Source organism: Burkholderia cepacia, assembly GCF_029962485.1.
GTDB lineage: Bacteria > Pseudomonadota > Gammaproteobacteria > Burkholderiales > Burkholderiaceae > Burkholderia.
On record NZ_CP073637.1, the window covers coordinates 2,726,209 to 2,783,539 of the forward strand.

48 protein-coding genes and 1 pseudogene (2 of these 49 running past the window's edge) are annotated in these 57,331 nt (G+C 68.4%); 24 read left to right on the forward strand and 25 right to left on the reverse strand.

Features of this window, described 5'->3' with window-relative positions; all coding sequences use genetic code 11:
• Positions 1-373, reverse strand: partial view of a GNAT family N-acetyltransferase gene (locus KEC55_RS12730; RefSeq protein WP_282505740.1) — the 5' portion only. Its footprint begins 125 nt before the window's first position; 373 of the gene's 498 nt are visible here — the first part of the coding sequence; its start codon is at positions 371-373; its stop codon lies beyond the left edge, outside the window.
• Between the two features lie 133 nt (positions 374-506).
• On the opposite strand from KEC55_RS12730, the gene KEC55_RS12735 reads away from it, so the two are divergent.
• Complete coding sequence (locus tag KEC55_RS12735; RefSeq protein WP_282505741.1) at positions 507-1,433, forward strand: LysR family transcriptional regulator; 927 nt, start codon at positions 507-509, stop codon at positions 1,431-1,433.
• Between the two features lie 557 nt (positions 1,434-1,990).
• Positions 1,991-3,070 (forward strand): porin, encoded by a 1,080-nt coding sequence (locus tag KEC55_RS12740; RefSeq protein ID WP_282505742.1) that lies wholly within the window; start codon positions 1,991-1,993, stop codon positions 3,068-3,070.
• A 136-nt stretch (positions 3,071-3,206) separates the two neighbouring features.
• Here the strand turns inward: KEC55_RS12740 and KEC55_RS12745 are convergent, their stop codons facing one another.
• Both KEC55_RS12745 and KEC55_RS12750 read right to left on the reverse strand, forming a co-directional pair.
• Positions 3,207-3,545 carry a P-II family nitrogen regulator gene (locus KEC55_RS12745; RefSeq protein ID WP_006398637.1) on the reverse strand — a complete coding sequence of 113 codons (339 nt, stop codon included), beginning with the start codon at positions 3,543-3,545 and terminating at the stop codon, positions 3,207-3,209.
• 83 nt (positions 3,546-3,628) lie between these two features.
• Positions 3,629-5,347 carry an NAD+ synthase gene (locus tag KEC55_RS12750; RefSeq protein WP_282505743.1) on the reverse strand — a complete coding sequence of 573 codons (1,719 nt, stop codon included), beginning with the start codon at positions 5,345-5,347 and terminating at the stop codon, positions 3,629-3,631.
• Between the two features lie 109 nt (positions 5,348-5,456).
• Here KEC55_RS12750 and KEC55_RS12755 point away from each other — a divergent pair, with 109 nt between their 5' ends.
• On the forward strand, positions 5,457-6,635 hold the full coding sequence (locus tag KEC55_RS12755) for a GNAT family N-acetyltransferase (protein ID WP_282505744.1): 1,179 nt from the start codon (positions 5,457-5,459) through the stop codon (positions 6,633-6,635).
• A 71-nt stretch (positions 6,636-6,706) separates the two neighbouring features.
• Here KEC55_RS12755 and KEC55_RS12760 read toward each other — a convergent pair whose 3' ends face one another.
• A complete protein-coding gene (locus KEC55_RS12760) occupies positions 6,707-8,965 on the reverse strand; it encodes a glycoside hydrolase family 3 C-terminal domain-containing protein (RefSeq protein ID WP_282505745.1) in 2,259 nt (752 codons plus the stop codon).
• Between the two features lie 150 nt (positions 8,966-9,115).
• On the opposite strand from KEC55_RS12760, the gene KEC55_RS12765 reads away from it, so the two are divergent.
• Together KEC55_RS12765 and KEC55_RS12770 are read left to right on the forward strand one after the other, a co-directional pair.
• Positions 9,116-10,150, forward strand: coding sequence for a helix-turn-helix transcriptional regulator (locus KEC55_RS12765; RefSeq protein WP_282505746.1), 1,035 nt, complete (start codon positions 9,116-9,118; stop codon positions 10,148-10,150).
• 49 nt (positions 10,151-10,199) lie between these two features.
• A complete protein-coding gene (locus KEC55_RS12770) occupies positions 10,200-11,066 on the forward strand; it encodes a GIY-YIG nuclease family protein (RefSeq protein WP_282505747.1) in 867 nt (288 codons plus the stop codon).
• Positions 11,067-11,120: 54 nt separating this feature from the next.
• On the opposite strand, the gene ppa is transcribed toward KEC55_RS12770, so the two are convergent.
• Positions 11,121-11,648, reverse strand: coding sequence for an inorganic diphosphatase (gene ppa, locus KEC55_RS12775; protein WP_011352863.1), 528 nt, complete (start codon positions 11,646-11,648; stop codon positions 11,121-11,123).
• 226 nt (positions 11,649-11,874) lie between these two features.
• On the opposite strand from ppa, the gene KEC55_RS12780 reads away from it, so the two are divergent.
• The 5 genes from KEC55_RS12780 to KEC55_RS12800 all read left to right on the forward strand — a co-directional run bounded on the left by KEC55_RS12780 (position 11,875) and on the right by KEC55_RS12800 (position 17,506).
• Complete coding sequence (locus KEC55_RS12780) at positions 11,875-13,314, forward strand: aldehyde dehydrogenase family protein (RefSeq protein ID WP_282505748.1); 1,440 nt, start codon at positions 11,875-11,877, stop codon at positions 13,312-13,314.
• A gap of 85 nt (positions 13,315-13,399) precedes the next feature.
• A complete protein-coding gene (locus KEC55_RS12785; RefSeq protein WP_282505749.1) occupies positions 13,400-14,158 on the forward strand; it encodes an SDR family oxidoreductase in 759 nt (252 codons plus the stop codon).
• A gap of 174 nt (positions 14,159-14,332) precedes the next feature.
• On the forward strand, positions 14,333-15,637 hold the full coding sequence (locus KEC55_RS12790; RefSeq protein WP_282505750.1) for an MFS transporter: 1,305 nt from the start codon (positions 14,333-14,335) through the stop codon (positions 15,635-15,637).
• 232 nt (positions 15,638-15,869) lie between these two features.
• Positions 15,870-16,283 carry a helix-turn-helix domain-containing protein gene (locus KEC55_RS12795; RefSeq protein WP_348995451.1) on the forward strand — a complete coding sequence of 138 codons (414 nt, stop codon included), beginning with the start codon at positions 15,870-15,872 and terminating at the stop codon, positions 16,281-16,283.
• On the forward strand, positions 16,280-17,506 hold the full coding sequence (locus tag KEC55_RS12800; RefSeq protein ID WP_282505752.1) for an alpha/beta fold hydrolase: 1,227 nt from the start codon (positions 16,280-16,282) through the stop codon (positions 17,504-17,506). The genes KEC55_RS12795 and KEC55_RS12800 overlap by 4 nt, the downstream gene beginning before the upstream one ends.
• Before the next feature lie 60 nt (positions 17,507-17,566).
• Here KEC55_RS12800 and KEC55_RS12805 read toward each other — a convergent pair whose 3' ends face one another.
• The 3 genes from KEC55_RS12805 to hemC are packed head-to-tail and all read right to left on the reverse strand — an operon-like array spanning position 17,567 to position 21,731.
• Positions 17,567-18,754, reverse strand: a complete 1,188-nt coding sequence (locus KEC55_RS12805) for a heme biosynthesis protein HemY (RefSeq protein WP_282505753.1) — start codon at positions 18,752-18,754, stop codon at positions 17,567-17,569.
• Between the two features lie 2 nt (positions 18,755-18,756).
• Positions 18,757-20,727 carry a fused uroporphyrinogen-III synthase HemD/membrane protein HemX gene (hemDX, locus tag KEC55_RS12810; protein WP_282505754.1) on the reverse strand — a complete coding sequence of 657 codons (1,971 nt, stop codon included), beginning with the start codon at positions 20,725-20,727 and terminating at the stop codon, positions 18,757-18,759.
• Positions 20,727-21,731, reverse strand: coding sequence for a hydroxymethylbilane synthase (gene hemC, locus KEC55_RS12815; RefSeq protein WP_282505755.1), 1,005 nt, complete (start codon positions 21,729-21,731; stop codon positions 20,727-20,729). Before hemC ends, hemDX begins: the two co-directional genes overlap by 1 nt.
• 208 nt (positions 21,732-21,939) lie before the next feature.
• Here hemC and ppc point away from each other — a divergent pair, with 208 nt between their 5' ends.
• Positions 21,940-24,954 carry a phosphoenolpyruvate carboxylase gene (gene ppc / locus KEC55_RS12820; RefSeq protein ID WP_282505756.1) on the forward strand — a complete coding sequence of 1,005 codons (3,015 nt, stop codon included), beginning with the start codon at positions 21,940-21,942 and terminating at the stop codon, positions 24,952-24,954.
• A 105-nt stretch (positions 24,955-25,059) separates the two neighbouring features.
• Here the strand turns inward: ppc and KEC55_RS12825 are convergent, their stop codons facing one another.
• Positions 25,060-25,812, reverse strand: coding sequence for a class I SAM-dependent methyltransferase (locus KEC55_RS12825; protein ID WP_282505757.1), 753 nt, complete (start codon positions 25,810-25,812; stop codon positions 25,060-25,062).
• A gap of 218 nt (positions 25,813-26,030) precedes the next feature.
• On the opposite strand from KEC55_RS12825, the gene KEC55_RS12830 reads away from it, so the two are divergent.
• The 3 genes and pseudogenes from KEC55_RS12830 (at position 26,031) to KEC55_RS12840 (ending at position 29,132) form a co-directional block, all read left to right on the forward strand.
• Positions 26,031-26,840 (forward strand): helix-turn-helix transcriptional regulator, encoded by an 810-nt coding sequence (locus KEC55_RS12830; protein WP_166961089.1) that lies wholly within the window; start codon positions 26,031-26,033, stop codon positions 26,838-26,840.
• Positions 26,841-26,943: 103 nt separating this feature from the next.
• A pseudogene (gene argH, locus KEC55_RS12835) lies at positions 26,944-28,335 on the forward strand (argininosuccinate lyase); the annotation flags it as partial.
• 113 nt (positions 28,336-28,448) lie between these two features.
• Complete coding sequence (locus tag KEC55_RS12840; protein WP_282505758.1) at positions 28,449-29,132, forward strand: HAD family hydrolase; 684 nt, start codon at positions 28,449-28,451, stop codon at positions 29,130-29,132.
• An 87-nt stretch (positions 29,133-29,219) separates the two neighbouring features.
• Here the strand turns inward: KEC55_RS12840 and KEC55_RS12845 are convergent, their stop codons facing one another.
• The 5 genes from KEC55_RS12845 to apbC all read right to left on the reverse strand — a co-directional run bounded on the left by KEC55_RS12845 (position 29,220) and on the right by apbC (position 34,854).
• Positions 29,220-30,050 (reverse strand): lysozyme inhibitor LprI family protein, encoded by an 831-nt coding sequence (locus tag KEC55_RS12845; RefSeq protein ID WP_282505759.1) that lies wholly within the window; start codon positions 30,048-30,050, stop codon positions 29,220-29,222.
• Positions 30,050-32,329: an arginine/lysine/ornithine decarboxylase gene (locus tag KEC55_RS12850; protein WP_176050627.1), complete on the reverse strand. Its 2,280-nt coding sequence runs from the start codon at positions 32,327-32,329 to the stop codon at positions 30,050-30,052. Before KEC55_RS12850 ends, KEC55_RS12845 begins: the two co-directional genes overlap by 1 nt.
• Positions 32,330-32,410: 81 nt before the next feature.
• Positions 32,411-32,980 (reverse strand): dCTP deaminase, encoded by a 570-nt coding sequence (dcd, locus tag KEC55_RS12855; protein WP_006398615.1) that lies wholly within the window; start codon positions 32,978-32,980, stop codon positions 32,411-32,413.
• A gap of 112 nt (positions 32,981-33,092) precedes the next feature.
• Entirely contained in the window at positions 33,093-33,629 is a 537-nt protein-coding gene (gene sodC / locus KEC55_RS12860) for a superoxide dismutase [Cu-Zn] (protein ID WP_282505760.1), read from the reverse strand.
• Positions 33,630-33,762: 133 nt separating this feature from the next.
• Positions 33,763-34,854, reverse strand: coding sequence for an iron-sulfur cluster carrier protein ApbC (gene apbC, locus KEC55_RS12865; protein WP_282505761.1), 1,092 nt, complete (start codon positions 34,852-34,854; stop codon positions 33,763-33,765).
• 351 nt (positions 34,855-35,205) lie between these two features.
• On the opposite strand from apbC, the gene KEC55_RS12870 reads away from it, so the two are divergent.
• The gene (locus KEC55_RS12870; protein WP_282505762.1) at positions 35,206-35,850 is read left to right on the forward strand and encodes an OmpA family protein; all 645 of its coding nucleotides are present in this window, start codon (positions 35,206-35,208) and stop codon (positions 35,848-35,850) included.
• 376 nt (positions 35,851-36,226) lie between these two features.
• Positions 36,227-38,383: a methionine--tRNA ligase gene (gene metG, locus KEC55_RS12875; protein ID WP_282505763.1), complete on the forward strand. Its 2,157-nt coding sequence runs from the start codon at positions 36,227-36,229 to the stop codon at positions 38,381-38,383.
• Positions 38,384-38,440: 57 nt separating this feature from the next.
• Here metG and KEC55_RS12880 read toward each other — a convergent pair whose 3' ends face one another.
• Together KEC55_RS12880 and KEC55_RS12885 are read right to left on the reverse strand one after the other, a co-directional pair.
• Positions 38,441-42,514, reverse strand: a complete 4,074-nt coding sequence (locus KEC55_RS12880; protein WP_282505764.1) for a translocation/assembly module TamB domain-containing protein — start codon at positions 42,512-42,514, stop codon at positions 38,441-38,443.
• 28 nt (positions 42,515-42,542) lie between these two features.
• Positions 42,543-44,357, reverse strand: a complete 1,815-nt coding sequence (locus KEC55_RS12885) for an autotransporter assembly complex protein TamA (RefSeq protein WP_282505765.1) — start codon at positions 44,355-44,357, stop codon at positions 42,543-42,545.
• 247 nt (positions 44,358-44,604) lie between these two features.
• On the opposite strand from KEC55_RS12885, the gene KEC55_RS12890 reads away from it, so the two are divergent.
• From KEC55_RS12890 to panD, 4 genes are all read left to right on the forward strand, one after another.
• Positions 44,605-44,793: a DUF3460 family protein gene (locus tag KEC55_RS12890; protein ID WP_034178757.1), complete on the forward strand. Its 189-nt coding sequence runs from the start codon at positions 44,605-44,607 to the stop codon at positions 44,791-44,793.
• A 4-nt stretch (positions 44,794-44,797) separates the two neighbouring features.
• Positions 44,798-45,670, forward strand: coding sequence for a segregation and condensation protein A (locus KEC55_RS12895; protein WP_176050634.1), 873 nt, complete (start codon positions 44,798-44,800; stop codon positions 45,668-45,670).
• A 266-nt stretch (positions 45,671-45,936) separates the two neighbouring features.
• The gene (gene panC / locus KEC55_RS12900) at positions 45,937-46,776 is read left to right on the forward strand and encodes a pantoate--beta-alanine ligase (protein WP_282505766.1); all 840 of its coding nucleotides are present in this window, start codon (positions 45,937-45,939) and stop codon (positions 46,774-46,776) included.
• A gap of 45 nt (positions 46,777-46,821) precedes the next feature.
• Positions 46,822-47,208, forward strand: a complete 387-nt coding sequence (gene panD / locus KEC55_RS12905; RefSeq protein WP_011545962.1) for an aspartate 1-decarboxylase — start codon at positions 46,822-46,824, stop codon at positions 47,206-47,208.
• A gap of 73 nt (positions 47,209-47,281) precedes the next feature.
• Here panD and KEC55_RS12910 read toward each other — a convergent pair whose 3' ends face one another.
• From KEC55_RS12910 to KEC55_RS12925, 4 genes are all read right to left on the reverse strand, one after another.
• Complete coding sequence (locus KEC55_RS12910) at positions 47,282-47,950, reverse strand: ParA family protein (protein WP_176050636.1); 669 nt, start codon at positions 47,948-47,950, stop codon at positions 47,282-47,284.
• A 137-nt stretch (positions 47,951-48,087) separates the two neighbouring features.
• Complete coding sequence (locus tag KEC55_RS12915) at positions 48,088-48,501, reverse strand: DoxX family protein (protein WP_282505767.1); 414 nt, start codon at positions 48,499-48,501, stop codon at positions 48,088-48,090.
• Between the two features lie 148 nt (positions 48,502-48,649).
• Positions 48,650-48,787 carry a hypothetical protein gene (locus KEC55_RS12920; protein ID WP_282505768.1) on the reverse strand — a complete coding sequence of 46 codons (138 nt, stop codon included), beginning with the start codon at positions 48,785-48,787 and terminating at the stop codon, positions 48,650-48,652.
• An 82-nt stretch (positions 48,788-48,869) separates the two neighbouring features.
• Positions 48,870-50,372: a cobyric acid synthase gene (locus KEC55_RS12925; protein WP_282505769.1), complete on the reverse strand. Its 1,503-nt coding sequence runs from the start codon at positions 50,370-50,372 to the stop codon at positions 48,870-48,872.
• A gap of 74 nt (positions 50,373-50,446) precedes the next feature.
• Between KEC55_RS12925 and cobU the strand changes: the two genes are divergently transcribed.
• The 4 genes from cobU to KEC55_RS12945 are packed head-to-tail and all read left to right on the forward strand — an operon-like array spanning position 50,447 to position 53,865.
• Positions 50,447-51,001, forward strand: coding sequence for a bifunctional adenosylcobinamide kinase/adenosylcobinamide-phosphate guanylyltransferase (gene cobU, locus KEC55_RS12930; protein WP_282505770.1), 555 nt, complete (start codon positions 50,447-50,449; stop codon positions 50,999-51,001).
• Positions 50,995-51,939 carry an adenosylcobinamide-phosphate synthase CbiB gene (gene cbiB / locus KEC55_RS12935; protein WP_282505771.1) on the forward strand — a complete coding sequence of 315 codons (945 nt, stop codon included), beginning with the start codon at positions 50,995-50,997 and terminating at the stop codon, positions 51,937-51,939. The genes cobU and cbiB overlap by 7 nt, the downstream gene beginning before the upstream one ends.
• Positions 51,932-52,951 carry a threonine-phosphate decarboxylase CobD gene (gene cobD, locus KEC55_RS12940; RefSeq protein ID WP_282505772.1) on the forward strand — a complete coding sequence of 340 codons (1,020 nt, stop codon included), beginning with the start codon at positions 51,932-51,934 and terminating at the stop codon, positions 52,949-52,951. Before cbiB ends, cobD begins: the two co-directional genes overlap by 8 nt.
• Positions 52,948-53,865: a cobalamin-binding protein gene (locus KEC55_RS12945; protein ID WP_282505773.1), complete on the forward strand. Its 918-nt coding sequence runs from the start codon at positions 52,948-52,950 to the stop codon at positions 53,863-53,865. Before cobD ends, KEC55_RS12945 begins: the two co-directional genes overlap by 4 nt.
• A gap of 106 nt (positions 53,866-53,971) precedes the next feature.
• Here the strand turns inward: KEC55_RS12945 and cobC are convergent, their stop codons facing one another.
• The 5 genes from cobC to KEC55_RS12970 all read right to left on the reverse strand — a co-directional run.
• Positions 53,972-54,556, reverse strand: coding sequence for an alpha-ribazole phosphatase (gene cobC / locus KEC55_RS12950; RefSeq protein WP_282505774.1), 585 nt, complete (start codon positions 54,554-54,556; stop codon positions 53,972-53,974).
• Positions 54,541-55,317 carry an adenosylcobinamide-GDP ribazoletransferase gene (locus KEC55_RS12955; RefSeq protein WP_282505775.1) on the reverse strand — a complete coding sequence of 259 codons (777 nt, stop codon included), beginning with the start codon at positions 55,315-55,317 and terminating at the stop codon, positions 54,541-54,543. Before KEC55_RS12955 ends, cobC begins: the two co-directional genes overlap by 16 nt.
• The gene (gene cobT / locus KEC55_RS12960; RefSeq protein WP_282505776.1) at positions 55,307-56,362 is read right to left on the reverse strand and encodes a nicotinate-nucleotide--dimethylbenzimidazole phosphoribosyltransferase; all 1,056 of its coding nucleotides are present in this window, start codon (positions 56,360-56,362) and stop codon (positions 55,307-55,309) included. Before cobT ends, KEC55_RS12955 begins: the two co-directional genes overlap by 11 nt.
• Positions 56,363-56,423: 61 nt before the next feature.
• Positions 56,424-57,236, reverse strand: coding sequence for an ABC transporter ATP-binding protein (locus KEC55_RS12965; RefSeq protein ID WP_282505777.1), 813 nt, complete (start codon positions 57,234-57,236; stop codon positions 56,424-56,426).
• A protein-coding gene (locus tag KEC55_RS12970; protein WP_432625513.1) for a FecCD family ABC transporter permease crosses the window boundary here: on the reverse strand, positions 57,233-57,331 show its 3' portion. 1,017 nt of this gene lie beyond the right edge of the window; the window shows 99 of its 1,116 coding nt (coding positions 1,018-1,116); the start codon falls outside the window, past its right edge — the gene reads right to left on this strand; the stop codon is at positions 57,233-57,235. The genes KEC55_RS12965 and KEC55_RS12970 overlap by 4 nt, the downstream gene beginning before the upstream one ends.

Consider the following 57,331-nt stretch of genomic DNA (forward strand, 5'->3'; position numbering starts at 1 on the left):
TCCAGTCGAGTACGCTCCATTCGAAGCGACCGCAGCCCGACTCGACCGCGATCCGCGCGAGCGTCTTCAGCAGCCGCAGCCCGGCGCCCGCACCGCGAAAACGCGGCGATACGTACAGATCCTCGAGATACAGCCCCTGCCGCGCGAGCCAGGTCGAATACGAGAAGAAATAGATGGCGAAGCCGGCCGGCTCGCCGTCGACCTCGCAGATCAGCGCGCGCGCCGGCGACCCTTCGCCGAACAGGCTGCGCTCGAGCGACGCGGGCGTCGCGATCACTTCGTGCTCCGCCTTCTCGTAGACGGCCAGCTCGGTAATGAAACGCAGGATCAGCGGCACGTCGGCGACAGTGGCGGAACGGATATCGATTTGCACGGGTTGAGCCCTCCTCCGGCCCGGACTTGAAACGGAAAGCGGCGCCGCGCAGCCGCGCTGGCGCCGATCAAACCGTCATGCTACGTTCACGCCATTCCTGCAGGAAGTGCAGTTTCTTCATCCGGACCTGAACATGATGCATCCTGACCTGCGCCGTCTCGACCTGAACCTGTTGCTCGTGTTCGACGCGCTGTACCGCCACCGGTCGGTCGCGGCGGCCGCGCACGAGCTCGCCTTGAGCCCGTCCGCGTTGAGCCACGCGCTCGCGCGGCTGCGCGACGCGATCGGCGATGCGCTGTTCGTGCGCCTCGGCAACGAGATGCAGCCGACCGTGCGCGCCGACGACATCGCCACGTGGGCCGGCGACGCGCTCGACGCGATGTCGAAGGGGCTCGCCCGTGCACGCCGCTTCGATCCCGCGCACAGCGACCGCACGTTCGTGTTCGCCGCGACCGACTACACGGCGTTCGCGGTGCTGCCGGCGTTCCTCGCGCGGATCCAGCACGTCGCGCCGCAGTTGCGGATCCGCGTCGTGCATTCCGACCGGAAGATTTCCGTCGACGAACTCGCGGCCGGCCGTATCGACTTCGCGCTCGGCTATCACGAGGAATCGGCGGCCGACGCGCCGGGCATCGAGGATTTCGACTGGTTCTCCGACGACTACGTCGTGATCGCAAGCGCCGCGCATCCGGCGATCCGCCGGCGGCTGACGCTCGATCAGTACCTGGCCGCCCGCCACGTGGTCGTCACGCCGTGGAACGAGTCGCGCGGCGTGGTCGACTACGTGCTCGACCGGCTCGGCCTCGCGCGGCACGTAGCCGTGCAGTTACCGACCGTGCTGGCCGCGCCATTCGTGATCGCGGAATCCGAATTGCTGATGACCGTGCCGAACCGCGCCGCGCAAGCGCTGCGGCACGCGGCGCCGATCCGCATCTTTCCGGCGCCGTTCGAGATTCCGCGCTACACGGTGAAGGTCTACTCGCACGCGAAGCATGCGCGCACCGATGCGCACCGCTGGATTCGCGCGCAGTTGCTCGACGCACGGCCGGGCCTGGGCTAGGTTCCGCGCGACCGGGCCGCGCGCCTTGTCCGACGGGCGTTTCAGGCGCCGGCCAGCGGCTGCCGAAACCGCCCGAATCATTACGAAATACTTACCAATTTCGCGACTTTCGCGCCTACGCCCGCGCTCAGGCAACGTCAATAGTGGCAATCCTTGACCCATGTTCGCGGAATTCATGTCTCCCTTGCGCGACAAGGGTTTTCCGTTAATTGCTAACCCTCGGTGCACCCATTGCGCACCGTGTTGCATGGCAATTTGGCGACAGCTGTTAGTCAAACAACGATTTCCATCGCCACAAAATTGTATTTTTGCTAAATTAGTAACCAAAGTAGCAAAACGAAGTTCGTGAAATGTAGTTTAGCTTCACGACACTACAAGGAGACCCCGCAGGCCGACCCGGCTGCGCGGGACCGCTCAACGGTTTTCCGTCCGCTTGCCCGCGTGCTGCGCTTACCGGCCCTGCACGAGGTCTCCCTGGTTATCCCGCTTTTGCCCGGCGCTCGCGCTCCGGGCATCTCGTGCAGTCTGGGTTGACTTTTTGACAGGGTATGGAGGAGATGATGAAGAAAGCTTTGGTCGCGGCCGCGCTGATGGCTGCTGGGGTGGTGACGGCGCACGCGCAGAGCAGCGTCACGCTGTATGGCCGCCTGGATGCAGGCATCGAGTACATGAACGGCCTGCAAAACGGCCACCAAGTGCGCGCGGAAAGCGGCGACTGGGGCACGAGCCTGTGGGGCTTGAAGGGTAGCGAGGACATCGGTGGCGGCAACAAGGTCCTGTTCCACCTCGAAGGCGCGTTCAACACGATGACGGGCGGCTTCAGCGGCTCGATCTGGGATCGTTATGCGACGGTCGGTATCTCGAACGATCGCTACGGTACGCTGCTGTTGGGTCGTGAACTCGCGATCGCCAACGGCGTGTGGGACTTCGATCCGTTCGGCCAGTCGGCCTGGTCGACCGCATCGCTCGTCCGCGGCCGCAACTGGAACAAGACCAGCAACAACGTGTCGTACCAGTCGCCGCAGTTCTACGGCCTCGACTTCTACGGCCAGTTCTCGTTCTCGAACTCGACCAGCTTCAACGGCAACACCACGGCCGGCCAACCGGGCCGCGCAATGGGCGCTCAGGTTACCTACACGAACTCGCTGTTCCAGTTGCGCGGCATCTACGACGAAACGCGCGACAGCAACGGCCGCTTCTCGGACGTGTTCAACTACTCGCGTGAATACTTCGCGGGCGTGAACGTGTTCCTCGGCCAGTTCAAGGTGCAGGCGGCCTACCAGGCATCGCGCGCGGACGGCAGCGGCGGCCCGGCTGTGAACGCCGGCGTGACGGGCACCCAGCAGGTCTGGGGCGGCGTGACGTGGCAAGCAACGCCGGCAGCGGCGCTGATCGCGGCCGCTTATCACGTGAACGCGAACCACGGCGGCGGCAACGCGAACATCTACACGGTCGGCGGTTCGTACAACATCTCGAAGCGCACGCTGTTCGATCTGCAGGTTGCGACGGTGCGCAACAGCAAGAACGCGAACTTCGGCCTGAACGCCAACGGCGCAGGTACGGCCGTGTCGACGGGCAACCCGAATCCGGGCGGCAGCCAGACCGGCGTCTACGCCGGCATCCAGCACCTGTTCTGATCAGGCGCCGTCAAAGAACGATTCGACAACACTTTCCACGCTGCTGCGAGAGGCGCGTATCGGTGCGGTACCCAACCGGGTATCGCACCGTTTTTTATTGGCGGGGCCTGAAACGGCCCGCTGACGAATGCGGCGCTCAGACGGCCGCTTCGTTCTCTTCGCCGGTACGGATGCGGATCACGCGCTCGACGTCCGACACGAAGATCTTGCCGTCGCCGATCTTGCCGGTACGCGCCGCGCCGATCACCGCGTCGATCACCTGGTCGACCTGCGCTTCCGCGACGACCACTTCGATCTTCATCTTCGGCAGGAAATCGACGACGTATTCGGCGCCGCGATACAGTTCGGTATGGCCCTTCTGGCGGCCGAAGCCCTTCACTTCCGTCACGGTCAGGCCCGTGAGACCCACTTCGGCGAGCGCTTCGCGGACTTCGTCCAGCTTGAACGGCTTGATGATGGCGGTGATGCGTTTCATGGTGGTTGTCCCCCAATGCTCGTTTGGATGAAAAATCGCGATCCCGATTGTAAGCCTGCGAGCCGCATCCGGCCCAGCACGGCTCAATCGAGACGTTCGGTAAAACGTGACGTGATCGGGTAGCGCCAGTCGCGCCCGAATGCGCGATGCGTGACGCGGATGCCGATCGGCGCCTGACGGCGCTTGTATTCGTTGATCTTGATGAGCCGCGTCACGCGTTCGACATCGGCCTGCGCATGGCCGGCCGCGACGATCTCGGCGAGCGGCCGGTCTTCTTCCATGTACATCCGCATGATCGCGTCGAGCACGTCGTACGGCGGCAGGCTGTCCTGGTCGGTTTGGTTCTCGCGCAGCTCCGCCGACGGCGCGCGCGTCAGGATCCGCTCGGGGACCACGTCGCGCAGCGGATAGTCGGTCGCTTCGTTGCGATAGCGGCAGAGCCGGTACACAAGCGTCTTCGCGATGTCCTTGATCACCGCAAACCCGCCGGCCATGTCGCCATACAGCGTGCAATAGCCAACGGCCATCTCGCTCTTGTTGCCGGTCGTCAGCACGATCGAGCCGAACTTGTTCGACAGCGCCATCAGCAGCGTGCCGCGGATGCGCGCCTGGATGTTCTCCTCGGTCGCGTCTTCCGCGCGGCCCGCGAACTCGCCGGCGAGCGATGCGCGGAACGCGTCGAACATCGGCGCGATCGCGATCTCGTCGTAGCGCACGCCGACGCGCCGCGCCATCTCCGCCGCGTCGGTGGTCGAGATGTCGGCCGTGAAGCGCGACGGCATCATCACCGCGCGCACGCGCTCGGGACCGAGCGCATCGCATGCGACAGCCAGCACCAGCGCCGAATCGACGCCGCCCGACAACCCGATCAGCACGCCGGGAAAGCCGTTCTTGCCGATGTAGTCGCGCACGCCGGTCACGAGCGCGCGGTACACCTGCGCATCCGTCGACAGCTCGGGCGCGATCGCGCCGGGCAGCGGCCGCGCGCCGTCGAATTCGACGATCGCATGGCCTTCGTCGAACTGCGGCATCTTCGCGACGAGCGCGCCCTGCGCGTCGAGCACGAACGAACCGCCGTCGAACACGAGTTCGTCCTGGCCGCCGACGAGGTTCACGTACACCATCGGCAGCCCGGTCTCGCGGATCCGCGCGCGCAGGATGTCGATGCGCACCGCTTCCTTGTTCATGTGGTACGGCGAACCGTTCGGGATCAGCAGCACCTGCGCGCCGGCCGCCTTCGCGATCTGCGCGGCCGATGCATGCCATGCGTCCTCGCAGATGATCACGCCGTATTTCACGCCGTTCAGCTCGAACACGAGCGGCTCGGCGTCCGTCGCGAAGTAGCGCTTCTCGTCGAACACCTCGGCGTTCGGCAGATCCTGCTTGCGGTAGGTGCCGACGATCTCGCCGCCGACGATCAGCGACACGGCATTGAAGGTATCGGTCGGCGGCACGCCGCGCTCGATCGGGCGGTTTGCATTACCATCGACGGCTGGCGCGCGCGCATCGCTGCCCGCCCCGCTGCCCGCACCGCGCACCGGATGGCCGACCAGCACCGCGAGCCCGTCGAACGCTTTCAGCGCGTCGGCCAAGGCGTCGAGCGCAGCGGCCGCCGCCGCGTAGAACGCGGGCCGCAGCAGCAGGTCTTCCGGCGGATAGCCGGACAGCGCGAGTTCGGGCGCGACCATCAGCTGCGCACCATCGTTGTGCGCGGCGCGCGCGGCCGCGACGATCCGCGCGACGTTGCCGGCGAAATCGCCGACGGTGACGTTGATCTGGGCGAGTGCGAGTCGGGTCTTCATGGCGGGATCGGCGCAGCCCGGCGGCGCGCCCTGAACGGCTGACGAAATCGACCCGGACGCGGGCCATAGCGGCACGCATCCGGCAACATCCAACGGTACGGATTCACGCTTGAAACACGAACGCATCGATTATCGCACGGGCATCCTGTCGTCCCCCGCGGAGGTACCGGCCGACGAATGGAACGCGCTGCTCGCCCGCGACGCGCAGCCGACGCCGTTTCTGCGCCACGAATTCCTCGACGCACTGCACGTCGCGCGCTGCGCGGTGGACGATACCGGCTGGTCGCCGCACTTCGTCACGCTGACCGACGAGCGCACCGGCCGCCTGGCGGCCGCCGCGCCCGTCTACGCGAAGCAGCATTCGTACGGCGAATACGTATTCGACTGGGCGTGGGCCGACGCGTACCAGCGCAACGACCTGCCCTACTACCCGAAGCTGCTGTGCGCGGTGCCCTTCACGCCCGTGCAGGGCACGCGGCTGCTCGCGGCCGACGACGACGCGCGCCGCCGGCTCGCGGCCACGCTGCTCGCGTTCGCCGAGCAGAGCGACGTGTCGTCGCTGCACGTGCTGTTCCCGACCGGCGACGAAGCGCGGCTCCTCGAATCGATGGGGATGATGCTGCGCGAAGGCGTGCAGTTCCACTGGCTCAACGACGGCTACCGCCACTTCGACGATTTCCTCGGCACGCTCGAGCAGAAGAAGCGCAAGAACATCCGCGCGGAGCGGCGCAAGGTGCACGACGCAGGCGTGACGTTCCGGCGGCTGACCGGCGATCGAATCACCGACGCCGACTGGCGCTTCTTCTCGCGCTGCTACCGGCAGACCTACCGCGAGCACTATTCGAGCCCGTACCTGAACCTCGAATTCTTCCGCACGATCGGCGCGACGATGCCCGAGAACCTGCTGCTCGTGATCGCGGAAGCCGACGGCAAGCCGATCGCGAGCGCGCTCGCCGTGTACCGGCGCGGCGAGCACGGCGGCGGCACGCTGTACGGCCGCTACTGGGGGGCGATCGAGCACGTGCCCTGCCTGCATTTCGAAACGGCCTACTACCAGCTGCTCGAATTCTGCATCGAGGCCGGGCTCGATACCTTCGAAGGCGGCGCGCAGGGCGAACACAAGCTCGCGCGCGGTTTCCTGCCGACCGTCACGCACTCGGCGCACTGGCTCGCGCACCCGGCGTTTTCCGATGCGGTCGCGCGCTTTCTCGAACGCGAGACCGAGCATATCCACGCGTACGTCGACGAACTGCGCGAACACGATCCGTTCCGGCGCGGCAGCGCGTAGCATCGGCCGGCACACCGGCATGCGGCGAGGCCACGACCGGCCTCGCCGCATGCCGCACGGCCGCCCCCGGTTCAGTGCGCGGCGAGCGTCACCGCCTGCGACAGCGCCTGCGGATCACGCGACGACGCGGCCGCCGACAGCGTATAGCTGCCCGCGCCGATCCGCCACGCATGCGCGTTCGCATCCCAGACCGCGAAGCGCTGCGCCGGCACCGCGACGCTGACCGTGCGCGCCTCGCCCGGCTGCAGCGCGACCTTGGTCCAGCCGACAAGCCGCTTCGGCGGTTCGCCGAGCGACGCGGGCAGCGCCGCGTAGATCTGCACCGTCTGCGCACCGGCCCGCGCGCCCGTGTTCGTCACCGTCACGCCGACCGTCACGTTGCCCGACGCATCGGCCCGTGCAGACATCGCCGATAACCCATACGTCGTGTACGACAGCCCGTAGCCGAACGGGAACAGCGGCTCGATCGCCTTCGCGTCGAACCAGCGATAGCCGTACGCGAGCCCTTCCGCATAGACGGTCTGCGTGCGCGACGGATCGATCGTCGGCTGCGGCAGGTCGGCTTCCTGCTTCGGGAACGTCAGCGGCAACCGGCCCGACGGGTTCGCGTCGCCGAACAGCAGGTCGGCGATCGCCTGGCCGCCCTGCGCACCCGGATACCACGCGTCGAGCACACCGTGCACGTTCGCGAGCCACGGCATCAGCACGGGGCTGCCGTTCTCGAGCACGACGATCACGCGCTTCGCCTTCGCGGCGACGGCCGCGATCAGCGCATTCTGGTCGTATTGCTGGTTGTACGGATCGGCCTTCGCATCGGGCAGCGACAGGCTCGCGAGATCGAGCCCTTCCGTCTGCCACTGCGTCGCGAACACGATCGCGACATCGGCCTGCGCGGCGGCGGTCGCCGCGGCATTCGCGTCGGTCCCGTCGAGATAGCTGACCGATGCATTCGGCGCCTTCGCGCGAATCGCCGCGAGCGGCGCGGACTTGTACCAGGTTGCGCAACCGCCGAACAACGTGTCGGCCGGTTGCTGGCAGGTCGTCACCGCGTTGCCGTCGATCGCCGGCACGGCGCCCGAGCCGCCGCCCGACAATACGCCCACGTCTGCATGACCGCCGATCACGACGATCGACTTGAGCGCACCGGCCGCGAGCGGCAGCACGGGTTGCGCATCGCCCGATGCGGCCGCGTTCTTCAGCAGCACCGCCGATTGCCGCGCGATCGCGAGCGCATCGGCGTTGCCAGCCGCTTCGTCGATCGCGCCGCCCGGCTTCGGCGGTGCGTCCATCACGCCGATGCGGATCAGCGTGCGCAGCTTGCGCTGCACCATGTCGTTCAGCCGCGCGGCCGATACGCTGCCGGCCTGCAGCGCCGCACGCAGCTTCGTATTGAAGAACGAGCCGAGCGGCGCGTTGCCGTCGTCGGCCGCGCCCGGCTGTTCCTCGTCGAGCCCGGCCTGCACGGCCGCGACGGTCGAATGCGTCGCGCCCCAGTCCGACTGCACGACGCCCTTGAAACCCCATTCGTTCTTCAGCACCGTGGTCAGCAGATACGGGTTCTCGCACGCATACACGCCGTTCAGCTTGTTGTACGAGCACATCACGCTGCCCGGCTGGCCGTCCTTCACGCCGATCTCGAACGCGAGCAGTTCGGCCTCGCGCATGGTCCGCTCGTCGACGACCGAATCGATCGTCATCCGGTTGGTTTCCTGATCGTTGAACGCGAAATGCTTGATCGTCGCGATCACCTTCTGCGCCTGCGTCGCCTGCGTGCGCGCGGCGCTCAGCGTGCCTGCGAGCACCGGATCCTCGCCCATGTATTCGAACGTGCGGCCGTTGCGCGGCTCGCGCGCAAGGTTCACGCCGCCGCCGAGCCCTTCCGCGAAGCCGAGCGCGCGCAGTTCGAGCGCGATGCGCGTGCCGTAGGTGCCCGCGAGCGCCGGATCCCACGTCGCCGCGAGCGCGACCGGCGCCGGCAGCGCGGTCACGCGCGCGTTCTTCACGTTCACGCCGCCCGCCGAATCGGCGCTGCTGACCGCCGGAATGCCGAGCCGCGGCACGCCCGGGATGTAGCTTGCGCCGTTCAGCGCGTCGGCCGGGAACGGGCCGCCCAGATCGAGCGCCGGCAGGCCCGTGCCGTGCACGAGCTGCAGCTTCTCGTCGGTCGTCAGTTGCGCGACGAGCGCGGCCGCGCGCTGGTCGGCCGTCGCATCGGGATCGGCCGGCGCGGTCGGGCCCGCGTGGATGTCGTCGCCGCCGCACGACGCGAGCAGCACCGTGAGCGCGCACGCGGACGCAATCGTCGAACACCGGAACAGCGAAGTTTTCATTGATCCTCCTGAATCGATCTGTTGTACTTGTGGCTTAACTCCAGCGTCCGAGTCTAAAAATTGACCGGTCACCACGCTTGACCGGCAGGAGCATGCGTTGACCTCTCGCAGCGGGGACAAACCCGAACGGCATGACGAAGGGGGACAGACATGGAGTTGCAACAGAAATCGGTATCCGTCCGGATCTACCGCTGGCTGTGCGAAGACGCGCGCGCGAACGGTATCGATCTCGCGCCGCTGTATGACACGCTCGGCATCGGGCCGGCCGAGCTCGCCGACGACACGCGCCGCGTCGCGGGCGACCGGCACGTCGCCGCGATGCGGCTCACGAGTGGCTGGCCGCTGTCGTGGCATCGGCCACCGCCGCAAGTCGTGCCGTGGCTCGTGCCGTTTCCGGAGCTCGCGGGCATCACGTGCAACGCGACGACGCTGCGCGACGCGCTGCACGGCTACCTGCGCTATCGCGAGCTGATCGGCAATGTCGACTGGGTGTTCGCGCACGAGAACGGCGACGCGATCGCGCTCGAATACGTGAACGAAGGCGACGGCCGGCATGCGGGCAGCGCGTTCGCGAACCTCGCGATCCTCGCAGCGCTCGCACGCCTTTACGATCCGCACGTAGGCATCGGCGACGCCGAATTCGCCGGCCGCGCATTCGCACCGGCCGCCGCGCTGCGCGACATGCTCGGCGCACCGGTGTCGTTCGATGCCGCACACAACCGCATCGTGCTGCGTTCCGCGCACTTCGACACGCCGTTCGAGCGCTACAACGCGCCGCTCGCCGGCATCCAGCGCCATGCGGCCGACGCCGCACGCGAACGTGTGCGCGTACGCTCGACGTTCGGCTCGTCGGTCGAGCAATGCGTACGCGACTGGCTGCGCACCGCCGACGAAACCGATGCACCGACCGACACGCTGATGCAGCACGTATGCACGCGCTTCGCGATGTCGCGCTGGACGCTGCGCCGGCGGCTGCATCGCGAGGCGGTCGGGTTCCATGCGCTCGTCGCGCAGGCGCGGCTCGGCGAGGCACGCGACCTGCTGCTGAATACGCAACTGCCGATCGGCGAGATCGGCGTGCGCGTCGGCTTCCGTTCGACGAGCGCGTTCACGCGCTTCTTCACGCGCGAACTCGGTGCGGCACCGAGCCGTTTCCGCGACGGGCACGGCGATCGATGGCGTTGACGCGCGCCTTTTCTGAGACACTGGCGGCTTCGCATCCCGCCGCCCTGCCATGTCCTGGTTTCTGTATCTGATCGAATGCGCCGACGACAGCGTCTACACGGGCATCACGACCGACGTCGCCGCGCGCTTCGACGAGCACGCGTCCGGCAAGGGCGCGCGCTACACGCGCTCGCGCAAGCCGCGCGCGGTGCTCGCGTCGTTTCCGCTGCCCGACCGGTCGATCGCATCGCGGGCCGAGTACTGGGTGAAGCGGCTCACCGCCGCGCAGAAACGCGAGCTGGCGGCCGGGATTCGGACGCTCGAATCGGTGTTGCCGGCCGGGATGTCGATCGACGGGAACGTCGATGCGGCCGGGTTGAAGGCCGGTACGCGCGGGCGGAAGAAGGCAAAGGAGAACGCGCAGTCTGCCGACAGCGCGACGCAGGCCGCTGAAACGGACAAGCCCCTCAAGAAAGCCGCGAAGGCCGGAAAAGCATCGGCGCCCGCAAAGACCGCGAAACGCGGGCAAGCCGCGCAGGCGCCCACGAAGGCAAAGACCACGCCCGCCACGAAGCGTGCGAAGAACGACGGCGCTGCCGAATTGAAAACGACCGCGTCGCGTGGCAGGCCGGTCACGAAGACCACGAAGGCCACAAGAGCCGCACCGAAGCAGAAAGCGCCGGCACCCGGCGGCAAGTCCGCCACAAAGCCGCGCACCGACGTCGCTTCCGCACCGGCGCGCCGACGTGCATCGCCAACAAAAGCCACCACCGACGCAGTCGAAACCCCGGCGACTCCCGTCCCCGCCACCCGCCGCGCAACGAGCGCGAAACGTGCGGGGAGCGCTCCGAACGCCACCGCGCTGCCTGCGCCGACCTCCGCCCGCGCACGAAAGAAGACCACCCCGCGCACAAAACAAAACCGCGCGGCCTCCTGAGGAGACACGCGCGGTTTGCGTTCGGTACGAACCGGCCGTCGGCCGGTACGCCGCTTACTTCTTGTAGTTCGCTGCGCCGTCGGTGATTTCCTTGTGCGCGGCTTCGATGCCGGCCCAGCCTTCGACCTTCACCCACTTGCCCTTCTCAAGCGCCTTGTATTGCTCGAAGAAGTGCTTGATCTGGTCCTTCAGGTACTCGGGCACGTCGTCGATCGACTTCAGGTTCGCCGTCATCGGGCAGACCTTGTCGTGCGGCACGGCAACCAGCTTCGCGTCGACGCCCGACTCGTCGGTCATCTGCAGCATGCCGAGCACGCGCGAACGCACGATCGAGCCGGCCAGCAGCGGGAACGGCGTGATCACCAGCACGTCGACCGGATCGCCGTCGCCCGACAGCGTCTGCGGGATGTAGCCGTAGTTCACCGGATAGCGCATGCCCGTGCCGATGAAGCGGTCGACGACGAGAAGGCCCAGTTCCTTGTCCGCCTCGTACTTCACCGGGTCGCTTTGCGCGGGAATCTCGATGATCACGTTGAAATCTTGCGGCAGGTCCTTGCCGGCCGGAACATGATTGAAGCTCATGAGCACTCTCTGTAGGTCGATGGGAATTCGGGACAGGGCGCCGCGGCCGATGCACCGGCGCGGGCGTCCCCCAAGGGAATGCGCCATTATAGCCAATCGACCGGTGGCGTCCGGATGACGATCGGCGCGATAATCGTTCCGGATGGGTCGGCTGTCGAACCACCGGCCGCGTTGCATGGAATCGGCGTCGGCGCTGAAGCGCCAACCCGGGTACACGGGAGCAGGCATGGAAGAGGCGAAGCACTTCATCGCGGGCGAATGGACGTTGCCCGCGCAACTGGAAACCATCGCGGTCGTCGATCCTTCCGACGGCCAGCCGTTCGCGACGATCGCGCGCGGCACCGCGCCCGACATCGAGCGCGCGGTCGCCGCGGCCCGCGACGCGTTCGCGGGCCCGTGGGGCGCCAAAAGCGCCGCCGAGCGCGGCCGCGTGCTGATGCGGCTGTCGGCGCGCGTGACCGATTCGATCGAGGAACTCGCCGCGATCGAGGCGCGCGACACCGGCAAGCCGCTGAAGCAGGCGCGCGCCGACGCGGCCGCGCTCGCGCGCTACTTCGAGTTCTACGCGGGCGCCGCCGACAAGCTGCACGGCGAAACCCTCCCCTACCAGGCCGGCTACACGGTGCTGACGGTGCGCGAGCCGCACGGCGTCACGGGCCACATCGTGCCGTGGAACTACCCGATGCAGATCTTCGGGCGCAGCGTCGGCGCGGCGCTCGCGGCCGGCAACGCCTGCGTCGTCAAGCCGGCCGAGGATGCGTGCCTGTCCGTGCTGCGCGTCGCCGAACTCGCCGCCGAAGCCGGGCTGCCGGCCGGCGCGCTCAACATCGTCACCGGCTACGGCCATGAAGCCGGTGCCGCGCTCGCGCGCCATCCGGGCATCGACCACATCTCGTTTACGGGGTCACCGGCCACCGGCAAGCTGGTCGCGCAGATGGCAGCCGAGAACCACGTGCCCGTCACGCTCGAACTCGGAGGCAAGTCGCCGCAGATCGTGTTCGCCGATGCCGATCTCGAAGCGGCGCTGCCCGTGCTCGTGTCGGCGATCGTGCAGAACGGCGGGCAGACCTGCTCGGCCGGCAGCCGCGTGCTGATCGAGCGCGCGGTGTACGAGCCGCTCGTCGAGCGCCTCGCCACCGCGTTCAACGGGCTGCGCGTCGGCCCGAGTCGCGCCGATCTCGACTGCGGCCCGCTGATCAACGCAAAGCAGCAACAGCGCGTGTGGGATTTCCTGTCCGACGCGCAGCACGACGGCATTCCGATGGCCGCGCACGGTCAGGTCGTCGCCGATGCCCCCGAAAGCGGCTTCTACCAGGCGCCCGCGCTGTTGCGCGACGTGCCGCCGTCGCACCGCCTCGCGCAGGAGGAAGTGTTTGGCCCCGTGCTCGCCGCGATGCGTTTCGTCGACGAAGACGAAGCCGTCGCGCTGGCGAACGGCACGCCGTACGGCCTCGTCGCGGGCATCTGGACGCGCGACGGCGCGCGCCAGATGCGGCTCGCACGACGCCTGCGCGCGGGCCAGGTGTTCATCAACAACTATGGCGCGGGCGGCGGCGTCGAGCTGCCGTTCGGCGGCGTCGGCCACTCGGGCCACGGCCGCGAAAAAGGCTTCGAGGCACTGTACGGCTTCACCGCGCTGAAGACGATCGCGATCCGCCACGGCTGAACGCGCGGCACGCGACACGCGGCCGGCAGCGCCCGGCCGCCGATCGATGCACGACGACTCTCATCACCAGCACAGGAGACACACCATGCGGTTGAGCGGCAAGACGGCCATCGTCACGGGCGGCGGCTCGGGTTTCGGCGAAGGCATCGCGAAGACGTATGCGCGCGAAGGCGCGAACGTCGTCGTCAACGATCTGAACGGTGCGGCGGCCGAGCGCGTCGCAAGCGAGATCGCGCTCGCGGGCGGCAAGGCGATCGCGGTGGCCGGCGACGTGTCGAAGCAGGACGACTGGCATGCGCTGCTGCAGGCCACGCTCGACGATTTCCACTCGGTGCAGATCGTCGTGAACAACGCGGGCACCACGCACCGCAACAAACCCGTACTCGACGTGACGGAAGCCGAGTTCGACCGCGTGTACGCGGTCAACATGAAGAGCCTGTTCTGGTGCGTGCAGACCTTCGTGCCGTATTTCCGCGAACAGGGCGGCGGCGTGTTCGTGAATGTCGCGTCGACGGCCGGCGTGCGGCCGCGCCCGGGCCTCGTCTGGTACAACAGTACGAAGGGCGCGATGATCACCGCGAGCAAGTCGCTCGCGGCCGAGCTCGGCGCCGACCGCATCCGCGTGAACTGCATCAATCCCGTGCTCGGCGAGACGGCGCTGATGACCGAGTTCATGGGCTGCGAGGACACGCCCGAGAACCGCCGCCGCTTCCTCGCGACGATCCCGCTCGGCCGCTTCTCGACGCCGCAGGACATCGCGAACGCGGCGCTTTATCTTGCATCCGACGAAGCCGAATTCATCACCGGCGTCTGCCTCGAAGTCGACGGCGGGCGCTGCATCTAGCGGTATCCCCGTTGCCGCGACGTGCCGCGGCCGGCAACCGCAACGACACACGCGCATTGCTTTGCACGACACCGGACAAGGCGCCGATACGCCTTGTCCAGCCAACTACAAGGACAGCGGTGCATGGGATCCAAGTAACCGCTAAAGCGCTAACTTCGATCGACAGGAGACAACATGGCAACATCGACGCAGTCGCTGCCGGGCTCGTCCGGCGCATTCGAGGAAGCAACCTATCGCAAGGTGTCGTGGCGGCTGGTGCCGCTCCTGCTGCTGTGCTACGTGGTCGCGTATCTCGACCGCGTGAACGTCGGGTTCGCGAAGCTGCAGATGGCGAGCGACCTGAACCTGAGCGACACCGTGTACGGGCTCGGCGCCGGGATCTTCTTCTTCGGCTATTTCCTCTTCGAAGTGCCGAGCAACATCATCCTGCACAAGGTCGGCGCGCGCGTGTGGATCGCGCGCATCATGGCGACCTGGGGCGTGATCTCGATCCTGACGATGTTCGTCACGACGCCCGCGATGTTCTACGTGATGCGCTTCCTGCTCGGCGTCGCCGAGGCAGGCTTCTTCCCCGGCGTGATCCTCTACCTCACGTACTGGTACCCCGCGCACCGGCGCGGCCGGATGACGACGTTCTTCATGACGGCAGTCGCGTTGTCCGGCGTGATCGGCGGACCGCTCTCGGGCTTCATCCTGAAGGCGTTCGACGGCAAGAGCGGGTGGCACGGCTGGCAATGGCTGTTCCTGCTCGAAGGTATCCCGTCGGTGCTGGTCGGCGTGCTCGTGTTCTTCAAGCTCGACGAGCGAATCGCGAAGGCGACGTGGCTGACCGACGAGGAAAAGGCGCTGCTCACCCGCAACGTCGACGCGGAGGAAGCGACCAAGGAAGACCTGCCGCTCGGCGCCGTGATGTCGAGCCCGCGCGTGTGGCTGATGGCGCTGATCTATTTCTCGTTCGTGATGGGGCTCTACGGCGTCGGCTTCTGGCTGCCGACGATCATCAAGGCGACGGGCGTGACCGACACGATCATGATCGGCCTGCTGTCGGCGATTCCGTATGCGGCCGCGGTGGTCGCGATGATCCTGATCGCGCGCAGCGCGGACAAGCGCCGCGAACGCCGCTGGCACCTCGCGATCCCGGCCGCGATCGGCGCGCTCGGGCTCGTGCTGTCGGTGATCTGGGCGCACCAGACCGCGCTCGCGATGCTCGGCCTCACGCTCGCGACGATCGGCATCCTGACGACGCTGCCGCTGTTCTGGAGCCTGCCGACCGCGTTCCTCGGCGGCACGGCGGCCGCGGCCGGCATCGCGATGATCAACTCGATCGGCAACCTCGCCGGCTTCCTGAGCCCGTACATGATGGGCTGGCTCAAGCAGGCGACGGGCGCCAACAATGCTGGCATGGTCATGCTTGCCGCGTTCCTCGTGCTCGGCGGGCTGCTCGCGCTGTCGGTGCCGAAGCGGCTGGTCGACAAGTGACGCGCGGCGCATAGCGGCGCACCGGACACGCCGGCCGACCGCCGGCTCCCGAAACGCCCCGGCGACCGGAACCCCTCCGGTCGCCGGGGCGTTTTCAATTCCGGACAGGCGCGACCCGGATCGGGCGGATGCTACGCCGGCTGGATGATGACACCTTATTCACCAAATTATTCCCTTATTGTCCTTTACACATGGAACAATAAAGGACATTCAGGGAATGTATTCACCAACCATGTTCCACACCGTCGAAGACACTGCCGCCCGCTTGCGCGTCCACCCGAAAACCGTCTTGCGGTTCATTCGCGACGGCAAGCTGCGCGCGACGCGGGTCGGCCGCGCGTACCGCATCCTCGACACGGACCTCGCCGCGTTCGCACAAACGGAGCCGGCCGCGCCCGTACCGCGCGCGGTGCGCGTCACCAGCATCGTCGACATTCCGGACGCGTCTCAGTCGATGCACCAGTACCTGTCGCGCTCGCTGCATGCGATGGCGGCGGGCCGCACGTCGTATGTCGAACCCGTGCGGATCGACGTCACGTTCGACCCCGCTGCAAGCGTGGTCAAGGTCGTCGTCGCCGCGACGCCGGCCGACACGGCGGCGCTGATGTCGTCGCTCGACATGCTGCTGCAGAAAAGCGGGACATGAGCGCGATCTTCCGGTCGCCCCGCCACGCCCGCGCGATTCGCGCCGCGTACGCGGCCGCGCTATCGCACTGGCCGGCCGGACACCGGCGCGTCACGATACAAACGCGCCAGGGCGCGACGCATGTGATCGCCTGTGGCCCGGAACACGCGCCGCCGGTCGTGCTGATTCACGGCGCGCAGACGACAGCGGCAAGCTGGCAACATTACGCGGCCGTTTGGTCGAAGCACTTCCGGCTCTACGCGATCGACGTGATCGGCGAAGCAGGGCCCAGCGCGCCGTCGCGGCCGCCGCTCGCGGGTGACGCGTACGCGCAGTGGCTCGACGACGTGCTGGACGGCCTGCAGGTGTCGCGCGCCGCGTTCGTCGGCATCTCGCTCGGTGCGCGAACGGCGCTCGACTTCGCGCTGCGGCGGCCCGCGCGCGTGACGCGGCTCGCGCTGCTCTGCCCGTCCGGCATCGGCCGACAGAAGCCGTTTCTGTGGTGGGCGCTGCCGCTGTTGCTGCTCGGCGATGCCGGGCGCGCGTGCGTGCGACGGCGCGTGCTCGGCCGTCTGCCGCCCGCGTCGACGCCGGCCGAGCGTGACGCGCTCGCACTGATGCGCGCTGTCGATCGCGGGTTTCGCCCTCGCCTCGAACCGATTCCGGTATTCGACGACGCTACGCTCCGCACGTTGTCCATGCGCGTGCTGGCGATCGTCGGCGGCCGCGATGTGATGCTCGATTCACGCGACACGCGCGACCGCCTGACACGTCTCGTGCCGCACGCGCACGTCCGGTTGCTTCCCGAGCAGCCCCACTTCATCCGCGGACAGCGCGACACCATACTCGCGTTTCTCGCGTCGACGGAAACCCTCGACATGCCCCATCGAATCGTTCAGGCAGCCGGCAGCCGTGTGCTGGTCCGCGACCCTTCCGCCGGCCTCGTGCAGCGGGAAAGCGATGCGCTCGAGCTCGTCGCGCTTGCGCACGAGCACGAAGCCGACTGGATCGCGGTCCCCGCCGACACGCTGCACGACGACTTCTACCGGCTCGACAGCGGGCTGGCCGGCGCCGTGCTGCAGAAGCTCGTCAACTACGGCGTCCGGCTCGGCGTGGTCGGCGACATCGATCGCTGGCTCACGCGCAGCGAAGCGCTGCGCGCGCTCGTTCGCGAGTCCAATCGCGGGAAGTCGGTGTGGTTCGTCGCGAGCGAGGACGACCTGCTGCGCAGGCTCGGCGCGTAACGGACGAAAAAGCCCCGAAGGCCGCTTGGCGTTCGGGGCTTTTTGCAGCGTAGCGCCGCGTCAGACCACGGTGATCGCGAGCGCGCTTTCGCGATAGTGCTTCGCGGCCTTGTCGGTTTCGCCGAGATGCTCGAACAGGCGAGCAAGCGCGCGATGGGCCCGAACCTTCAGCGCCTCGTTGTCGGCCAGCTTCAGCGCCGATTCGAGGAACGACTGCGCCTTGCCCCAGAGCTGCTGCTGCTGGCAGAGGCGGCCGAGCGCGAACAGCAGGTCGGCATCGTCCGGGTGATCCTTCTTCCATCCTTCGGCCTTCTGGATCAGCGGCAGCGCATCGGCGCCGGCCGTGTCCGGGTAGCGGCGCAGCAGGCGTGCATCCCAGTTGTGCGCGAGCGCGTCCTCGACGATGCGGCGTGCTTCGTTGCGACGCTCGAGCGGCACGAGCAGGTCGGCCGCGAGATCGGCCAGACGCGGCGACTGACGCTCGACCGGCGACAGCGACTGCCACACCTCGAGCAGCGCGTCCGGGTCGTGCCGGCGTTCGCGCAGCAGGTTTTCCGCCGCCTGCTGGCGCAGCCGCACGGCCGCGGCCGGATGCAACGCCTCACGCTTCTCGAGCGCCTTCGCAAGCTTCAGCACCTCGGCCCAGTTCTTCAACTGCTGCTGCGCGCGCAGCGCAACCTGCTGCGCATGAATGCGCTTGCCGCCGGCCTGCATGTCGGCCAGCGCGGCGAGTGCGCCGTCGGCATCGCGCGCATCCGCGCGCATGTCGGCCGCCGCGAGCAGCCGTGCATCTTGCCACTCAGGTGCATCGACCTTCGACAGCCAGTCGTCGCGGCGCGTGTACTCGTGCATCCGGTGCGCGGCGGTGGCCGCGACGAGACTCGCGGCGCCGAGATTCGCATCGACCGTCAGCGCTTCACGCGCGGCCTTCTCCGCACGCGAGAAGCGGCCTGCGTACAGGTTCGAAATTGCGTCGCGCAGCGACGCCTGTGCCTTCTCGTTGCGCGAGCGTGCACGATACGCGGCGACCCGCTGCGGCATGCGCCAGATGTTGCGCACGATGCGCAGCAGCGCGTACATGACGATGAACAGCACGACGATGGCGATCACGAACAGGTTCAGCGACACGTCGATCCGGTACGGCGGATAGACGAGCAGCACCTGCCCCGCGTCGAAATGGCCGACGGTGGCGAGTGCCGCGGCGATCGCGAACAGGACCGCGAGCCAGACGATTCCTCGAAGCGTCATCGTTACCCCCGGCTCTTGAACTGCTGAACGGCGTTCAGGCTCGTGTTCAGGTTCGGCACCGCAACCGTCAGCGATGCACCGTCAACCTGCTTGAGCAGATCCTCGACGGTCTGCGTGTCCTTCGATGCCTGGTCGAAATACTTCCCGAGCGACGCCTGAGCGGCGTGCAGGTCGGCCTTCATCGCGCCGTCATTGCGCGCGAGCAGCGACAGCCGCGCGGTGAGCAGGCGCAGCTTCACGTTCTCGCGCACGAAGTAGCCCTGGTCGGGCGACGCGAGCATCGCGTCCGCGTTGTCGATCCGGCGCACCTGCACGAGCCCCTTCAACTGCTGGCCGAGACCGGCCGAGAAGTCGTGCCACCACACCTTCCAGCGCGGCTCGCCGGCCACCGCCGACGATGCGGCTTCGGCCGGCGCGGCCTTCGGCGCTTCGTGCGGGACGATCGCCTCGCCGGACAGCGGCAGCGCGTCGATCTTCGCGATCGCGTCGTCGAGCTTGATCGCGAGGCCCGTGAGGTCGGCCGCCGGTGCGGCCTTCAGCTTTTCGATGTCCAGCGCGAGCGCCTTGCGCACCGTGACGGCCTGCGCGCTCTGCGAGGTGGCGAGGCGCGCGTCGGCGTTCTGCAGCGCGATCAGCGCGAGCTGCGTGTTGCCGGTCAGCTGAAGCTGCTGGCTCGCGCTCGACAGCATCTGGTCGACTTCCTCGAGCATCCACGCATCGCGGTTGCGCGACAGGTCCTGGTATTGCTGCTGCAGCGCCTGCTGCGCGCTCTGCGCGTCGGCGAGCTTGCCGTCGAGCTGTGCGAGCTGCGTGTCGACCTGGTGCGTGCTGGCAAGCGCCTGCTCGGTCTTCATGCGCGTTTCGGCCGTCTGCGCGTCGAGCGCCTTCTGGCGCGTGACGAACGTGCCGTCGAGCCGGTCGATCTTGCGGTTCAGCGCGTAGCCGCCGACACCGGCCGCGCAGCCAAGCACGACGACGACGAACCACAGCACCGCGCTGCCGCCGCGGCGCGCGGGCGGTTCGGACGCCATATAGGCGGGACGGGACGGCGGTGCGGATGCAGCGGCCGGCTGGGATGCGACGCTTTTGGAATCGTTGGTATCTGTCATGCGTTTAGTCACCGGTGCGGCTGTCGCCGGTTGGACGGCCTCGTCGGCCATCGTTCGAAACGCGCGGACGATGCGCTCATCGCCCGCGCCGGTCAGCGTAATCCTATCAAAACCCAGTGCGCGCGCGGTCTGCTCGATCCGCGGGTGCGGCGTGACGAGCGGCGCATGCTTCAGCGCGTCGATCTCGGCATCGTTCAGGTGTGCCCGTGCGAGTTCGTGCAGGTTGCGTACGCCTTCGGAACTCGTGACGAGCCACGCGTGCGGCTGGCCGTCGAGCAGCGCGTGCACGCGCTCCCACGCGCCGACGCGCGGCTCCGGCACGACGCGCCGGTATGCGGCGACGAGCGTGACGTCCGCGCCGGCCTCGCGCAGCCGGTCGGCGAGCCATTCGCGCCCGCCGTCGCCGCGCACGATCAGCACGCGCTTGCCCGTCAGCGCCTGCACGCCGCCGAACGCGGTCTCGATGCACGCGAACAGGCTTTCGGAATCGTAATGGGGCACGCCGCCGTCGGCCGGCGCCTGCGGCGCGATCACGCGATGCGCGGGCGCCGCGATGCCGTGACGCGCGAGCGCCGCGACGCTGCCGGGCCCGACCACGCCGACCGGCAGCGCATTCGGCCAGATCGCGCCGTACTGCGCGAGCGCGCGGTCGATCGCGTTCGGCGACACGAAAATCACGAGCGCGTAGTCGGCGAGCGCCGCGAACGCGGCGTCGAGCGGCGCCGGATCGTCGACCGGCGCAATGTCGATCAGCGGGAATTCGAGCACGTCGCAACCGGCATCGGCCAGTTGCGACGCAAGCGCGTCGGACTGACCGTCCGGACGCGTCAGGACAGCGGTGAACGCGCGCGCGCCGCCCGCCATCAGGCGTCGCCCTTGCCGGCGGCCTGCGAGCCCGCGAGCAGCGCCTGGACGATGTCGAGCGCGCCTTGCGCCTCGAGTTCGTCGGATACCGCACGGCCGAGCGCGAGCGCATCGGCGACGGTCATCACGGCGCCGCACTCCTCGGCCGTCAGCACGCGCTTGCCGTCGGTCGTCGACACGCGGCCAGTCAGATACAGTTCACCCGCGCGCCACACCGCGTGCGCGGCGAGCGGCACCTCGCAACTGCCGCCGAGTGCGCGCGACACCATCCGCTCGGCCTCGACCGCGAGCGCGGTCTTCGGGTCGTGCAGCGGCGCGAGCCACGCGGCGACGTCATCGCGATGCGCGGCGATCTCGATGCCGAGCGCGCCCTGGCCGGCGGCCGGCGGACTGGCTTCGACGTCGATCAGCGTGCGGATGCGTGCTTCGAGGCCGAGGCGTTTCAGGCCGGCGGCCGCGAGGATGATCGCCGCATAGTCGCCACGGTCGAGCTTCGCGAGACGCGTGTCGAGGTTGCCGCGCAGCGGCAGGACCTCGAGGTGCGGATAGCGCGAACGCAGCATCGCTTCGCGGCGCAGGCTCGACGTGCCGACGACCGCGCCGGCCGGCAGCGCGTCGAGCGACGCGTAGTCGTTCGACACGAATGCGTCGCGCGGGTCTTCGCGCTCCATGATCGCGGCAAGCGAGAAGCCGTCGGGCAATGCCATCGGCACGTCCTTCAGCGAATGCACGGCGAGATCGGCGCGGCCGTCGGCCAGCGCGCTCTCCAGTTCCTTCACGAACAGGCCCTTGCCGCCGACCTTCGACAGCGTGCGATCGAGAATCTGATCGCCGCGGGTCGTCATCCCGAGGATTTTCACGTCACAAGCTGGATATAATTTGCGCAGCGCATCACGCACATGTTCGGCTTGCCACATCGCCAGGCGGCTCTCGCGCGAAGCAATCGTCAACGTCGCGGGCGGTTGTGCCTGTTGCGGCCCGGCCGCAGGGGTCTCGGAATTCATTGCTGGAACATCGAAGGACGGGATTGAAGATCGAACAATGGTAGCACGCACGCCCCGGCCCGCCCGGGCCCGGAGCCTGCGCCCGGCCTGCCCCTGCGCGGGTCGCGGCGCCGATGTGCGGATGTGCCGCACGTAGCTGGTTGCTTGACCGCAGTTCCCGCAGTTTTCGCAGTTCCTTTTGACTCGAGCTTTCCCAAGGAAACCCATCGTGAAGTCTTCCGGATCGGCGCGTACGGCGCGCCGCAATGCTGCCCTGTCCTCCTCCGACGCCTCGACGGACACCGTCGCCACCGCCGCGAACGGCCGTGCGAAAACGGCAACGAAACCGAAAGACCCGATACGTCAGACAAAACGCGCAACGAAAGCCGCCGGCTCAGCTGCCCGCAAGGCCGCCGCGCCGAAGGCCGGCACGCGTACGCGCGAAGACAAGGACCGTCCGCTGTTCGAAGACATCCGCTTCCTCGGCCGCCTGCTGGGCGACGTCGTGCGCGAGCAGGAAGGCGATACGGTATTCGACGTCGTCGAGACGATCCGCCAGACCGCGGTCAAGTTCCGCCGCGAGGACGACAACGAAGCCGCACTGACGCTCGAGAAGAAACTGCGCAAGCTGACGCCGGAGCAGACGGTGAGCGTCGTGCGCGCGTTCAGCTATTTCTCGCATCTCGCGAACATCGCGGAAGACCGCCATCACAACCGCCGCCGCCGCATCCACGCGCTGGCCGGCTCCGCGTCGCAACCGGGTACGGTCGCGTACGCGCTCGAACAGCTGAAGACGACCGGCAACGCGTCGAAGCGTCTGCTGCAGCGCTTCTTCGACGATGCGCTGATCGTGCCGGTGCTGACCGCGCACCCGACCGAAGTCCAGCGCAAGAGCATCCTCGACGCGCAGCACGACATCGCGCGCCTGCTCGCCGAGCGCGACCAGGAACTGACCGCGCGCGAGCGCCAGTACAACGAAGCGATGCTGCGCGCACGCGTCACCGCGCTGTGGCAGACCCGCATGCTGCGCGACGCGCGCCTGACGGTCGGCGACGAGATCGAGAACGCGCTGTCGTACTACCGCGCGACCTTCCTCGACGAGCTGCCCGCGCTGTACGGCGACATCGAGGCCGCGCTCGCCGAGCACGGCCTGTCCGCCCGCGTGCCGGCATTCTTCCAGATGGGCAGCTGGATCGGCGGCGACCGCGACGGCAACCCGAACGTGACCGCGCCGACGCTCGAGGAGGCGATCAACCGCCAGGCCGCGGTGATCCTCGAGCACTACCTGGAACAGGTGCACAAGCTCGGCGCCGAGCTGTCGGTATCGAACCTGCTCGTCGGCGCGAACGACGCGGTGAAGGCGCTCGCGGCCGCATCGCCCGACCAGTCGCCGCACCGCGTCGACGAACCGTATCGCCGCGCGCTGATCGGCATCTACACGCGGCTCGCCGCGAGCGCGCGCGTGCGGCTCGGCGAAGGCACGGTGCCCGTGCGCAGCGCGGGCCGCGGCGCGCCGCCCGTGCGCGCGATCCCGTATGCGGATTCCGAAGCGTTCGTCGCCGACCTGAAGGTGCTGACGGCGTCGCTCGACGAACACCACGGCACGTCGCTCGCCGCACCGCGCCTCGCGCCGCTCGTGCGCGCGGCCGAAGTGTTCGGCTTCCATCTCGCGAGCATCGACCTGCGCCAGAGCTCCGACATCCATGAAGCGGTGGTCGCCGAGCTGTTCGCGCGCGCGGGCGTCGAGGCCAACTACGCGGCGCTCGCCGAAGAAGACAAGCTGCGCGTGCTGCTCGCCGCGCTCGCCGACCCGCGCCCGCTGCGCTCGCCGTACTTCGAATACTCGGCGCTCGCGCAGAGCGAGCTCGGCGTGTTCGAGAAGGCGCGCGAAGTCCGCGCGCAATTCGGCGCGCGCGCGGTGCGCAACTACATCATCTCGCATACGGAAACCGTCAGCGACCTCGTCGAAGTCCTGCTGCTGCAGAAAGAGACGGGCCTGCTCGAAGGCGCGCTCGGCGTGCCGGGCGGCGATGCGAGGAACAGCCTGATGGTGATCCCGCTGTTCGAGACGATTCCCGACCTGCGCGACGCCGCGCGCATCATGCGCGAATACTTCGCACTGCCGGGCATCGACGCGCTGATCGCGCACCAGGGCGCCGAGCAGGAAGTGATGCTCGGCTATTCGGACAGCAACAAGGACGGCGGCTTCCTCACGTCGAACTGGGAGCTGTATCGTGCGGAGCTCGCGCTCGTCGACCTGTTCCGCGACCGCAAGATCACGCTGCGGCTGTTCCACGGCCGTGGCGGCACGGTCGGCCGCGGCGGTGGCCCGACCTACCAGGCGATCCTGTCGCAGCCGCCGGGCACCGTGAACGGCCAGATCCGCCTGACCGAACAGGGCGAGGTGATCGCGAGCAAGTTCGCGAACCCCGAGATTGGCCGCCGCAACCTGGAAACCGTCGTCGCCGCGACGCTCGAGGCATCGCTGCTGCCGCAATCGAACGCGCCCGCGCAACTGCCCGTGTTCGAGGCCGCGATGCAGACGCTGTCCGATTCGGCGATGGCCGCGTACCGCGCGCTCGTCTATGAAACCCCGGGCTTCACCGACTACTTCTTCTCGTCGACGCCAATCACCGAGATCGCCGAGCTGAACATCGGCAGCCGCCCGGCGTCGCGCAAGCTGCAGGATCCGAAGCAGCGCAAGATCGAGGATCTGCGCGCGATTCCGTGGGGCTTCTCGTGGGGCCAGTGCCGGCTGCTGCTGACGGGCTGGTACGGCTTCGGCAGCGCGGTGAGCGCGTATCTCGACAGCGCGCAGGACGACGCCGAACGCACGAAGCGCGTCACGCTGCTGAAGAAGATGAACAAGACCTGGCCGTTCTTCTCGAACCTGATGTCGAACATGGACATGGTGCTCGCGAAGACCGATCTCGCGGTCGCGTCGCGTTACGCGCAGCTCGTGTCCGACCGCAAGCTGCGCAAGCACGTGTTCGAGCGGATCGTCGCGGAATGGGAGCGCACGTCGCAGGCGCTCGCGGAAATCACCGGGCACGAAGGCCGCCTCGCGACCAACCCGCTGCTCGCGCGCTCGATCAAGAATCGCTTCCCGTATCTCGATCCGCTGAACCACCTGCAGGTCGAGCTGATCAAGCGTCACCGCGCGGGCGACACGAACGCGCGGCTGCGCCGCGGGATTCACCTGACGATCAACGGGATCGCGGCCGGCCTGCGCAACACCGGCTGATCCGCATGCGGCGCGGGCACGCTCCGCGCCTGCCGGCATCGTGAAAGCCGCGATACGCGAACGTGCGTATCGCGGCTTTTTTCATGCCGCGGCGCGCCGCGTCGTTCAATGCGCGTCGATCAGCAGCGCGTCGTGCTCGAACGATCCGTCGGGCTGCACCGCGTAGTAGGCGCGCACCTCGTCGGGCGCATATGCCCACAGCGCGCGAATGCCGGTCACGCTGTCGGCCGGCGTGCGGATACGCGCGACCCACGTATCGAAATCGATCGGCAGCCGCCAGCGGCTGTGTACCTGCGCGTCGAAACCGGCCTCGCGGAACATCGCGAGCCATTCATCGGCGCGGTAGTCGCGCACGTGCGACGCGTCGCGCAGCACTTCCGCGGCCTGCAGGTACGTGTCGAGGAGCGGGTGGTCGTTGCCGGCGATGTCGATCATCAGCACGCGGCCGCCCGGCTTCAGCACGCGGCGCACCTCGGCGAGCGCCGCGCGCATGTCGTGCCAGTGGTGCGCGCTCATCCGGCTCACGACCCAGTCGAACGTCGCCGTGTCGAACGGCAGCCGCTCGGCCGGCCCCTGCTGCGTGCGGATGTTCGTGAGCCCGCGCTCGCGCGCGGCCGCCTCGACGGTCGCGAGCATCGGCGCGGCGAGATCGTAGGCGACCACGTCGTGCACGTGCGGCGCGACCGCGAAGCTCGCATGGCCGGCACCGCAGCCGAGATCGAGCACCGCGGCATCGGGCGTCGCGCTCACCGCGTCGGCGAGCGTCTGCAGGTCGGCGCCCGTCGCATGAACCGTGCTCGTCAGATAGGCGGCGGCCGTCGTGCCGAATGCGTCGGCGACCTGGTCGTGGTGTTTCATCGTTCGCTCCTTTCTCTTGCGCAATCGTCCGGCGTGGATGCGTCAGCGCGCATTCCGGCCCCATGCAACACGTTTTGTGGGACGCCCGCTGCCCTGCCAGCGCGCGAGCCGCTACAATAGGCCTGCGCCTGTACCAGTACAAGTTAAGCAATTATTCTGGTATTCGATCCACTAGTCTGAACGTTGCCGCGTCCCCGCCTCCCTTTCGCCGCTTCCGCATGAACCAGCCGTCCTCCGCCTCCGTCCCGCCGCTCGACGCCACGCCCGCCCGTGCGCTCGGCGAATTCATCCGTGCCCATCGCGAGCGGCTGTCGCCGCAGGCCGTCGGGCTGCCGCCCGGCCCGCGCCGCCGCACGCCGGGGCTGCGGCGCGAGGAAGTCGCGCAGCTGTGCGGTGTCAGCCCGACCTGGTACACGTGGATCGAACAAGGCCGCCCGGTGTCCGCATCGGCCGACGCACTCGCCCGGATCGCCGTCGCGCTGCAGTTGTCGAAGGCCGAGCGCGCGTACCTGTTCGAGCTGGCCGCGCAGCGCGACCCGGCCGAGCCCGACGTCGCAGGCGGCGATCTGCCGCCAACGCTCGCCGCGACCGTCGCGGCGATCGCGACGCCCGCATACGTGCTCGACCGGCAATGGAACGCGCTCGCATGGAACGCGCCGGCCGCCGCGCTCTTTTCCGGCTGGCTCGACGGCGAGCACGACCGCAACCTGCTGCGCTTCACGTTCATGTCGCCGGCCGCGCGCACGCTGATCGTCGACTGGGAAACCCGCGCGCGGCGGCTCGCGGCCGAATTCCGCGCCGATTCGATCCGCCACCTGACCGACGCGCCGACGCGCGCGCTGATCGACGCGCTGACCGCCGGCAGCGATGCCTTCGCGCAGTACTGGGCATCGCAGGACGTGTTCGAACGCGAAGGCGGGCTGCGCGAATTCGACCATCCGGCCGACGGCCGCCTCGTGTACCAGCAGATCACGCTGAAGCCCGCGCACCGCGAGGACCTGAAGCTCGTCGTGCTGGTACGCGACTGAGCGGGCCGGCCCGCGCGGGCCACGGCCGGCAGGCCCGCGAATGTTAGAATTACAGGATTCCCTCGGCGGCGCACGCTGCCCAACTCCCCTTCGAAGAATCGCCATGACGTCCCAACTGCACAAAAAGGGCGAGGCCTGGTCGGCCCGCTTTTCGGAACCGATGTCGGAACTGGTCAAGCGCTACACGTCGTCGGTGTTTTTCGACAAGCGCCTCGCGCTCGTCGACATCGCCGGCTCGCTCGCGCACGCGAACATGCTCGCCGCGCAGAAGATCATCAGCGCCGACGACCTGGCCGCGATCGAACGCGGGATGGCGCAGATCAAGGGCGAGATCGAGCGCGGCGAATTCGAATGGCAGCTCGACCTGGAAGACGTCCACCTGAACATCGAGGCGCGCCTGACCGCGCTGATCGGCGATGCCGGCAAGCGCCTGCATACGGGCCGCTCGCGCAACGACCAGGTCGCGACCGACATCCGCCTGTGGCTGCGCGGCGAGATCGACCGCATCGGCGGCCTGCTCACCGACCTGCGCGGCGCGCTGATCGACCTCGCGGAACAGAACGCCGACACGATCATGCCGGGCTTCACGCACCTGCAGGTCGCGCAACCCGTCACGTTCGGCCACCACCTGCTCGCGTACGTCGAGATGTTCACGCGCGACGCGGAACGCATGCGCGACTGCCGCACCCGCGTGAACCGCCTGCCGCTCGGCGCGGCCGCGCTCGCGGGCACGAGCTACCCGATCGACCGTCACGCAGTGGCGAAGACGCTCGGCTTCGACGGCATCTGCGCGAACTCGCTCGACGCAGTGTCCGATCGTGACTTCGCGATCGAATTCACGGCGGCTTCCGCACTCGTGATGACGCACGTGTCGCGCTTCTCCGAAGAACTCGTGCTGTGGATGAGCCCGCGCGTCGGCTTCATCGACATCGCCGACCGCTTCTGCACCGGCAGCTCGATCATGCCGCAGAAGAAGAACCCGGACGTGCCCGAACTCGCGCGCGGCAAGACGGGCCGTGTGAACGGCCACCTGATGGCGCTGCTGACGCTGATGAAGGGCCAGCCGCTCGCATACAACAAGGACAATCAGGAAGACAAGGAGCCGCTGTTCGACACGGTCGACACCGTTGCCGACACGCTGCGAATCTTCGCCGAGATGGTCGCCGGCATCACCGTGAAGCCGGACGCGATGCGTGCGGCCGCGCTGCAGGGCTTCTCGACCGCCACCGACCTCGCCGACTACCTCGTGAAGCGCGGCCTGCCGTTCCGCGATGCGCACGAAGCCGTCGCGCACGCGGTGAAGGTCTGCGACGACCGCGGCATCGACCTGGCCGACCTGACGCTCGACGAGATGAAGCAGGAACTGCCGAACGTCGCGCACCTGATCGGCGAAGACGTGTTCGGCTACCTGACGCTCGAGGGTTCGGTCGCCAGCCGCAACCACCCGGGCGGCACCGCACCCGACCAGGTGCGTGCGGCCGTCAAGGCGGCCCGCCCGCTCTGGGCCAGTAACAGCCTGCTGTCATGGACGGACGCCTTCGGCGTCCGTTTTTCATTCGGGCGGCCGTTGCGCCGCTCCTCGCTTTCCCAGCTTCCCGGATGCCGCCGATGACCTTTTCCGCCGCGCTCTTCGACATGGACGGCCTGCTCGTCGATTCCGAGCGGACCATCATGAACACGTGGATCGACGTGTCGAATGCGCACGGTGTCGCGCTGACCGTCACCGACTACCTGCAGATCGTCGGCCGCTCGTTCGCCGAAGGCCAGGTCATCCTGGCGCGGCTGATCGGCAATCCCGATACGTTCGACGCCGTGCGCACCCGCGTGCGCGAACAGCTCGCGGCGCCCGAGCCGCATCCGAAGTTTCCGCTGAAACCGGGCGCGTTTGCGCTGCTCGATGCGCTCGCGCAGGCCGGCATTCCATGCGCGGTCGCATCGTCGTCCGCCGGTGACGTGATCCGCGCACGGCTCGACGCGGTCGGCGTGCTGCCGTTCTTCCGCGCGATCGCGGGCGGCGACGAAGTCGCACGCGGCAAGCCCGACCCGGCCGTCTACCGGCTCGCGGCCGAACGCCTCGGCGTGCCGGCACATGCGTGCGTCGCGTTCGAGGACAGTGACTTCGGCGCACAGTCGGCCGCCGGCGCCGGCGCATCGGTCGTCACCGTGCCCGACCTGAAAGCGCCGACACCCGAAATCATCGCGCTGAGCCTGCACGTGCTCGCGTCGCTCGACGATGCGGTCGCGCTCGTGCCGTCGTGGTTCGGCCAGCAAGGCACGTCGCAGCCTGCATAGGCGTCACCGCACGCCGCGCAATGCAAAACGGGCACCCCAGGGTGCCCGTTTCGTTGGGTTGCCGAACGACCCGTGTCGTGACGGCCCTTACTTGTTGCCGGCCGTCTCCGACAGCCGCTTCATCGTCGCGATGCGCGCACCGATCAGGTCGACGCGCCCGTCCTCGCCGACGAGCGGCGCCGTCGCGTCGCGGAACCCGACCCACGCGCGCTGCGCGCGTACGAGCGTCGCGGCCGAATGGGCCGGCATCTTGCGACGCAGCTTCTGGTAATAACGGTTCAGGTCGAACAACGCGTGCTCGCACGCGGCATCCTGTTCACACGGCCGCACGCGGCGCACGGCCGGATCGCGCGGCGCGTTTGCCGTCGGCTTGGCAGTCGGCGTGGCCGCAGCCTGGGCTGCGCTCGTGCCGCCCTGCGCACCGCTCGTCGCCGCGACCGGTACCGCGGCGGGCGGCGGCGCATAGCGATCGGCCGCGCCGCGCAGCGCCAGCGCGCGATCGCGCACCGGCTGCAGCTGCAGGTCGGCGCTCGACATCGCATACGACGTGCCACGCGTCGTGTCGTACACGGCCTTCAGCAGATGTACTTCGTCCTTGCGCCACGTGAGCCAATGGCGCTGGCTGTCCTGCCAGCCGCGCTTCGCATCGGCCGGCGCATCCTTCAACAGGCGCTGGTACGCGCCGTCCATCACGGCCTGCCACTGCTGCTGCGCTTCGCCCATGCACTGGATCTGGCCGGCCGGCGACGACCGGTCGCGCCGCGCGAGGCATTGCCGCATCGCGACGTCGATCGGGTCGGCCGCCGCGACTTCCGCGTGTGCGACGCCCGACCCTGCCAGCCCCGCCGCGCCTGCCGCCCAGACGACGAGCGCGGCCAACGCCGCGCGCATCGCCCGGATTCGTCCGTGCGCCGCCATCAGTCGCGCACGCAGTCGACGAAGTACTCGACGCGGCCGTTCACCTCTTCCGCGACGAGGCCGTGGATGTCGGTGTGGAAGCCCGGGAAACGCTCGTTGAAGTCGCGCGCGAACCGCAGGTAGTTCACGATCGTCTTGTTGAAGCGCTCGCCCGGGATCAGGAGCGGAATGCCCGGCGGGTACGGCGTGAGCAGGATGCTCGTCACGCGGCCTTCGAGCTCGTCGAGCGGCACGCGGTCGATCTTGCGGTGCGCGAGCTTCGCGAACGCGTCCGACGGCTTCATCGCCGGCTCCATGTCCGACAGGTACATCTCCGTCGTCAGGCGGGCGATGTCGTTCGCGCGGTACACGTCGTGGATCTGCGCGCACAGGTCGCGCAGGCCGACACGCTCGTAGCGCGGATGCTGCGCGACGAACTCCGGCAGCACGCGCCACAGCGGCTGGTTGTTGTCGTAGTCGTCCTTGAACTGCTGCAGCTCGGTCACCATCGAGTTCCAGCGGCCCTTCGTGATGCCGATCGTGAACATGATGAAGAACGAGTACAGGCCGGTCTTCTCGACGATGATCCCGTGCTCGGCCAGGTACTTCGTGACGATCGCGGCGGGAATGCCCGTCTCGCCGAACTCGCCGTCGACGTCGAGCCCCGGCGTGATGATCGTCGCCTTGATCGGGTCGAGCATGTTGAAGCCTTCCGCCAGCGGACCGAAGCCGTGCCAGTGGTCGTTCGGCTTCAGCATCCAGTCCTCGCGCGAACCGATGCCTTCCTCGGACAGGTTGTCCGGGCCCCACACGCTGAAGAACCAGTCGTCGCCGTATTCGGCGTCGACCTTGCGCATCGCGCGGCGGAAGTCGATCGCTTCCGCGATCGATTCCTCGACGAGCGCGGTGCCGCCCGGCGGCTCCATCATCGCGGCCGCGACGTCGCATGACGCGATGATCGCGTACTGCGGGCTCGTCGACGTGTGCATCAGGTACGCCTCGTTGAAGCGGTGCTTGTCGAACGTGCGGTTCTCCGAATCCTGCACGACGATCTGCGACGCCTGCGAGATGCCCGCGAGCAGCTTGTGCGTCGAGTGCGTCGCGAACACGAGCGCGCCCGTGCGCGGACGGCCGTCGCCGATCGCGTGCATGTCGCGGTAGAAATCGTGGAACGTCGCGTGCGGCAGCCACGCTTCGTCGAAGTGCAGGGTGTCGAGCAGGTCGCCCAGCAGGTCCTTGATCATCTCGACGTTGTAGACGACGCCGTCGTACGTGCTCTGCGTGATCGTCAGGATGCGCGGCTTCATGTCCGGGTTCTCGCGCATCGCTTCGCGCGCGAACGGGTTCGCCTCGATCTTCTTGCGGATGTTCTCCGGCTTGAATTCGTCGCGCGGGATCGGCCCGATGATGCCGAAGTGGTTGCGCGTCGGCGTCAGGAACACGGGAATCGCGCCCGTCATCGTGATCGCGTGCAGGATCGACTTGTGGCAGTTGCGGTCGACCAGCACGATGTCGCCCGGCGCGACGGTCGCGTGCCAGACGATCTTGTTCGACGTCGACGTGCCGTTGGTCACGAAGAACAGGTGGTCGGCGCTGAAGATGCGCGCCGCATTACGCTCGGACGCCGCGACCGGGCCCGTGTGGTCCAGCAGCTGGCCGAGTTCGTCCACCGCGTTGCAGACGTCCGCGCGCAGCATGTTCTCGCCGAAGAACTGGTGGAACATCTGGCCGAGCGGGTTCTTCAGGAACGCGACGCCGCCCGAGTGGCCCGGGCAGTGCCACGAGTACGAGCCTTCGTCCGCGTACTTGACGAGTTCCTTGAAGAACGGCGGGGCGAGCGAGTCGAGATAGACCTTCGCTTCACGGATGATGTGGCGCGCGACGAACTCCGGCGTGTCCTCGAACATGTGGATGAAGCCGTGCAGTTCGCGCAGGATGTCGTTCGGCAGATGGCGCGACGTGCGCGTTTCGCCGTACAGGAAGATCGGGATGTCCGCGTTGCGGCGGCGCACTTCGGTGACGAACGCGCGCAGCTCGATGATCGCGGTCGCGAGCTCCGGCAGTTCGCCGTCCTGGCCGGTCTCGCCGAGCATGAGTTCGTCGTCGTCGATCGACAGGATGAAGCACGACGCGCGGCTCGACTGCTGCGCAAACGACGTCAGATCGCCGTAGCTCGTGAGGCCGAGGACTTCGACGCCCTCTTTCTCGATCGCTTCGGCCAACGCCCGGATGCCGGAGCCCGAGATGTTCTCGGAGCGGAAATCTTCGTCGATGATGACGACGGGGAAACGAAACTTCATGGGCGATTCTCCAAAAAGAACGACCGCGGCGCGTCACGCGCAGCGGTCACCCGGAAACTGGTGAGACGTTATGCAACCAGATCAGGTTTTCGGCAGCGTGACACCGCGCTGCCCCTGATACTTGCCGCCGCGATCGGCGTACGACACGTCGCACACTTCGTCGCTCTCGAAGAAGAGCACCTGGGCGACGCCTTCGTTCGCGTAGATCTTCGCGGGCAACGGCGTGGTGTTCGAGAATTCCAGCGTGACGTAGCCTTCCCATTCGGGTTCGAACGGCGTCACGTTGACGATGATCCCGCAGCGCGCATAGGTCGACTTGCCGAGGCAGACGGTCAACACGGTGCGCGGGATGCGGAAATATTCGACGGTGCGGGCCAGCGCGAACGAATTCGGCGGGATGATGCACACGTCGCCCTTGAAATCGACAAACGAACCCTCGTCGAAGTTCTTCGGATCGACGATCGTCGAGTTGATGTTCGTGAAGATCTTGAATTCGTCCGCGCAGCGGATGTCGTAGCCGTAGCTCGACGTGCCGTAGCTGACGATCCGGCGGCCGTCCTCGGACGCGCGAACCTGATCGGGCACGAACGGCTCGATCATTTTGTGCTCTTCGGCCATGCGCCGAATCCATTTGTCGGACTTGATACTCATATCGGGGCGCCAGGAAACGCTGCGTGACGGAAAACGAAAGCCGCCGATACAAGGCGGCGGCCGGGAAAGGCGGACATTTTACGCGATCATCGGCCGGCGCACGCGGCGGCCGTCAACGGATCACGCCGCAGGCCAGCGCGGGCCCCGCGCCATGCTGCGGAAACGCGGGATCGCTCGGTTCGCGGTGCACCAGCACCGCGCGGTTCATCGCCGAGCGCACGCCATCGAGGGCCAGATCGGGGGCAACGATGAAGCCGGCCGCGACGCCGTTCGCGTCCGCATGGATGTTGCCGAGATCGCCGGCGACGCGCGCACCCGCGCGCAGGCGGTCGGCGGCCGGCGCGAACACCTGGCCGGCGCTCGAACCGTCCCCCGCGTTGCAGTCGCCGCGCTCGTGCACCTGCAGCGCATGATCGCTGTTCGGTGGCAGACCGGCCAGGTTGTAGGTGACCTGGACGCCGTCCGGGCGCTCGACGAACGTGACCGCGCCACGCGCCTGCGCGCCGACCGTCGGCTGCAGTTGTGCGTCGGCCCGTTTTTCGTGCGACGAGGAAAAGGAGGTACAGCCGGCCAGCAGGCCCAGCGCGGCGGCGGCCAGCAGCGCGCGCTGCGCGCGGCCGGCGCGCACGCCGTGATGTCGTTGTTTCATTCGATCCTCATGCCGGCTGGCGGTCGTTTGACACGACGGCCGCGCCGGGCGGGTAAAGGGACCCGGGAAAAGTCGCCATGATACCGCGCCTCGTGGCGCCGTAAACAGCGTAAGGGCCCGCCCCGCAAGGGTTTTACGTATTTTGAACAACGATCGACGGGAACTTCGACGTCATGTCGCGCGATCGCTCGGCAATCGCCAGCGCCACGCCGCGCGCGATCTCGCGGTAGCGGCGCGCCAGCGCGCCTTCGGAATCGGCCGCCACCGTCGGCGTGCCGCTGTCGGCGCGCTCGCGGATCGCGATGTCGAGCGGCAGGCTGCCGAGCACGTTCACGCCGTAATCCTTCGCCATCCGCTCGGCGCCGCCGGCGCCGAAGATGTGCTCTTCGTGGCCGCAGTTCGAGCAGATGTGGATGCTCATGTTTTCGACGATACCGAGGATCGGAATCCCGACCTTCTCGAACATCTTCAGGCCCTTCTTCGCGTCGAGCAGCGCGATGTCCTGCGGCGTCGTGACGATCACGGCGCCGGTGACGGGCACGCGCTGCGCGAGCGTGAGCTGGATGTCGCCGGTACCGGGCGGCATGTCGACGATCAGGTAGTCGAGTTCGCGCCAGTTGGTCTGGCGCAGCAGCTGTTCGAGCGCGGAGGTCGCCATCGGGCCGCGCCACACCATCGGGTTGTCTTCCTCGATCAGGAAGCCGATCGAGTTCGCCTGCAGCCCGTGGCCGACCAGCGGGTTCATCGACTGGTTGTCCGGCGACTCGGGGCGCTGGCCGTGGATACCGAGCATCGTCGGCAGCGACGGGCCGTAGATGTCGGCGTCGAGGATGCCGACCGACGCGCCTTCCGCGGCGAGCGCGAGCGCGAGGTTCACGGCCGTCGTGCTCTTGCCGACGCCGCCCTTGCCCGATGCGACCGCGACGATGTTCTTCACGTTCGGCAGCAGCTTCACGCCGCGCTGCACCGTGTGCGCGACGATCTCCTGCGACACGGCGACGCGCGCGTCGCGCACGCCCGGCACGGCCTGGAGCGCCGCGGTGACGCGCGCGCGCACGTCGTCGTGCTGGCTGCGCGCGGGATAACCGAGCACCACGTCGAGCGCCACGACATCGCCGTCGATCGCGACGTTGCGTACGCCCTTGTTCGCCGCGTACGGGCGGCCGGTATTGGGGTCGACGACTGCCGCCAGTGCGGCGTCGACTTGTGCCCGGTCAATGCTCATCGAAACTCCATGAAAACGTTTTTCTCGCGCGCAAACGTCAAAAAATATCAAATTACGCTGCGAAAATCGGGAAAAGTGAAAGAATCTGTTGCACGCCATTGCGCGAACGCGCGACCCGGCGCAATCTTCGCGTGCGGCATGCTATGGGGCCAAATCGGCCACTTACCGCCTATATTGTAGAGGCTGACGCGTCGCCCTGTCCGAACAGCCACGCTGACGGACAGGGCATGCGGCCACCTCGGCGGCTGCCGCGAGCGCAGGCCTGCCCTCCTTTTTCGGGCGGCCCACGCAGGGAGCCGTAACTGTTGTTGTCGTCGTTGTCGACTCGTTCAACCAAGAGAGGAATCCAAGATGAACATGAAAATCGCGACCCGCTTGTCCGTCTTCGCATTGGCCGGCGCACTGCTGGCAGGCTGCGCCACGCAGCAAGGCAACAATACGGCCGTCGGTACCGGCACGGGTGCGGCGCTGGGCGCAGGTATCGGCGCGCTGGCGGGCGGCGGCAAGGGCGCGGCGATCGGCGCAGGTGTCGGCGCACTGGTCGGCGGCGTGACGGGCTACAACTGGCAGGCGATCAAGAACAAGCTCGCGCCGTCGGCAGCGAAGACGGGCACGCAGGTCACCGAACAGCCGGACGGCTCGCTGAAGCTGAACGTGCCGAGCTCGGTCACGTTCGCGACGAACCAGTACGCGATCACGCCGGCCTTCACGCCGCTGCTGAACGACCTGGCCACGACGCTGAACCAGAACCCGCAAGTCACGGCTTCGATCGTCGGCTACACCGACAGCACGGGTTCGGCGCAGCTGAACCAGACGCTGTCGCAGAACCGCGCGCAAAGCGTCGTGAACGCACTCGCCCAGCGCGGCGTGAACGGCGGCCGCCTGTCGGCACAAGGCATGGGCGCATCGAACCCGATCGCGGACAACGCGAGCGAAGCCGGCCGCGCACAGAACCGCCGCGTCGAAATCTACCTGCGCGCAGCGCAGGCGCAGTAAGCACACGACGAGGAGAATGCGCGGGCAGGCTGCCCGCGCAGCCCCGCCGGACAACGCGTCCGGCGGGGCCGGTAACAAATCGAAAATATTTTCGAACTTCTGTCGCAGGCCGCGGTCAGTATTTACGGTACGCGGCTGGTGTTGCCGGCGCGTCACCATTCTCCTCTTGTCGTTGTTGCTCCGGGGCCGTATCCGCCCCGGTTTTTTTTGCCTGCAGAATTCGTGCTGCACCGCAGCACAACACTACCGGGTACGCTACCTGCGCGGCCCCGCCTCCTCCGGCGCGCGGTCCGCGGCGCCCGCTCGCATCGCTGACGTGCGCCCCTGCTAGAATCGCACTTTCCCGTCGTTTTTCCGCAGTTCCTCTACAGACCCTATGTCCGCATCCGACCTCACTTCCGTGCAGGCTGCGGCGCCGCAAGGCGACCGCCAGATCCTCGTAACGTCCGCACTGCCCTATGCCAACGGGCAGATCCACATCGGCCACCTGGTCGAGTACATCCAGACCGACATCTGGGTGCGGACGCTGCGAATGCATGGCCATGAGGTCTACTACATCGGCGCCGACGACACGCACGGCACGCCGATCATGCTGCGCGCGGAGAAGGAAGGCCTGACTCCGAAGCAGCTGATCGATCGCGTGTGGACCGAACACAAGCGCGACTTCGACAGCTTCGGCGTGTCGTTCGACAACTTCTACTCGACCGATTCGGACGAGAACCGCGTGCTGAGCGAGAAGATCTACCTCGCGCTGCAGGACGCCGGCCTGATCGCCGAACGCGAGATCGAGCAGGCATACGACCCGGTCAAGGAAATGTTCCTGCCGGACCGCTTCATCAAGGGCGAGTGCCCGAAGTGCCACGCGAAGGATCAATACGGCGACAACTGCGAAGTGTGCGGTTCGACCTACCTGCCGACCGAACTGCTGAACCCGTATTCGGTCGTGTCGGGCGCGACGCCGGTGCGCAAGACGTCGAAGCACTACTTCTTCCGCCTGTCCGATCCGCGCTGCGAATCGTTCCTGCGCGAATGGGTGAGCGGCCTCGCGCAGCCCGAAGCGACCAACAAGATGCGCGAATGGCTCGGCGACGCCGGCGAAGCCAAGCTCGCCGACTGGGACATCTCGCGTGACGCGCCGTACTTCGGCTTCGAGATCCCGGGCGCGCCCGGCAAGTATTTCTACGTGTGGCTCGACGCGCCGGTCGGCTACTACGCGAGCTTCAAGAACCTGTGCGACCGCAACGGCATCGACTTCGATGCGTGGATCCGCCCGGGCACGAAGGCCGAGCAGTACCACTTCATCGGCAAGGACATCCTGTACTTCCACACGCTGTTCTGGCCCGCGATGCTCGAGTTCTCGGGCCACCGCACGCCGACCAACGTGTTCGCGCACGGCTTCCTGACGGTCGACGGCGCGAAGATGTCGAAGTCGCGCGGCACGTTCATCACCGCGCAGAGCTACATCGACACGGGCCTGAACCCCGAATGGCTGCGCTACTACTTCGCCGCGAAGCTGAACGCGACGATGGAAGACATCGACCTGAACCTCGACGATTTCCAGGCGCGCGTGAACAGCGACCTCGTCGGCAAGTACGTGAACATCGCGAGCCGCGCGGCCGGCTTCCTGATCAAGCGTTTCGACGGCCGCGTGCAGGACAGTGCGATGAACCACCCGCTCGTCGCGAAGCTGCGCGATGCGATTCCGCAGATCGCCGCGCACTACGAAGCACGCGAATACAGCCGCGCGCTGCGCCAGACGATGGAGCTTGCGGACGAAGTGAACGCGTACGTCGACGGCGCAAAGCCGTGGGATCTCGCGAAGGATCCGGCCAACGCGGTCGCGCTGCATGAAACCTGCAGCGTGAGCCTCGAGTCGTTCCGCCTGCTGTCGCTCGCGCTGAAGCCGGTGATGCCGCGTGTCGCCGAAGCCGTCGAGGCGTTCTTCGGGATCGCGCCGCTCGCGTGGGCCGATGCCGCGAAGCCGCTGTCGTCGGAACAGCCGATCAAGGCGTACCAGCACCTGATGACGCGCGTCGACGCGAAGCAGATCGAGGCGCTGCTCGCCGCGAACCGCGATTCGCTGCAGGCCGAGGCCACCGGTGCGGCCGCCGCGAGCGCCAACGCCGCGAAGGACGCAAAGAACAACGCGAAGGCGAACGCGAAGCAGGCGGTTGTGAACGGCGCCGACGACGCACCGATCTCGATCGACGATTTCGCGAAGATCGACCTGCGCATCGCGAAGATCGTCGCGTGCCAGGCGGTCGAAGGCTCGGACAAGCTGCTGCAGCTCACGCTCGACGTCGGCGAGGAAAAGACCCGCAATGTGTTCTCGGGCATCAAGTCCGCGTACCAGCCCGAAGAGCTCGTCGGCAAGCTGACGGTGATGGTCGCGAACCTCGCGCCGCGCAAGATGAAGTTCGGCCTGTCCGAAGGGATGGTGCTCGCGGCGTCGGCCACCGACGAGAAGGCGGAACCGGGCCTCTACATCCTCGAGCCGCACAGCGGCGCGAAGCCCGGCATGCGCGTGAAGTAAGCCGAACACGCTGCCGCTGGCGAAAAAAAGCCCCGCACGAGTCGTGCGGGGCTTTTTTCATGGCTGCTCGGTACGCCGCGTACGCGCGGCGTCGCTGCCGAACCACCGGTCGAAACGCCGCGTGTAGTTCAGGTCGACGCCCTGGAACGTGCCGCCGTACGCGGACACCGACCAGAAGCGCGTCAGGTTGATCGTCGCCTTGAACGCGTTGGCCGCCGATTGCAGCCCCTGCTCGAAACCGAGCACGAACCGCTCGTTGATCGCCTTCGACACCAGCACGACCTGCGGATCGGTCAGGCCGACTTCGCTGCGGCCGACCGACACCTCGTCGAGACCGAAGGTCTGCGCGACGCGCTTGCCGGTCACGCTGCCGAGCAGCCCGAGCGCCGCCGTCATCGCCCCCTGCTGGCCGACGTTGTTGCCCTGGTCGGTGCCGTGCCCGAACAGCAGCCACGACAGCTTTTCGTTGTCCGTGACGTTCGGCTCCGACACGAGCTTGACCGTCAGCGACTGGATCGTGCCCGTCACCTGCACGCCGGCCTCGACCTCCTGGTTGCGCCGCATCGCGAGGATGTTGACGCCCGGGTTCGACACCGGGCCGTTGAACGTGAAGAAGCCGTTCTCGATCGCGAGCTTGCGGCCGAACGAGGTGTACGTCGACCCTTCGGTCACGCGCACGTTGCCGACCGCGCGCAGCGGCACGCCCGGCGCGCTCATCACGGTGATCGTGCCGCGCAGCCCGAGATCGGCGCCGTGCCCCTTGAAGCGGAAGTTGTTGCCAAGGCCGATGTCGATGTTCGCGCGCGGCGCGAGCGACGGCGCCGGCTTGTCCTCGACCGGCTTCGGCTTCGCGATCGCGGTGCCGGTCGGCGTCTCGCCGCGCACCGTGCCGTCCGGCTGCACGATCACGACGTCGTCCGACAGGTGCGGCGCCGATTCCTCGGGCAGGTCGAACAACGCGCGGTCGACCACGAACTTGCCGTCGATCGACAGCGCGCCCCGCGGCCCGTCATTCGCGACGGTTGCCTTGCCCGACAGCGACAGCTTGCGGTCCGGCGCCGCGAACAGTTCGAGCTTGTCCGCGACGATGCTCGCGGTCAGGTCGGGCGCCTCGCCGTCGAGGCGCACGCGGCCGAGCGCGCGCAGCGTGCCGTCGCCGCCGTGGAACTCGACCTGCTGGAATTCGACCAGATTGTCCGACAGCTTCACGCGCACGATGCCATCCTTCAGCTGTACGCCCTGGTCGATGAGCGTCGCGGACAAATCGTCGCCCGTCAGCATCCCCGACAGGTTCGGCTTCACCGGCGTGCCGGCGACCGTCAGCTTCAGCGCCGCACGTCCGCCAAGGAGATAGCTCGGCCCGAACAGGTTGCCGGTCGTCTTCAGTGCCGGAATGTCGGCGTCGATGCGGCCCGACAGCGGACCGTCGTTGACGACACCGAACACGCCGTCGTGCAACGCAAACGGCACCGTGACGTTCGCGTCGAGCGTGCCGATCCGGCTCGCCTTCGCGAGCGCCGTCACGTTGAGCCGGTTGCCGGGCGTGAAGCTCGCGCGCGCGGACAGGTCGGTCAACCCGAGCGACGCGATGCCGCGCCCGCTCTCGATCGTCACGTCGCCGCCGCGGCGCTTCACCTGCACGTAGCCCGTCGCGTTCGCGCCGAGCGAGAAATCCCAGTCGGCGTCGAGCACGACGTCGGTCCGCATCGGCGGGCGCTGGCCCGTCAGTTCCTGGCGAACTTCGAGGAGACGCGCGACCGACGCGCCGCTCACCGAGCCCGCCGAGCGCATCTGGCCGTGATCGAACACGAACGACTTCAGGTCGATCGCCGCGCCTTCGAGCGTGAGGCGCGTCGCGCCGAGTGTCACGCGGCCGGCGCCGGCCGACACCGTCAGCGGCGCCTGCAGCGCGACGGCCGGCGTGCCGCGATTCGCCAGACGCGTGACGGTACCGTCCCAGCGCATTCCGTCGCGGTTCTCGACCACGCCGCCGTTCGCCGCGAGCGTCAGGTCGATCACGCGGCCGCCGGCCATCCCGAGCGCCGACGCGTCGAGCGTGTGCTTCGCGCGCGTGCCGTCGAGGTTCGCGCGCAGCGATTTCAGCTTCAGCGAGCCGAGCGCGATATCGGACGCGTCGGCCGTGAACACGAGCGCGCCGTGCGCGCCGTCGCGGATATCCGCGCGGCCTTGCGCGGCGCCGATCCGGTTCGAGCCGACGACGACGTGCTCGGCCTTGTAGGTGGCCGTCACATTCGGATGCGCGAAGCTGCCCGTCAGGTCGCCCTGCGCCTGCACGAGCCCTTCGACGCCGAAGCCGAGCCGGTCGAGCTGCGGCGCATCGATCACGAAGCGAAGCCGGTCGCCGGGCGCGCCGAAGCTGCCGCGCAGGTCGACGTGGTTGCCCGCGATCGACAGGGTCGCATTGCTCGGCAGGATCCGCGAACCGGCGAGCTGCACGACGCCGGCGCCGGTCAGCGGCACACCGTCGTACAGGCTGTCGCCGAGCTTGAAGGTCGCCTTCGTCGAAACCTGCGGCGCGAACGCGCCCGACGCCGTCAGCGTGCCCGACACGCGCGTCTCGCCATGCGTGGCGGGCGCCTTGGCCACCTTGGCAGGCGCCTTGCCGCCGCCGGCCTTCGGTGCGCTCAGCGCGGCGAGGAGCAGCGGATCGAACGCTGTCAGCGTTGCCTTCGCGTCGTAGCTCGAATGCGCGTCGTGACGGAACACGCCCGTCAGGTCGATACGCCCCTTGCCTGCCGTCACGCGCGCGTCGGTCAACACGGTCTGCTGCGGCGTCAGCGCGACTTTCGCGCGTGCGCCGAGCGCGAGCTTCGGGTCGTTCAGGTTGAAGTCGACGGTCGTGACGTCGCCCGCGAGCGTCACGCCGAGCGGGCCGCCGAGACGCATCGGCCGCAACTCGGCGACAAACGCGTTCAGGTCGAGGTTCGCGACCTTCAGGTCGAAGCGGCCCTTGCCCCCCTTCAGCGTGCCGTTGCCCGTCACGCTGCCGTCGCGGATCAGTTTCAGCGCGAGATCGTCGATCCGCTGCGCGTGCGCGTCGAGATGCACGTTCGCATGCGCGTCGATTACCGGCAGCAGGTGGTCGCCGAGCGTGCCGGGCTTCGCGTTGACGATCGACACCGGGCCCGTCACCGCGAACCCCTTCGCGGGCGCCGAGCCGGCCGGCGCGGTCACGGGTGCGAGCTCCGCCCGCACCGCGAGATCGGCCGCCGGCGCCCCAGGCGAAAGCGCCTGCGGGTTCACGTGGTCGAACGCGAGCGACGCGCGCGTGAGCGGCACCGCGCCGAACGGCGCGGCCTCGACGTGCGCGCGCCCGTTCAGCTTCATACCGCTCGCGTTGACGTCGGCGACGAGCGCCTCGAGCGAACCCGACACGCTGGCCCGCGCGTCGACCGGCTCGTCCGACAGCTTGCCCGCGTAGGTGGCTTCGCCGGTCAGCGCGAACGGCTTCACGCCGTCAAGCTTCGCGCGCGCGGTCAGCGCGCCGTACGGCGTATCAACGCCGTCGAGCACGAGTTCATGGTGACGGCCGTCGCTGCGGCCGTTCAGCGCGATGTGGTCGAGCTGAGTCGTCGAGCCGCCGTCGTGGATCGCGAGGCGATCGACGCGCAGGTCGTCGATCCGCAGCTGCAGCGGCAGGCTCAGGTCCTGCGGCGTGGTGCTCGGCGTCGACGGCCCCGGCGCGACCCGCACGTCGATCGTGCCCGCGCGAAGATAGGCGATCGACAGCCGCCACGGCGCACGGGTCAGCGCCCAGCGGCCGTCGATCCGGTCGATCCGGACCTCGGTGCCCGAGCCGTCGGGGCTCGTCCATGCGAAGCCGCGCAGCCGCACGCCGGTCGCGAGCGAGCCGCCTTCGAGCGTGCCCGCGAGCCGTGTGCCGAGCACGTGCCCGGCCACCTGCCACGCGAGCCGCGTGCCGCGCTCCGTCGTCACCGCGCCCACCACGAGCGCCGCCGCCAGCACGACGAGCAGCACGACCGCCGCGAGCGTCCACGCGACGACGCGCACCGCCCGGCCGCGGCGCGGCGCGCGCGGCGGCGTGTCGGGCGCGCCGTCGGGCGAGTCCGGATCGTGAGGCGGCTGCGTGTCGTTCGGGTCCTTCGTCATGCGGTTCGTCGTCGATGAAGCGGTACGGTCAGAAAGCGATGCCGAGCGTCAGGTACGGGCGCACGCTATGGTTGCGCAACCCGTACGCGACGTCGACGTTGATCGGGCCGACGGGGCTGCGCCAGCGCGCGCCGACACCGACGCCCGGGTAGAACACGCGCTCGCCCCACGCATCGGTCGCGGTGCCGATGTCGAAGAACGTCGCGGCGCCCCAGTCGCGGTTGAACCAGTGCTGGTATTCGGCGGTGCCCGTCATCAGGTATTTGGTCGGCAACACGGAGCCGTCGACACTGTTGCCGATGCTCTGGTAGCCGTAGCCGCGCACCGAGTTCGAGCCGCCCGCGCGGAACAGCAGCGACGCCGGCACGCCGTTCGAGCTGCCGCCCGTGAACACGCCGCCGAGCTCCGCGCGGAACACGAACAGGTCGCGCTTGCCGATCGGCAGGTACTGCTGGCCACGCGCGTAGCCGCGAACGAAGGTCTGGTCGGTCGCCACGCCCTTGATCGCGAAGCCGGCCTCCGCGTGAATCAGGTTGCCCGAACGCGGGAACAGCGGATCGTCGACGTTGCGGCGCGTCCACGCCCACTGCGGCACCAGCGCGCGGCTCGTGGTCGGCCCCGCGCCGTTCTGGTCGAGCCGGTCCTGGTAGTACATCAGCGAATACGAATAGTCGATGAACTGACCCGTGCGCGTGCGCTGCACACCGACCCGCGCGCTGTAGATGCGCGTGTCCGACACGTTGGTGTTCGTATAGGACGCCAGCACGCTGTTGGTCCAGCCCTTCTCGCCCGGCGGCATCGACAGCTGGACCTGCCCGTACTGCTGAATCTGGTCGAGCCGGCCCGACACCGTCAGCGGCCACGCGGCGCCGAACGTGTCGAGATACGTATAGGAGCCCTGCACGTGCGGCCCCGTATCGGTGGCGAAGCCGACGCCGCCGCGGATGTTGTTGTACGGGAACTCGCTGACCTTCACGTGCACGGGCGTGCGCTCGGGCTTCGCCGTATCGTCGCCGACGTCGATCGCGACGCTCGCGTAATAAGGCGTGTTCTGCAACTGCCGCTGCAGCTCGGTGATCCGCTGCACGTCGTAGATCTCGCCTTCCGACAGCGGATTGACGTTCGTGACGATCTTCTCCGGATAACGACGCACGCCGTCGACGTCGACCTTGCCGATCGTGAAGGTCGGGCCGCTCTCGAACGTGACGGCGAGCGTCGCACGCTGCGTACGCGGATCGATGCGCGCCTCGGACGACGCGATCTTCGCGCCGAGATAACGACGCGACTGCAGCTGCCTGAGCGCCGCGCCCTTCGCACCGTCCCAGTCGGACTGCGTGAACGGATCGCCGGGCTTCAGCGAGAACGCGAAACGCGTCGCGGCCTCCTGCTTCGGATCCTCGGTGTCGATGGGCCCCTTGAACGTCAGGTCGACCGTCGACACGAAGGTCTGCTTCCCCGGATCGACCGCGATGCGCACGTCGCGCTTGCCGTCGCGCGTGCGCACGTCGGTACGCACGACCGGCGAGAAATAGCCGGCCGTCGCGGTCAGGTCGCGCACCTGCTGCGGCGTGGCGGTCACGAGGAAGTCGAACTGGTCGTCGCTGATGTCGTCGCGCTTCGCGAAGCGCGCGATATCGAGATGCGACTTGAGGAGCTTGCGGATCGAGCGCGGCGCGTCGATGTCGACGTCGTACTTCGCATGGGCCGGCAGCGCGAAGCACGCGGCGAGGCACCCGGCGAGGGTCGCCCGTGCGATGCCGGCCGCGGCGCCGGCGCGACTGCGTGCCGCGCGCGGGCCCGCGTCGTGCGCCATGGGTGCTTGCTGGTTCGACTGCCCCGCCAAATATGACCTCGCCGTCCTGGATTGTTACGGTTTCGTGGAAAACCCTGTATTTGACCACAGCGCGCGAGCGTCAAAGCCAAACGATTGTGAAAGACTGCTAGGCCCGCCACGGCCGCCGCGCCATGCGCTCCGGCGCCGCCCCGCGGATTCGACGCGCGATTGGCGCCGGCTGTTCCCCGCGATGCGGTAAAATCCCGCCATCGCGAATCCGGCGCATCGTGCGCCGCCCGAAACGGAAGATCCAGCCATGCCGTACCAGTCCGACGTCACGCAGTTCCTGAACCAGCTCAAGCAGCAGAAGCCGACGCTCGAGGAAGAGCAGCGCAAGGGCCGTTCCCTGCTGTGGGACAAGCAGCCGATCGATCTCGAAGAGCGCGCCGACCAGCAGGAATCGCGCGTGAAGCAAACGTCGTACGTCTACTACCAGAACTTCTGACGACGTGAGCGCCGCCGACGAGGCCAGCGCCGCCCGGCAGGACGACGCGATCGCCGCGCCCGCGGGCGCCGATTCGACGCCCGACACGGTCGACGGTGTCGCGGCGTTCGCTCGCCTGTACGGCGAACCGCTCTTCAAGCTGCCGCAGGACCTGTACATCCCGCCCGATGCGCTCGAGATTTTCCTCGAAACGTTCGAAGGCCCGCTCGACCTGCTGCTGTACCTGATCCGCAAGCAGAATTTCAACGTGCTCGACATCCCGATGGCGCAGGTCACCGCGCAGTATCTGGGCTACGTCGACCAGATCCGCACGACGAACCTCGAGCTGGCGGCCGAGTACCTGCTGATGGCCGCGATGCTGATCGAGATCAAGTCGCGGATGCTGCTGCCGGTCAAGAAGGCCGACACCGGCGAGGAAGCGGAAGATCCGCGCGCCGAACTCGTGCGTCGCCTGCTCGAGTACGAGCAGATGAAGCTCGCCGCGCAGCGGCTCGACCAGTTGCCGCAGCTCGGCCGCGACTTCCTGCGCGCCGACGTCTACATCGAGCAGAGCATCACGCCGCGCTTCCCCGACGTGAACTCGGACGACCTGCGCGCCGCGTGGGCCGACGTGCTCAAGCGCGCGAAGCTCGTCCAGCATCACAAGATCTCCCGCGAGGAGCTGTCGGTGCGCGAACACATGAGCCTGATCCTGCGCCGGCTGCAGAACGCGCGCTTCATGGAGTTCGCCGACCTGTTCGACACGTCGCGCGGCGTGCCGGTCGTCGTCGTGAACTTCATCGCGATGCTCGAACTCGCGCGCGAATCGCTCGTCGAGATCACACAGCCCGAACCGTTCGCGCCGATCTACGTGCGCCTCGCGTACCTGCCCGCGTAACACCCGCCCTCGCCGCTTCCCGTTCCCCGCTTCATCCCGATACCGGCGCTCGCCGCTTCGCCGCGGCGGCTGGTCGTCCGGCGGGTTTCCGGCACGCCCCGATAAAAAGCGAACGATCGTTCTTTTATCGATGCGTCCGGCGGCCAAATCCTCTACAATCCGCCGACGCCCGATGCGCCGCCCGCGCGCCGGCGTTCTCCGCTTCGACCCCGACGCCGCTGTTGCGGCGCCAACGCGCGCATGCGCGAGGAACCCGCTACCCGATCATGAAAGTCATCAGCTCGATCCATGAACTGCGCGACCAGCTGCGCGGACAGAACCGCACGGCGTTCGTGCCGACGATGGGCAACCTGCACGAAGGGCACCTGTCGCTGATGCGCCTCGCGCGCCAGCACGGCGACCCGGTCGTGACGAGCATCTTCGTCAACCGGCTGCAATTCGGCCCGAGCGAGGATTTCGACAAGTACCCGCGCACGCTGCAGGACGATATCGAGAAGCTGCAAAAGGAAAACGTCTACGTGCTGTTCGCGCCGACCGAGCGCGACATGTACCCGGAGCCGCAGGAATACCGCGTGCTGCCGCCGGATGACCTCGGCGGCATTCTCGAAGGTGAATTCCGGCCCGGCTTCTTCGCCGGCGTGTGCACGGTCGTCACGAAGCTGATGTCCTGCGTGCAGCCGCGCGTCGCCGTGTTCGGCAAGAAGGATTACCAGCAGCTGATGATCGTGCGCCGGATGTGCCAGCAGCTTGCGCTGCCGGTCGAGATCATCGCGGCCGAAACCGTGCGCGACGAGGACGGCCTCGCGCTGTCGTCGCGCAACCGCTACCTGACGACCGACGAGCGCAAGGAAGCGCCCGAACTCGCGAAAACGCTGCAGCGCGTGCGCGACAGCGTGCTCGGCGGCGAACGCGACCTCGGCAAGCTCGAGCAGCACGCGCGCACGCACCTGGCCGAGCGCGGCTGGGCGCCCGACTACATCGCGATCCGCCGCCGCGCGAACCTGATCGCACCGAGTGCCGCCGAACTCGAAGCCGGCGAGCCGCTCGTCGTGCTCGCGGCCGCGAAGCTCGGCGCGACGCGCCTCATCGACAACCTGGAAATCTGACGGGCCGCCCCGCCCGCGCCTCTCACGACGCATCACGGAGACACCATGCAGCGCCACATGCTCAAATCGAAGATCCACCGCGCGGCAGTCACGCACTGCGAGCTGCACTACGAAGGCTCGTGCGCGATCGACGAAGACCTGCTCGAAGCGGCGGGCCTCATCGAAAACGAACGGATCGACATCTGGAACATCAACAACGGCGAGCGCTTCTCGACGTACGCAATCAAGGGCGAGCGCGGCAGCGGGATGATCTCGCTGAACGGCTCGGCCGCGCGCCGCGCGCAGCTCGGCGACCTCGTGATCATCGCGGCGTTCGCGATGGTCGACGAAGCCGAACTGCAGGCCGGCTGGAAGCCGAAGCTCGTGTTCATCGACGACGGCAACAAGATCAAGGGCCACCGCGATCACGTACCGACGCAGAACTGGACGTAAGCCGGCTGCCGCTTACGCACAAAGGGCCGGATCCCGTACGCCACGGGATCCGGCCCTTCGCGTTTCGTCACGCTCAGGACGCCTTGGCGACCTTCTCTGCCTTTTCCGCCTTCGGCGCACGGCGCTCGGCCCATTCGACGATCGGCCGCCACTGTTCGAGATCCTTCTCGACGCGGCTCTTCGCGACGTCCCACAGCGTCAGGCCGTGCGCGGCGATCTGCACGTAGTTCTGCGTATCGCGCACGTAGCCGAGCACCGGCAGGCCAAGCCCCTCGACGAACCGGTGCAGCTGGTCGGACGAGCGCGTACGCGCATCGACCCGCATCCCGACGATCCCGACCTCGACGCTGCCCTTGCGCACCGCCTTCTCGCCGGCCAGGCGCTCCAGAAACTGCTGGGTCGCGAGAATATCGAACATCGACGGCTGCAGCGGCACGATCACCTTGTCGGCCAGTTGCAGCGCGAGATTGAGGCGGTTGCCATGCAGGCCGGCCGGCGTGTCGATCACCGCATATTCGAGGCCGCGTGGCGGCTTCGACGGCGCGTCCGGATCGAGATCCCACGCCTCGATCGGCGGCAGGCCGGCGGGCCGCAGGTCGAGCCACGCATGCGCGGACTGCTGCCGGTCAAGGTCGGCCAGCGCAACCCATGCGCCCTGCGCCGCGAAATAGCCGGCAAGATTGGTGGACAGCGTGCTCTTCCCCACGCCGCCCTTCGGATTCGCCACCACGATCACCGTCATGAATTCCCCCGAAAAAGCCGCGCGGCGCCGGCCGCATGGCTGGCGCCGCTCGATTGCGGATACAGGGAGCGATGATATCGGCAAACGGGGTGTCACCGGAACGGGTTGCGCCGATCCGCGCGCCGCTTTCGTTCACCTTACGCGTGCTGGGCCGCCGCCTCCCGCGCGCCGATCGCAAACGCACCGCCGCCCAGCAGCGCCTGCACGGCCAGCGTGACGGCCCAGAACGCCGGATATTCCCAGCCGCCGTTCGGCGACGAGAAGCTCCAGCCGTTCGGCAGATGCGCGGCGGTCGCGCCGAGCATGAACGGCAGCAGCGCGAGCGCGGCAACACGCACGCGGAAGCCCGCGAGCAGCGCGAGGCCGCCCGCCAGCTCGACGAACGTCGTCAGGTACGCGAGCCAGCCCGGCAGGCCGATCGACGCGAAGAATTGCGCGGTGCCGGGCAGCGTGAAGACGAACACCTTCTGCGCCACGTGCGCGAGGTACAGCACGCCGAGCGTGACACGCAGCAGCGTCGCGGCGAAATCGTTCAGGCGATTGGAGTTCATGGCGGATTCCTTCGTGAGTGGATGAGAATGGATCACACTCTATTGAAATCAATTTCGCCGATAAACACGCCAGTACGCTTTAATTGATTCCCGAAAAGAACGAATCAAATTAAAAACGGGCATGACCGATCATGCCCGTTGCGATGCTTCAGTAGCCGCTCTTGCCTTGTGTGGCGTCGCCGGAGCCGGACTGGCCGCCCGGCGTGTACGAATCGCACGCGTGCGCCACCGCCGACGCGCCCAGCAGCGCCGCGAGCAGCATGCTCCACCACCATCGAGCCTTCATCGTCGCACTCCTCCGGGCGGACCTCCGCCCTCCTCTGTTGTACGCGATCGGGCGGAAAAAGCGAGGGCCGGCCGCACGCACGTCAACGAAATTCGGCGTATAGCGCGTCGAGGTCGAGATGGTCGGCGAACGTGTCGGCCAGCCGCTCGAGCGATGCCTCGCGCAGCGCCGGATAGTCGATGCGTTCCGCGCCGTCGAGCCCGGCCCACGCGAGCAGCGCCGAACATGCGTCGGGTGCGTCGAACAGCCCGTGCACGTAGGTCGCGAGGATCTGGCCGTCGGCCGACACCGCGCCGTCCGGACGCGCACCGTCCTGCGCACCGTCGGCTGCCAGCGTCAGCGCGGGCGCCGCGAGCGCGGGCCCGCGCGTGTCGCCCATGTGGATCTCGTAGCCGCGCACGGCGGCTCCACCCGGCAGCGCGAGTTGCCCCGTCACGTTCTTCAACGTCTTGTCGGGCTGCAGCGTCGTGTCGAAATCGAGCAGAGCGAGCCCCGGCACGCTGCCGGGCACGCCTTCGAGGCCGAGCGGATCGTCGAGCGTGCGGCCGAGCATCTGCATCCCGCCGCAGATGCCGATCACCTTGCCGCCGTAGCGCAGATGGCGACGGATCACCGCATCCCAGCCCGCGTCGCGCAGCCATGCGAGGTCGCGCTGCACGCTCTTCGAACCGGGCAGGATCAGCAGGTCCGCGTCCGGCACGGGGCCGCTCTTCCAGTACGTGAATTCGACTTGCGGATGCGCGCGCAGCGGATCGAAATCCGTGTGGTTGCTGATGCGCGGCAGCGCGGGCACGACGACGCGCAGCACGCCGGCGTCGCCGCGCGCGGCGGCGCTGCGCGCCTGAGCGGGCAGCATGTCCTCGGCGTCGAGCAGCAGCCCGTGCAGGTACGGCAGCACGCCGAACACGGGCTTGCCCGTCTGCGTGCGCAGCCAGTCGAGCCCCGGTTCGAGCAGCTTGATGTCGCCGCGGAAGCGGTTGATCACGAAGCCGCGCACGCGTGCGCGTTCGCTGTCCGACAGGCACGCAAGCGTGCCGACCAGGTGCGCGAACACGCCGCCGCGGTCGATGTCGGCGACGAGCACGACCGGACAGTCGACGCGTTCGGCGAAGCCCATGTTCGCGATGTCGCCTTCGCGCAGGTTGATCTCGGCCGGGCTGCCGGCGCCTTCGACGATCACCGTGTCGTAGCCGGCACGCAGGCGCGCATACGACTCGAGCACCGCATCGAACGCGACCGGCTTGTAGTCGTGATACGCGCGTGCGTCGAGGTTCATGCGCGCCTTGCCGTGAATGATCACCTGCGCGCCGCGGTCGCTCGTCGGCTTCAGCAGCACGGGATTGAAATCCGTATGCGGCGCGACGCCCGCGGCCAGCGCCTGCAGCGCCTGCGCGCGGCCGATCTCGCCGCCGTCGGCCGTTACCGCGCTGTTGAGCGCCATGTTCTGCGGCTTGAACGGCGCGACGCGCGCGCCGGCACGGTGCGCGAGGCGGCACAATCCCGCGACGAGCGTGCTCTTGCCCGCGTCGGACGTCGTGCCCTGGATCATCAGCGTGCCGCGCGGCCGCGGCTCGGGTGCATTCATCGTGTAAAGGTCATTGCGAAGCAAAGGCCGCATTATCGCCCGCGCCGGCATGCCCGCGCCGTTACAATCACGCGATGATTCCGCACGACCTCACCTTCGTCCTCGGCGGCGCGCGCTCGGGCAAGAGCGCCTACGCCGAGCGGCTCGCCGCCGACAGCGGCCGCCCCGTCACCTACATCGCGACCGCGATCGCCGCCGATGCCGAATTCGCGCAGCGCATCGCGCATCATCGTGCGCGGCGGCCGGCCGACTGGGGCTTCGCCGACGCACCCGTCGACCTCGCCGGCACGCTCACGCGGCTCGACGATCCGCACGCGTGCCTGCTCGTCGACTGCCTGACGCTGTGGCTCACGAACCTGCTGTGCCCGGCCGACGGCGAACCGCTCGACGATGCGCAGTACGCGGCCCAGGTCGACCGTCTCGAGCACGCATTGCGCGGCGCGCGCGCGAAGGTGATCGTCGTCAGCAACGAGATCGGGCTCGGCGTCGTGCCGCTCGGGTCGGTCACGCGCCGCTACGTCGACGAACTCGGGCGCCTGAACCAGCGCGTCGCCGCGCTCGCGACGCGCGTGACGCTGCTCGTCGCGGGGCTGCCGCTCGACCTCAAGGCGGGAGCATCGTCATGCTGATGCTGTCGCTGCCTGTTGTCGCGATGCTCGCGGTCGCGGCCGCGATCGTCGACCGCGCACTCGGCGAGCCGCCCGGCTGGCATCCGCTCGTCGCGTTCGGCCGCCTCGCCGCACGCATCGAAGGCGCACTGAACACCGGACGGCGCGGCCGCATGATCGGCGTCGCCGCGTGGATCGCGGCCGTCGTGCCGCCGGTGGCCATCGCGGCATGGCTTGTCACCGTGCTGCCGTGGCCGCTCGCGGCCGCGCTGCACGTCGCGCTGCTGTGGTTCGCGCTCGGTGCGAAGAGCCTCACCGACCATGTCGCGCCGATCGCCGCCGCGCTGCTGCGGCACGACCTCGCGGCCGCCCGCACGCTGACCGCGCGCATCGTGTCGCGCGATACGAGCGACGCCGACGAAGGCGCGCTGTCGCGCGCGGCCGTCGAATCGGCGCTCGAAAACGGCAACGACGCGATCTTCGGCGCGCTGTTCTGGTTCGTCGTCGCAGGTGGTCCCGGCGCGCTGCTGTTCCGGCTCGCGAACACGCTCGACGCGATGTGGGGCTACCGCACGCCGCGCTTCCTGACCTTCGGCTGGGCCGCCGCGCGTCTCGACGATGCGCTCAACTGGCTGCCCGCGCGCCTCACGGCCGCGAGCTACGCACTGCTCGGCGATACCGCCGCCGCATGGCGCTGCTGGCGCACACAGGCGCGTCACTGGGACAGCCCGAACGCAGGCCCCGTGATGGCGGCAGGGGCCGGCAGCCTGAACGTGCAGCTCGGCGGCCCCGCCGTCTATCACGGCGAGATCGAGGATCGCCCCGCGCTCGGTACCGGCGCGTCTGCAACCGCCCTCCACATCGTCGCCGCGCTGTCGCTCGTCACGCGCACGCTTGCCCTGTGGCTCGCGCTGCTGGTCGCGAGCGGCGCACTCGCCATGGCCACCCATCATGTCTGATACACGCATCGTGCACGGCGGCAACCTGCATGAAGCCGCCCGCCGCCACGGCATTCCGTACGACGCGTGGCTCGACTTGTCGACCGGCATCAATCCGGTCGGCTATCCGGTGCCGCCCGTCCCGGCCGACGCGTGGCGCCGGCTGCCCGACGACGGCGACGGCCTCGCGGCCTGCGCCGCGCAGTACTACCACGCGCCCGATCCCGCCCACGTGTTGCCGGTTGCCGGCAGCCAGGCCGCGATCCGCGCATTGCCCGCGTTGCTGCCGGCCGGCGACGCCGGCGTCGCGACGCTCGCGTACGGCGAATATGCGCCCGCATTCGTGCGTCACGGCCATCGTGTCGTACCGCTCGACATCGGCGCCGATACGCTGCCCGCGACAATGCGCCACGTCATCATCGGGAATCCGAACAATCCGACCGCCGAATTCGTGCCGACCGAGCGCCTGCTCGGCTGGCATGCGCAACTGGCGGCACGCGGCGGCACGCTGATCGTCGACGAGGCATTCGCCGATACCGGCGCATCGCAGTCGCTCGCACCGCAAGTCGATCGCCCGGGGCTCGTCGTGCTGCGCTCGGTCGGCAAGTTCTACGGGCTCGCCGGCATCCGCGCGGGCTTCGTGCTCGCGTGCCCCGAACGCATCGTCGCGTTGCGCGACATGCTCGGCGCGTGGACGGTCAGCGGCCCCGCACGTCACGCGGTGACCGCCGCGTTTGCCGATCGCGCGTGGCAGGCCGCCGCCCGCGAACGGCTCGCGGCCGACGGCGAACGACTGGCTGCATTGCTGCGTACGCATGGCTTCGCGGTTCGTGCAACACCGCTCTTCAGCTGGACCGACGACCCGCGCGCCGCGGCGTTGCATGCGGCACTCGCGGCACACGGAATCTGGACGCGGCACTTCCCGGCGCCGTCGAGCGTACGCGTCGGCCTGCCAGGCAGCGAAGCCGAATGGCGGCGCCTCGGCGACGCGCTTGCGCGCTGCGTGCCGCTGCTGCAACAGGCATCCGCATGAGTCCGCGCCTGTTTCGCCGGCTGGCGCCGGTCGCGATGCTGGCCGCGCTTGCGCACGCTCCGCTCGTCCACGCCGAGGTGTCGACGCGCGACGACGCCGGCAACACCGTCACGCTGCCCGCACCGGCGCAACGCGTGATCAGCCTCGCGCCGCACGCGACCGAACTCGTCTACGCAGCCGGCGGCGGTGCGAAGCTCGTCGGCACCGTCACGTACAGCGACTATCCGCCCGCCGCGCAAGCGGTGCCGCGTATCGGCGACAACAAGGCGCTCGACCTCGAGCGGATCGCCGCGCTGAAGCCCGACCTGATCGTCGTCTGGCGGCACGGCAACGCCGAGCGGCAGACCGACGCGCTGCGCGCGCTGCACATCCCGCTGTTCTTCAGCGAACCGAAGCATCTCGACGACGTGTCGTCGTCACTGCGCCGGCTCGGCACGCTGCTCGGCACCCAACCGGCGGCCGACGCGGCCGCGGCCGCCTATACGCGCGATATCGTGGCACTGCGCACCCGCTACGCGGCGCGCGCGCCCGTCACGATGTTCTTCCAGGTCTGGGACCGGCCGCTGACGACGCTCAACGGCACACACCTGATCAACGAAGTGATCGAGCTATGCGGCGGCCGCAACGTGTTCGCGTCGCTCAAGCCGCTCGCACCGACCGTCACCGACGAGGCCGTGCTCGCGGTGAATCCGGAAGCGATCGTGACGACCAGCGCCGGTGCGACGCGTTCGAACGAACCGCTGCCGAGCCTGGCACGCTGGCGCGCGTGGCCCGCGCTGACGGCCGTGACGCGCAACAACCTGTTCGCGATCGACGGCGATCTGCTGACACGGCCTTCGCCGCGGATCGCACAGGGTGCGGCTGCGCTGTGCGAGGACCTCGATGCCGCGCGTGCGCGGCGGCCGGCGCGCTGAATTCCTGCAACATGCCCGCTCATCGCGCACCTGCGCCCGATGTGACCGCTATCCGAGGAACGGATTGGCCGCGCGCTGCGTCGTTCACACGCAGACGCCAGCGCGCCTATTCGTCCCAGTGCATGACTTTCCACGCTCGCGTGTCGCGGTCCGCGCGCAACCAGACGACTCCGCCCGTCGGCACCGGCCGCGACAGCATCGTCTCGAGCGGTACACGCAATACATGAGACGCGAAGGCACGAATCACGCCTGCATGCGTAACGATCCATTGCGGCCCGTCAAACTGCGCAACCGCATCGGTCTGCCGCGCAACCCGCTCGACGAACCGCGCAACGCTTTCGCCGCCATGCGAGCACGCATGCATCAGGTCGGCCGCCCACGCATCGAGCGCCGCGCGGTCGATGTCGTCCCAGCGCTGCATTTCCCACGCGCCGAAGTCCATTTCCTGCCAGCCGGCATCGCACCGCAACGGCACATCGAACGCCTGCGCGAGCCGGTCGGCAACCGATAAGCAACGCGTCAACGGGCTCGTCCAGACCTGTGCGGGCAACGGCGCGCCGAGAGCCGACAGATGCGCACGCACGGCCTGCGCGCCGGCATCGGCCGGCGCGGCGAGCGGCACGTCGCTGCGTCCGTAGCAGATGCCCGGTTCGACACCGACGGCCGGATGACGGATCAGGACGACGTCCATCCGAGCACCACGAGATAGATCGCCAGTTCGCACAATTGCTGCGCAAAGCCGAGACAGTCGCCCGTATAACCGCCGATCCGCTTCACGAAATAGCGGGCTGCCCACGCGCGCACGAGCACGAGCGCCACGCACACCGCGACGCCCATGCGCCAGTCGGGCCAGAACAGCCACGGCAATCCGAATACGGCCGCGACGCACGCCGCGCGCGTGCCCATCCGCTGCGCGACCGGCTTCGCCTTGCCTTCCGGTCGCACGTAGTCGTGCGTCATCAGCAGGCTCACGGCCGCCGCGCGGCTCGCCGCATGCGCGGCGATCATCGTCCATGCGGCACGCAGCGGCAGCATCGACGCAAGCGCCTGCCATTTCAGACCCAGCGTGAGCACGAGCGCGACCGCGCCGAACGTGCCGATTCGCGAGTCGTGCATGATGCGCAGCACGTCGTCGCGCGTATAGCCGCCGCCGAACGCATCGCAACTGTCGGCGAGGCCGTCCTCGTGGAAGGCGCCGGTCGCGAGCAGCGTCGCGGCCATCGACAGCCCGACCGCGATCGACGGGGGCAGCGCGCGCAGCGCGACGAGATAGACGAGCGCGCCCCACGCGCCGACGCACGCGCCGACGAGCGGAAAATAGCGCGCGGCCTGGTCGAGATCGCCGGCCGCGTAGCCGATCGAACGCGGCACCGGCACGCGCGTGAAATAGCCGAGCGCGACGAAGAAGTAACGCAGTTCGGCCCGCACGCCGCGCGCGCGCTCAGGCGTCACGATTGTCAACGCCTGCGGATTCGAAGCTCGCCATCTCGGTGAGGAACGCCGCTGCCGCACGCACGAGCGGCAGCGCAAGCGCCGCACCCGTGCCTTCGCCGAGCCGCAGGTCGAGCGCGAGCAGCGGCTTCGCGCCGAAATGCTCGAGCATGCGCCGGTGCCCGGCCTCGTGCGACGTATGCGAGAACACGCAGTAGTCGCGCACGCCGGGCGCGATGCGCTCGGCGACGAGCAGCGCGGCCGTCGCAATGAAGCCGTCGACGAGGATCGTCATCCGCTCGCTCGCGGCCGCGAGGTACGCGCCCGTCATCATCGCGATCTCGAAGCCGCCGAACGTCGCGAGCACGTCGAGCGGCGCGATCGCGTGCGAATGCTTGACGAGCGCACGGCCGAGCACCGCGCGCTTGTGCGCGAGGCCCTGGTCGTCGAGGCCCGTGCCGCGCCCGACGCACGCGTCGATCGGCACGTCGAGCAGACGGCTCATCAGGCACGCGGCCGACGACGTATTCGCGATCCCCATCTCGCCGAAACCGATCACGTTCGTGCCGAGCGATGCATGGAGGCGCACGCGCGCCGCACCGGCGGCCAGCGCCGTCATCGCCTCGTCACGCGACATCGCCGGCTCCGCCGCGAAGTTGCGCGTGCCGCGCGCGACCGGCAGCGACACCAGCCGGTCGGACAGCGGCAACGGCGACGCGACGCCCGCATCGACGATCTCCAGCGTGCTCTGCGCGACGCCCGAGAACGCGTTGATCGCCGCACCGCCGGCCAGGAAGTTCGCGACCATCTGCGCGGTCACCGCCTGCGGATAAGGACTGACACCCTCGGCCGCGATCCCGTGATCGCCGGCGAACACGATCGTCACCGGGCGCTGCACGACCGGCCGCTCGGTGTGCTGGATCAGGCCGATCTGCAGCGCGAGCGCCTCGAGCTGGCCGAGGCTGCCGGGCGGCTTGGTCTTGTGGTCGATCACATGCTGCAGGCGTATGCGCAGCGCGTCGTCGAGCGGCGCGATCGCGGGCGGGAAGTGGGTCGGAGTCGTCATCGGGAAGCCGTGTCGTGGGCGCGGCACACGCCGCGCATCGGAAGAATCGGAAAAGGAAAGGTCATTGTCGCGCAGGCCACGCCGGCAACAGCGCATCGCGGCCATTCTCGCGGATCAGCACGAGCGGATAGCCGAATGCGTCGCTCGCGCGTTCGGGCGTCAGCACGTCGTGCACGGGGCCGGCCCACGCGCGACCGCCCCCGTCGAGCAGCAGCGCATGCGTCGCGAAACGCCGCGCGAGATTCAGGTCGTGGCACGAGAACAGCACCGTGCGCGGGCCCGCATCGAGCCATGCGGTCAGCGCGCTCAGGCAGTCGATCTGGTGATGCAGGTCGAGATGCGCGAGCGGTTCGTCGAGCAGCATCAGCGGCGCATCCTGGCACAGCGTCGCGGCCAGGGCGACCCGCTGCCGCTCGCCGCCCGACAGCGACAACACGTCGCGCGATGCGAGCGCGGTCAGGTCGAACGTCGCAAGTGCATCGTGCGCGGCCGCGCGATCGCCGTCGCGCTCCCAGCCCCAGCCACCGAGATACGGAAAGCGGTTGAGCAGCACCGTGTCGAATACGGTCGCGCTGAACGCGTCGTGCAGTTGCTGCGGCATCAGCGCGCGGCGCTGCGCGAGTGGTTCCGGGCGCCACGCGGCAAGCGGCCGGCCGTCGATCTCGACCTGTCCGCCGGCTGGCGGCTGCAGCCCCGCGAGCGTCGCGAGCAGCGTCGTCTTGCCCGCGCCGTTCGGCCCCGCGACGCACCAGATCTCGCCGGGGCAGAAGGCCTGCGTGAACCCGCCGAGCAACGTGCGCGCGCCGGCCTTCAGCGTCAGGTCGACAGCCGCGTAGCGCAGGTCGCTGCCAGCGTCCAGTGCGGCATCCGTCATCGCATCGGCCTCCTCAACAACATCCACAGGAACACCGGCACGCCGATCAACGCGGTCATCACGCCGACCGGCAACTGCGCGGGCGCGATCGCGGT

Excerpts from the sequence above, each read along its gene's own strand:
- KEC55_RS12735 (WP_282505741.1), top strand. The coding sequence starts at position 507 with ATGATGCATCCTGACCTGCGCCGTCTCGACCTGAACCTGTTGCTCGTG.
- KEC55_RS12740 (WP_282505742.1), top strand. The coding sequence starts at position 1,991 with ATGATGAAGAAAGCTTTGGTCGCGGCCGCGCTGATGGCTGCTGGGGTG.
- KEC55_RS12745 (WP_006398637.1), bottom strand. The coding sequence starts at position 3,545 with ATGAAACGCATCACCGCCATCATCAAGCCGTTCAAGCTGGACGAAGTC.
- KEC55_RS12750 (WP_282505743.1), bottom strand. The coding sequence starts at position 5,347 with ATGAAGACCCGACTCGCACTCGCCCAGATCAACGTCACCGTCGGCGAT.
- KEC55_RS12760 (WP_282505745.1), bottom strand. The coding sequence starts at position 8,965 with ATGAAAACTTCGCTGTTCCGGTGTTCGACGATTGCGTCCGCGTGCGCG.
- KEC55_RS12765 (WP_282505746.1), top strand. The coding sequence starts at position 9,116 with ATGGAGTTGCAACAGAAATCGGTATCCGTCCGGATCTACCGCTGGCTG.
- KEC55_RS12770 (WP_282505747.1), top strand. The coding sequence starts at position 10,200 with ATGTCCTGGTTTCTGTATCTGATCGAATGCGCCGACGACAGCGTCTAC.
- ppa (WP_011352863.1), bottom strand. The coding sequence starts at position 11,648 with ATGAGCTTCAATCATGTTCCGGCCGGCAAGGACCTGCCGCAAGATTTC.
- KEC55_RS12780 (WP_282505748.1), top strand. The coding sequence starts at position 11,875 with ATGGAAGAGGCGAAGCACTTCATCGCGGGCGAATGGACGTTGCCCGCG.
- KEC55_RS12785 (WP_282505749.1), top strand. The coding sequence starts at position 13,400 with ATGCGGTTGAGCGGCAAGACGGCCATCGTCACGGGCGGCGGCTCGGGT.
- KEC55_RS12790 (WP_282505750.1), top strand. The coding sequence starts at position 14,333 with ATGGCAACATCGACGCAGTCGCTGCCGGGCTCGTCCGGCGCATTCGAG.
- KEC55_RS12795 (WP_348995451.1), top strand. The coding sequence starts at position 15,870 with ATGTTCCACACCGTCGAAGACACTGCCGCCCGCTTGCGCGTCCACCCG.
- KEC55_RS12800 (WP_282505752.1), top strand. The coding sequence starts at position 16,280 with ATGAGCGCGATCTTCCGGTCGCCCCGCCACGCCCGCGCGATTCGCGCC.
- KEC55_RS12805 (WP_282505753.1), bottom strand. The coding sequence starts at position 18,754 with ATGACGCTTCGAGGAATCGTCTGGCTCGCGGTCCTGTTCGCGATCGCC.
- hemDX (WP_282505754.1), bottom strand. The coding sequence starts at position 20,727 with ATGGCGGGCGGCGCGCGCGCGTTCACCGCTGTCCTGACGCGTCCGGAC.
- hemC (WP_282505755.1), bottom strand. The coding sequence starts at position 21,731 with ATGAATTCCGAGACCCCTGCGGCCGGGCCGCAACAGGCACAACCGCCC.
- KEC55_RS12825 (WP_282505757.1), bottom strand. The coding sequence starts at position 25,812 with ATGAAACACCACGACCAGGTCGCCGACGCATTCGGCACGACGGCCGCC.
- KEC55_RS12830 (WP_166961089.1), top strand. The coding sequence starts at position 26,031 with ATGAACCAGCCGTCCTCCGCCTCCGTCCCGCCGCTCGACGCCACGCCC.
- KEC55_RS12840 (WP_282505758.1), top strand. The coding sequence starts at position 28,449 with ATGACCTTTTCCGCCGCGCTCTTCGACATGGACGGCCTGCTCGTCGAT.
- KEC55_RS12845 (WP_282505759.1), bottom strand. The coding sequence starts at position 30,050 with ATGGCGGCGCACGGACGAATCCGGGCGATGCGCGCGGCGTTGGCCGCG.
- KEC55_RS12850 (WP_176050627.1), bottom strand. The coding sequence starts at position 32,329 with ATGAAGTTTCGTTTCCCCGTCGTCATCATCGACGAAGATTTCCGCTCC.
- dcd (WP_006398615.1), bottom strand. The coding sequence starts at position 32,980 with ATGAGTATCAAGTCCGACAAATGGATTCGGCGCATGGCCGAAGAGCAC.
- sodC (WP_282505760.1), bottom strand. The coding sequence starts at position 33,629 with ATGAAACAACGACATCACGGCGTGCGCGCCGGCCGCGCGCAGCGCGCG.
- apbC (WP_282505761.1), bottom strand. The coding sequence starts at position 34,854 with ATGAGCATTGACCGGGCACAAGTCGACGCCGCACTGGCGGCAGTCGTC.
- KEC55_RS12870 (WP_282505762.1), top strand. The coding sequence starts at position 35,206 with ATGAACATGAAAATCGCGACCCGCTTGTCCGTCTTCGCATTGGCCGGC.
- metG (WP_282505763.1), top strand. The coding sequence starts at position 36,227 with ATGTCCGCATCCGACCTCACTTCCGTGCAGGCTGCGGCGCCGCAAGGC.
- KEC55_RS12880 (WP_282505764.1), bottom strand. The coding sequence starts at position 42,514 with ATGACGAAGGACCCGAACGACACGCAGCCGCCTCACGATCCGGACTCG.
- KEC55_RS12890 (WP_034178757.1), top strand. The coding sequence starts at position 44,605 with ATGCCGTACCAGTCCGACGTCACGCAGTTCCTGAACCAGCTCAAGCAG.
- panC (WP_282505766.1), top strand. The coding sequence starts at position 45,937 with ATGAAAGTCATCAGCTCGATCCATGAACTGCGCGACCAGCTGCGCGGA.
- panD (WP_011545962.1), top strand. The coding sequence starts at position 46,822 with ATGCAGCGCCACATGCTCAAATCGAAGATCCACCGCGCGGCAGTCACG.
- KEC55_RS12910 (WP_176050636.1), bottom strand. The coding sequence starts at position 47,950 with ATGACGGTGATCGTGGTGGCGAATCCGAAGGGCGGCGTGGGGAAGAGC.
- KEC55_RS12915 (WP_282505767.1), bottom strand. The coding sequence starts at position 48,501 with ATGAACTCCAATCGCCTGAACGATTTCGCCGCGACGCTGCTGCGTGTC.
- KEC55_RS12920 (WP_282505768.1), bottom strand. The coding sequence starts at position 48,787 with ATGAAGGCTCGATGGTGGTGGAGCATGCTGCTCGCGGCGCTGCTGGGC.
- KEC55_RS12925 (WP_282505769.1), bottom strand. The coding sequence starts at position 50,372 with ATGAATGCACCCGAGCCGCGGCCGCGCGGCACGCTGATGATCCAGGGC.
- cobU (WP_282505770.1), top strand. The coding sequence starts at position 50,447 with ATGATTCCGCACGACCTCACCTTCGTCCTCGGCGGCGCGCGCTCGGGC.
- cbiB (WP_282505771.1), top strand. The coding sequence starts at position 50,995 with ATGCTGATGCTGTCGCTGCCTGTTGTCGCGATGCTCGCGGTCGCGGCC.
- cobD (WP_282505772.1), top strand. The coding sequence starts at position 51,932 with ATGTCTGATACACGCATCGTGCACGGCGGCAACCTGCATGAAGCCGCC.
- KEC55_RS12945 (WP_282505773.1), top strand. The coding sequence starts at position 52,948 with ATGAGTCCGCGCCTGTTTCGCCGGCTGGCGCCGGTCGCGATGCTGGCC.
- cobC (WP_282505774.1), bottom strand. The coding sequence starts at position 54,556 with ATGGACGTCGTCCTGATCCGTCATCCGGCCGTCGGTGTCGAACCGGGC.
- cobT (WP_282505776.1), bottom strand. The coding sequence starts at position 56,362 with ATGACGACTCCGACCCACTTCCCGCCCGCGATCGCGCCGCTCGACGAC.
- KEC55_RS12965 (WP_282505777.1), bottom strand. The coding sequence starts at position 57,236 with ATGACGGATGCCGCACTGGACGCTGGCAGCGACCTGCGCTACGCGGCT.